Annotated in this window: 56 protein-coding genes (2 of these 56 running past the window's edge); 11 read left to right on the forward strand and 45 right to left on the reverse strand. The window is 72.3% G+C overall.

Annotation, left to right across the window (positions count from 1 at the left end):
- From IE200_RS12115 to glgX, 11 genes are all read right to left on the reverse strand, one after another.
- Window positions 1–116, reverse strand: the 5' end (the start) of a protein-coding gene (locus IE200_RS12115) for an amidohydrolase family protein (protein WP_229856447.1). Its footprint begins 766 nt before the window's first position; only the first 116 of its 882 coding nucleotides appear in the window; the start codon lies at window positions 114–116; its stop codon lies beyond the left edge, outside the window.
- Between the two features lie 8 nt (window positions 117–124).
- Window positions 125–604, reverse strand: coding sequence for an SsrA-binding protein SmpB (smpB, locus tag IE200_RS12120; RefSeq protein ID WP_191279746.1), 480 nt, complete (start codon window positions 602–604; stop codon window positions 125–127).
- Between the two features lie 50 nt (window positions 605–654).
- Window positions 655–1,884, reverse strand: coding sequence for a M23 family metallopeptidase (locus IE200_RS12125; RefSeq protein WP_191279747.1), 1,230 nt, complete (start codon window positions 1,882–1,884; stop codon window positions 655–657).
- 122 nt (window positions 1,885–2,006) lie between these two features.
- The gene (gene ftsX / locus IE200_RS12130; RefSeq protein ID WP_191279748.1) at window positions 2,007–2,915 is read right to left on the reverse strand and encodes a permease-like cell division protein FtsX; all 909 of its coding nucleotides are present in this window, start codon (window positions 2,913–2,915) and stop codon (window positions 2,007–2,009) included.
- Window positions 2,916–2,966: 51 nt separating this feature from the next.
- Window positions 2,967–3,656 (reverse strand): cell division ATP-binding protein FtsE, encoded by a 690-nt coding sequence (gene ftsE, locus IE200_RS12135; RefSeq protein ID WP_191279749.1) that lies wholly within the window; start codon window positions 3,654–3,656, stop codon window positions 2,967–2,969.
- Window positions 3,657–3,707: 51 nt separating this feature from the next.
- A complete protein-coding gene (gene prfB / locus IE200_RS12140; protein WP_191279750.1) occupies window positions 3,708–4,823 on the reverse strand; it encodes a peptide chain release factor 2 in 1,116 nt (371 codons plus the stop codon).
- Between the two features lie 122 nt (window positions 4,824–4,945).
- Window positions 4,946–5,722, reverse strand: a complete 777-nt coding sequence (locus IE200_RS12145) for a hypothetical protein (RefSeq protein ID WP_191279751.1) — start codon at window positions 5,720–5,722, stop codon at window positions 4,946–4,948.
- Between the two features lie 119 nt (window positions 5,723–5,841).
- Complete coding sequence (locus IE200_RS12150) at window positions 5,842–6,651, reverse strand: hypothetical protein (protein WP_191279752.1); 810 nt, start codon at window positions 6,649–6,651, stop codon at window positions 5,842–5,844.
- Window positions 6,652–6,778: 127 nt separating this feature from the next.
- The gene (treZ, locus tag IE200_RS12155) at window positions 6,779–8,518 is read right to left on the reverse strand and encodes a malto-oligosyltrehalose trehalohydrolase (protein ID WP_191279753.1); all 1,740 of its coding nucleotides are present in this window, start codon (window positions 8,516–8,518) and stop codon (window positions 6,779–6,781) included.
- A 1-nt stretch (window position 8,519) separates the two neighbouring features.
- The gene (treY, locus tag IE200_RS12160; RefSeq protein ID WP_191279754.1) at window positions 8,520–10,841 is read right to left on the reverse strand and encodes a malto-oligosyltrehalose synthase; all 2,322 of its coding nucleotides are present in this window, start codon (window positions 10,839–10,841) and stop codon (window positions 8,520–8,522) included.
- The gene (gene glgX, locus IE200_RS12165) at window positions 10,838–13,018 is read right to left on the reverse strand and encodes a glycogen debranching protein GlgX (RefSeq protein WP_191279755.1); all 2,181 of its coding nucleotides are present in this window, start codon (window positions 13,016–13,018) and stop codon (window positions 10,838–10,840) included. Before glgX ends, treY begins: the two co-directional genes overlap by 4 nt.
- Before the next feature lie 95 nt (window positions 13,019–13,113).
- Here glgX and IE200_RS12170 point away from each other — a divergent pair, with 95 nt between their 5' ends.
- On the forward strand, window positions 13,114–15,378 hold the full coding sequence (locus IE200_RS12170; protein ID WP_229856449.1) for an MMPL family transporter: 2,265 nt from the start codon (window positions 13,114–13,116) through the stop codon (window positions 15,376–15,378).
- A 10-nt stretch (window positions 15,379–15,388) separates the two neighbouring features.
- On the opposite strand, the gene IE200_RS12175 is transcribed toward IE200_RS12170, so the two are convergent.
- The 8 genes from IE200_RS12175 to IE200_RS12210 all read right to left on the reverse strand — a co-directional run bounded on the left by IE200_RS12175 (window position 15,389) and on the right by IE200_RS12210 (window position 20,744).
- The gene (locus IE200_RS12175; RefSeq protein ID WP_229856450.1) at window positions 15,389–15,829 is read right to left on the reverse strand and encodes a Tad domain-containing protein; all 441 of its coding nucleotides are present in this window, start codon (window positions 15,827–15,829) and stop codon (window positions 15,389–15,391) included.
- Window positions 15,826–16,284 (reverse strand): hypothetical protein, encoded by a 459-nt coding sequence (locus IE200_RS12180; RefSeq protein ID WP_191279756.1) that lies wholly within the window; start codon window positions 16,282–16,284, stop codon window positions 15,826–15,828. The genes IE200_RS12175 and IE200_RS12180 overlap by 4 nt, the downstream gene beginning before the upstream one ends.
- On the reverse strand, window positions 16,281–16,688 hold the full coding sequence (locus IE200_RS12185; protein WP_229856452.1) for a TadE/TadG family type IV pilus assembly protein: 408 nt from the start codon (window positions 16,686–16,688) through the stop codon (window positions 16,281–16,283). The genes IE200_RS12180 and IE200_RS12185 overlap by 4 nt, the downstream gene beginning before the upstream one ends.
- Before the next feature lie 4 nt (window positions 16,689–16,692).
- Window positions 16,693–16,878, reverse strand: a complete 186-nt coding sequence (locus tag IE200_RS12190; RefSeq protein ID WP_191279882.1) for a hypothetical protein — start codon at window positions 16,876–16,878, stop codon at window positions 16,693–16,695.
- 33 nt (window positions 16,879–16,911) lie between these two features.
- Window positions 16,912–17,853 (reverse strand): type II secretion system F family protein, encoded by a 942-nt coding sequence (locus tag IE200_RS12195; protein ID WP_191279757.1) that lies wholly within the window; start codon window positions 17,851–17,853, stop codon window positions 16,912–16,914.
- A complete protein-coding gene (locus tag IE200_RS12200; protein ID WP_191279758.1) occupies window positions 17,850–18,704 on the reverse strand; it encodes a type II secretion system F family protein in 855 nt (284 codons plus the stop codon). Before IE200_RS12200 ends, IE200_RS12195 begins: the two co-directional genes overlap by 4 nt.
- Window positions 18,704–20,002 carry a CpaF family protein gene (locus IE200_RS12205; protein ID WP_191279759.1) on the reverse strand — a complete coding sequence of 433 codons (1,299 nt, stop codon included), beginning with the start codon at window positions 20,000–20,002 and terminating at the stop codon, window positions 18,704–18,706. Before IE200_RS12205 ends, IE200_RS12200 begins: the two co-directional genes overlap by 1 nt.
- A 106-nt stretch (window positions 20,003–20,108) precedes the next feature.
- Window positions 20,109–20,744, reverse strand: a complete 636-nt coding sequence (locus tag IE200_RS12210; protein WP_191279760.1) for a TetR/AcrR family transcriptional regulator — start codon at window positions 20,742–20,744, stop codon at window positions 20,109–20,111.
- A gap of 87 nt (window positions 20,745–20,831) precedes the next feature.
- Here IE200_RS12210 and IE200_RS12215 point away from each other — a divergent pair, with 87 nt between their 5' ends.
- Window positions 20,832–22,379, forward strand: a complete 1,548-nt coding sequence (locus IE200_RS12215) for an MFS transporter (protein ID WP_191279761.1) — start codon at window positions 20,832–20,834, stop codon at window positions 22,377–22,379.
- Here IE200_RS12215 and IE200_RS12220 read toward each other — a convergent pair.
- From IE200_RS12220 to ligD (IE200_RS12235), 4 genes are all read right to left on the reverse strand, one after another.
- Complete coding sequence (locus IE200_RS12220; RefSeq protein WP_191279762.1) at window positions 22,376–23,068, reverse strand: response regulator transcription factor; 693 nt, start codon at window positions 23,066–23,068, stop codon at window positions 22,376–22,378. The genes IE200_RS12215 and IE200_RS12220 overlap by 4 nt on opposite strands.
- A gap of 22 nt (window positions 23,069–23,090) precedes the next feature.
- The gene (locus IE200_RS12225; RefSeq protein WP_191279763.1) at window positions 23,091–23,237 is read right to left on the reverse strand and encodes a hypothetical protein; all 147 of its coding nucleotides are present in this window, start codon (window positions 23,235–23,237) and stop codon (window positions 23,091–23,093) included.
- A 137-nt stretch (window positions 23,238–23,374) separates the two neighbouring features.
- Window positions 23,375–24,295: a non-homologous end-joining DNA ligase gene (gene ligD / locus IE200_RS12230; protein WP_191279764.1), complete on the reverse strand. Its 921-nt coding sequence runs from the start codon at window positions 24,293–24,295 to the stop codon at window positions 23,375–23,377.
- Entirely contained in the window at window positions 24,292–25,206 is a 915-nt protein-coding gene (gene ligD / locus IE200_RS12235; RefSeq protein ID WP_191279867.1) for a non-homologous end-joining DNA ligase, read from the reverse strand. Before ligD (IE200_RS12235) ends, ligD (IE200_RS12230) begins: the two co-directional genes overlap by 4 nt.
- Window positions 25,207–25,288: 82 nt before the next feature.
- Here ligD (IE200_RS12235) and ku point away from each other — a divergent pair, with 82 nt between their 5' ends.
- Window positions 25,289–26,269, forward strand: coding sequence for a non-homologous end joining protein Ku (gene ku / locus IE200_RS12240; protein ID WP_191279765.1), 981 nt, complete (start codon window positions 25,289–25,291; stop codon window positions 26,267–26,269).
- Between the two features lie 162 nt (window positions 26,270–26,431).
- Here ku and IE200_RS12245 read toward each other — a convergent pair whose 3' ends face one another.
- From IE200_RS12245 to IE200_RS12255, 3 genes are read right to left on the reverse strand one after another with little or no spacing between them, the layout of a single operon-like run.
- Window positions 26,432–27,895 carry a carboxyl transferase domain-containing protein gene (locus IE200_RS12245; RefSeq protein ID WP_191279766.1) on the reverse strand — a complete coding sequence of 488 codons (1,464 nt, stop codon included), beginning with the start codon at window positions 27,893–27,895 and terminating at the stop codon, window positions 26,432–26,434.
- On the reverse strand, window positions 27,892–29,067 hold the full coding sequence (locus IE200_RS12250) for a CaiB/BaiF CoA transferase family protein (protein WP_191279767.1): 1,176 nt from the start codon (window positions 29,065–29,067) through the stop codon (window positions 27,892–27,894). Before IE200_RS12250 ends, IE200_RS12245 begins: the two co-directional genes overlap by 4 nt.
- Before the next feature lies 1 nt (window position 29,068).
- Complete coding sequence (locus IE200_RS12255) at window positions 29,069–30,394, reverse strand: SLC13 family permease (RefSeq protein WP_191279768.1); 1,326 nt, start codon at window positions 30,392–30,394, stop codon at window positions 29,069–29,071.
- A gap of 125 nt (window positions 30,395–30,519) precedes the next feature.
- On the opposite strand from IE200_RS12255, the gene IE200_RS12260 reads away from it, so the two are divergent.
- Window positions 30,520–31,233 carry a FadR/GntR family transcriptional regulator gene (locus IE200_RS12260; protein WP_191279769.1) on the forward strand — a complete coding sequence of 238 codons (714 nt, stop codon included), beginning with the start codon at window positions 30,520–30,522 and terminating at the stop codon, window positions 31,231–31,233.
- A complete protein-coding gene (locus tag IE200_RS12265; protein ID WP_191279770.1) occupies window positions 31,230–32,000 on the forward strand; it encodes a sulfite exporter TauE/SafE family protein in 771 nt (256 codons plus the stop codon). The genes IE200_RS12260 and IE200_RS12265 overlap by 4 nt, the downstream gene beginning before the upstream one ends.
- A gap of 6 nt (window positions 32,001–32,006) precedes the next feature.
- Here IE200_RS12265 and IE200_RS12270 read toward each other — a convergent pair whose 3' ends face one another.
- Window positions 32,007–36,860 carry an NAD-glutamate dehydrogenase gene (locus IE200_RS12270; protein ID WP_191279771.1) on the reverse strand — a complete coding sequence of 1,618 codons (4,854 nt, stop codon included), beginning with the start codon at window positions 36,858–36,860 and terminating at the stop codon, window positions 32,007–32,009.
- Window positions 36,861–37,008: 148 nt separating this feature from the next.
- On the opposite strand from IE200_RS12270, the gene IE200_RS12275 reads away from it, so the two are divergent.
- Window positions 37,009–37,479 carry a DUF2505 domain-containing protein gene (locus IE200_RS12275; RefSeq protein WP_191279772.1) on the forward strand — a complete coding sequence of 157 codons (471 nt, stop codon included), beginning with the start codon at window positions 37,009–37,011 and terminating at the stop codon, window positions 37,477–37,479.
- Here the strand turns inward: IE200_RS12275 and IE200_RS12280 are convergent.
- From IE200_RS12280 to IE200_RS12295, 4 genes are read right to left on the reverse strand one after another with little or no spacing between them, the layout of a single operon-like run.
- Window positions 37,469–37,660, reverse strand: a complete 192-nt coding sequence (locus IE200_RS12280; RefSeq protein ID WP_191279773.1) for a hypothetical protein — start codon at window positions 37,658–37,660, stop codon at window positions 37,469–37,471. The two genes, IE200_RS12275 and IE200_RS12280, sit on opposite strands and share 11 nt — an antisense overlap.
- A 37-nt stretch (window positions 37,661–37,697) precedes the next feature.
- Window positions 37,698–39,326, reverse strand: a complete 1,629-nt coding sequence (pruA, locus tag IE200_RS12285) for an L-glutamate gamma-semialdehyde dehydrogenase (protein WP_191279774.1) — start codon at window positions 39,324–39,326, stop codon at window positions 37,698–37,700.
- Between the two features lie 45 nt (window positions 39,327–39,371).
- Window positions 39,372–39,716, reverse strand: a complete 345-nt coding sequence (locus tag IE200_RS12290; RefSeq protein ID WP_191279775.1) for a DUF6912 family protein — start codon at window positions 39,714–39,716, stop codon at window positions 39,372–39,374.
- On the reverse strand, window positions 39,713–41,230 hold the full coding sequence (locus tag IE200_RS12295; protein ID WP_191279776.1) for a WS/DGAT/MGAT family O-acyltransferase: 1,518 nt from the start codon (window positions 41,228–41,230) through the stop codon (window positions 39,713–39,715). Before IE200_RS12295 ends, IE200_RS12290 begins: the two co-directional genes overlap by 4 nt.
- Window positions 41,231–41,316: 86 nt before the next feature.
- On the opposite strand from IE200_RS12295, the gene IE200_RS12300 reads away from it, so the two are divergent.
- The gene (locus IE200_RS12300) at window positions 41,317–41,772 is read left to right on the forward strand and encodes a hypothetical protein (RefSeq protein ID WP_191279777.1); all 456 of its coding nucleotides are present in this window, start codon (window positions 41,317–41,319) and stop codon (window positions 41,770–41,772) included.
- Window positions 41,773–41,774: 2 nt separating this feature from the next.
- On the forward strand, window positions 41,775–43,127 hold the full coding sequence (locus IE200_RS12305; protein WP_229856454.1) for a hypothetical protein: 1,353 nt from the start codon (window positions 41,775–41,777) through the stop codon (window positions 43,125–43,127).
- Window positions 43,128–43,148: 21 nt separating this feature from the next.
- Here the strand turns inward: IE200_RS12305 and IE200_RS12310 are convergent, their stop codons facing one another.
- From IE200_RS12310 to IE200_RS12320, 3 genes are read right to left on the reverse strand one after another with little or no spacing between them, the layout of a single operon-like run.
- Window positions 43,149–44,015 (reverse strand): calcium-binding protein, encoded by an 867-nt coding sequence (locus tag IE200_RS12310; protein ID WP_191279778.1) that lies wholly within the window; start codon window positions 44,013–44,015, stop codon window positions 43,149–43,151.
- 50 nt (window positions 44,016–44,065) lie between these two features.
- Window positions 44,066–45,352 (reverse strand): AAA family ATPase, encoded by a 1,287-nt coding sequence (locus IE200_RS12315; protein ID WP_191279779.1) that lies wholly within the window; start codon window positions 45,350–45,352, stop codon window positions 44,066–44,068.
- Window positions 45,336–46,034: a CpaB family protein gene (locus IE200_RS12320; protein ID WP_191279780.1), complete on the reverse strand. Its 699-nt coding sequence runs from the start codon at window positions 46,032–46,034 to the stop codon at window positions 45,336–45,338. The genes IE200_RS12315 and IE200_RS12320 overlap by 17 nt, the downstream gene beginning before the upstream one ends.
- Window positions 46,035–46,132: 98 nt before the next feature.
- Here IE200_RS12320 and IE200_RS12325 point away from each other — a divergent pair, with 98 nt between their 5' ends.
- Entirely contained in the window at window positions 46,133–46,381 is a 249-nt protein-coding gene (locus tag IE200_RS12325; RefSeq protein ID WP_191279781.1) for a helix-turn-helix domain-containing protein, read from the forward strand.
- A 40-nt stretch (window positions 46,382–46,421) separates the two neighbouring features.
- Here the strand turns inward: IE200_RS12325 and IE200_RS12330 are convergent, their stop codons facing one another.
- From IE200_RS12330 to sigE, 3 genes are read right to left on the reverse strand one after another with little or no spacing between them, the layout of a single operon-like run.
- Window positions 46,422–47,864: a S1C family serine protease gene (locus IE200_RS12330; protein WP_191279782.1), complete on the reverse strand. Its 1,443-nt coding sequence runs from the start codon at window positions 47,862–47,864 to the stop codon at window positions 46,422–46,424.
- The gene (locus IE200_RS12335; RefSeq protein ID WP_191279783.1) at window positions 47,861–48,391 is read right to left on the reverse strand and encodes an anti-sigma factor family protein; all 531 of its coding nucleotides are present in this window, start codon (window positions 48,389–48,391) and stop codon (window positions 47,861–47,863) included. Before IE200_RS12335 ends, IE200_RS12330 begins: the two co-directional genes overlap by 4 nt.
- On the reverse strand, window positions 48,391–48,951 hold the full coding sequence (sigE, locus tag IE200_RS12340; protein ID WP_229856482.1) for an RNA polymerase sigma factor SigE: 561 nt from the start codon (window positions 48,949–48,951) through the stop codon (window positions 48,391–48,393). Before sigE ends, IE200_RS12335 begins: the two co-directional genes overlap by 1 nt.
- Before the next feature lie 285 nt (window positions 48,952–49,236).
- On the opposite strand from sigE, the gene IE200_RS12345 reads away from it, so the two are divergent.
- Window positions 49,237–49,896, forward strand: a complete 660-nt coding sequence (locus IE200_RS12345) for an O-methyltransferase (protein WP_229856455.1) — start codon at window positions 49,237–49,239, stop codon at window positions 49,894–49,896.
- On the opposite strand, the gene IE200_RS12350 is transcribed toward IE200_RS12345, so the two are convergent.
- Genes IE200_RS12350 through IE200_RS12360 form a run of 3 tightly spaced genes read right to left on the reverse strand, consistent with a single transcriptional unit; the run spans window position 49,893 to window position 51,969 of the window.
- A complete protein-coding gene (locus tag IE200_RS12350) occupies window positions 49,893–50,252 on the reverse strand; it encodes a hypothetical protein (RefSeq protein WP_191279785.1) in 360 nt (119 codons plus the stop codon). The genes IE200_RS12345 and IE200_RS12350 overlap by 4 nt on opposite strands.
- Window positions 50,252–51,799, reverse strand: coding sequence for a leucyl aminopeptidase family protein (locus tag IE200_RS12355; protein ID WP_191279786.1), 1,548 nt, complete (start codon window positions 51,797–51,799; stop codon window positions 50,252–50,254). The genes IE200_RS12350 and IE200_RS12355 overlap by 1 nt, the downstream gene beginning before the upstream one ends.
- Window positions 51,800–51,801: 2 nt before the next feature.
- Window positions 51,802–51,969: a DUF3117 domain-containing protein gene (locus IE200_RS12360; protein ID WP_082748240.1), complete on the reverse strand. Its 168-nt coding sequence runs from the start codon at window positions 51,967–51,969 to the stop codon at window positions 51,802–51,804.
- A 180-nt stretch (window positions 51,970–52,149) separates the two neighbouring features.
- Between IE200_RS12360 and IE200_RS12365 the strand changes: the two genes are divergently transcribed.
- Window positions 52,150–52,971, forward strand: coding sequence for an enoyl-CoA hydratase/isomerase family protein (locus IE200_RS12365; protein ID WP_191279787.1), 822 nt, complete (start codon window positions 52,150–52,152; stop codon window positions 52,969–52,971).
- A gap of 18 nt (window positions 52,972–52,989) precedes the next feature.
- Here the strand turns inward: IE200_RS12365 and IE200_RS12370 are convergent, their stop codons facing one another.
- The 5 genes in view from IE200_RS12370 to dapE are tightly spaced (at most 16 nt apart) and all read right to left on the reverse strand, a layout consistent with a single transcriptional unit that may run on beyond the window.
- Window positions 52,990–53,751, reverse strand: coding sequence for a M14 family zinc carboxypeptidase (locus IE200_RS12370; RefSeq protein WP_191279788.1), 762 nt, complete (start codon window positions 53,749–53,751; stop codon window positions 52,990–52,992).
- Complete coding sequence (locus IE200_RS12375; protein ID WP_191279789.1) at window positions 53,751–54,173, reverse strand: hypothetical protein; 423 nt, start codon at window positions 54,171–54,173, stop codon at window positions 53,751–53,753. Before IE200_RS12375 ends, IE200_RS12370 begins: the two co-directional genes overlap by 1 nt.
- Window positions 54,174–54,189: 16 nt before the next feature.
- Window positions 54,190–54,486, reverse strand: coding sequence for a DivIVA domain-containing protein (locus tag IE200_RS12380; protein ID WP_191279790.1), 297 nt, complete (start codon window positions 54,484–54,486; stop codon window positions 54,190–54,192).
- Entirely contained in the window at window positions 54,483–55,265 is a 783-nt protein-coding gene (locus tag IE200_RS12385; RefSeq protein WP_191279791.1) for an LOG family protein, read from the reverse strand. The genes IE200_RS12380 and IE200_RS12385 overlap by 4 nt, the downstream gene beginning before the upstream one ends.
- On the reverse strand, window positions 55,262–55,890 hold the 3' portion of the coding sequence (gene dapE / locus IE200_RS12390; protein ID WP_407940997.1) for a succinyl-diaminopimelate desuccinylase. The gene runs 427 nt beyond the window's last position; the window shows 629 of its 1,056 coding nt (coding positions 428–1,056); its start codon lies off the right edge, out of view; it ends in the stop codon at window positions 55,262–55,264. Before dapE ends, IE200_RS12385 begins: the two co-directional genes overlap by 4 nt.

Raw genomic sequence — 55,890 nt, forward strand, 5'->3', positions numbered from 1 at the left:
GCGGCGTCGAACTGCGCGCGGACCTTGGCCATCACCCGCGGCGGGAGGAAGTGGGTGTGCGCGTCGAGGAGGCCGGGGATCCCGAGCTCCTCGGCGAACGCACGCGGGTCACGCACCTGCGGGCTCAGTCCCGGTGTCCCTTGAGCCGCCGCTGGACGGCCTCGACCTTCTCGCGGTTGGCGGTGCGCTCGGCGAGCGTGTGGCGCTTGTCGTAGGACTTCTTGCCCTTGGCGAGCGCGATCTCGACCTTGGCGCGCCCGTCCTTGAAGTAGAGCGACAGCGGGACGAGCGTGTAGCCCTTGTCGGTGATCTTGCGCTCGATCTTGTCGATCTCGGAGCGGTTGAGCAGGAGCTTGCGGCGTCGCCGGGCCGCGTGGTTGGTCCACGTGCCCTGGCTGTACTCGGGGATGTGGACGCCGAGCAGCCACGCCTCGCCGTTGTCGATCTCGGCGAAGCCGTCGACCAGGGACGCGCGGCCCTGCCGCAGCGACTTCACCTCGGTGCCCATCAGGACCAGCCCGGCCTCCCAGGTGTCCTCGATGTGGTAGTCGTGGCGGGCCTTCTTGTTCTGCGCGACCATCTTCTGGCCCTGCTCCTTCGCCATCGCACCATCCTCTCAGGCGGGCCCAGCGACGTGCACGGAGGTTTGGTTGCTCAGAGCCAGTTCATCGGGTCGACGGCCTGGCCGTTGGCCATGACGGTGAAGTGCAGGTGGCAGCCCGTGGACCAGCCGGTGCTGCCCTCGAACCCGACGACCTGCCCCTCGGCGACCCGGTCCCCCACCCCGACGTTGTAGCCGCTGGCGTGGTTGTAGATCGTGGCGATGCCCTTGCCGCCCAGGACGCCGTGGTCGATGACGAGCCGGTGGCCGTACACGCCGCTGTAGTAGGAGGACACGACGCGTCCGGGCGCGGCGGCACGCAGCGGGGTGCCGCAGCCGCCGCCGAAGTCGACGCCGTCGTGCAGGCCCCAGTAGCGGTAGATCGGGTGGGTGCGGTAGCCGAACGGCGAGGTGACGTAGCCGTCGACCGGGTAGGCGAGCAGCCCCGGGCTCGGCGTGCCGGCCTGCGCGCGGGCCTGGGCCCGCTGGCGACGCAGCGCCGCGAGCGCCCGCTTGCGCAGCATCTCCTCGATGCGCTGCTGCTCGCGCTCGAGCTTGCGGAGCTTGGCGAGGTCCTTGGCACGGGCCTCACGGGCTCCGACCCGCGCGTCGCGGCGCTCGATGACGAGCGAGACGACCGAGTCCTTGGCCTCCTGCTGCTCGGCCTCGAGCTCCTGCATCAGGGCGAGGTGCTCGGCGGCCGCCTCGCGCTTGGCCGCGACCGCGTCGCGCGCCTCGGTGACCTGGTCCTCACGGACCTGCAGCAGGACCTCGGAGGCCTTGAGCTCGTCGTACTCCCGAGCCTCCTGCCCGACGACCACGTCGCGTACGCCGTCGCGCCGGGTGAGCTCCTCGGCGGACTCCGCGGCGAGCAGCGAGGAGAAGGCGATCAGCTCGGGGTCGCCCTCGGCGTACATGTCGGCGACGGTCTGCGCGACCTTCGTCCGCTGGGCGTCGCGGTCGACCCGCCCCTGGGCCAGCGCCGCCTCCGCGGCGGCGAGCTCCTCCTCCGCCGCGGTGAGCTCGGCCTGCATCTGCGCGTCGCGCTCCTGCGCCACCGCGACCTTGCCGCGCGCGGTCGCGAGCCGGGTCTTGGCGACCGTGAGCTGCTCCTGGGCGGCCTGGAGGCGTGCGGTGGCCCGGCTGAGCTGGGCGCTCGACTCGTCGAGGTCCTTGTTCGCGCCCTCGAGCTGGCGCTCGACCTTGTTCTTCTTGTCCTTGAGGTCGTCGGCATGAGCGGCGGACACGCCCAGGGCCATGACCGCGACGAGGGCTGCGGCCATGCGGCGGTGAGCGGTACGGGGGAAGGGACGCACCGGGGGAAGCCTTTGCGTTGGGGAAGCGGGGAAGGAGCGCCTCCGCATGACGTGCCAGGAGGAGGCGAGAAGACGCTAACCCGCGCCGCTCAGACTTTGAGGTATTTGCGCGTCAGCACGAGTGTCGGCAGCAGGGTCAGCAGGGGTCCGAGGACGGCGACCGCCCCGGCCGCGACCCAGAACTCCTCCCACCCGATCCACGGGACGAAGCGGAGGTTCTGCTGGAGGTCGCCGATCGCGAAGCGCAGGAAGGCCGCCAGCGCGCCGCCGGCCAGCGCCACGCTGACCAGCGCGGTGACGAGTGCCTCGAGGAGGAACGGGAGCGCGATGTAGAGCGTGGAGGCGCCCACGAGGCGCATGATGCCGATCTCCTTGCGCCGTGCGAAGGCCGCCAGGCGGATCGTGTTGGCCACGAGGAGCAGCGCCGCCAGCACCAGCAGGCCGGCGGTGCCCAGGGCGTACGTGCGCATCTTGGTGATCGTGGCGAGGATCGGTCCGACCTGCTCGCGCAGGTCACGGACGCGGGAGACGCCGTCGAGCCCCTGCACGGCGCTGCTGATGCCTTCGTACTGCTCGGGGTCCTCGAGGGTGATCCAGATCGTCTGCGGCATGTCCTCGGCCGTCAGGGCCGGGTTCTCGCCGGAGAACAGCTCCTCGCCGTAGAGCTCCTTCGCCTTCTCCAGGGCGACCTCGCCGGACTCGAAGCGATAGCTCGCGACCTCGGGGTTGTCGGCGACGACCGCCTCGATCTCGGTCTTCTGCGCCTCGGTGACCGGGTTGGGGCACACCGGGTTGGAGTCGTTGAGCCGGCACAGGTAGACCGTGATCTGGAGCTGGTTGCCGAAGTGGTCGGCCGCCCGCGTGGCCTGCTGCTGGAAGAGCAGGCCGATGCCGACCAGCGTCAGCGAGACGACGAGGGTGAGGATGACCGCGAGGTGCATCGTCAGGTTGCGTCGCAGGCCCTGGCCGAGCTCGGAGGAGACGTAGCGCAGCTGCATGGAGGAAGGGTCTCGATTCGTTCGGGGGTGCGGATCGGGTCGGCCGTGGGCCTAGGTCTGGTGGCCGTAGACGCCTTGGGCCTGGTCACGCACGACGTGGCCGTTCTCGAGCTCGATGACGCGCTTGCGCATCTGGTCGACGATGCCGGCGTCGTGGGTGGCCATCACGACCGTCGTGCCGGTGCGGTTGATGCGGTCGAGGAGCTTCATGATCCCGACCGAGGTCGTCGGGTCGAGGTTGCCGGTGGGCTCGTCGGCGATGAGGATCATCGGCCGGTTGACGAAGGCGCGCGCGACGGCGACGCGCTGCTGCTCGCCGCCGGAGAGCTCGTCGGGCATCCGGTCGCCCTTGCCGCTGAGCCCGACCAGCTCGAGCGTCTCGGGGACGACGTCCTTGATCTCCTTGCGGGACTTGCCGATCACCTGCAGCGCGAAGGCGACGTTCTCGGTGACGGTCTTGTTGGGCAGCAGCCGGAAGTCCTGGAAGACGGTGCCGATGTCGCGGCGCAGCCGCGGCACCTTCCACCCGGCGAGCCGGTTGATCTCCTTGCCCGCGACGTACACGCGCCCCGAGGTGGGGCGGTACTCGCGGAGCACGAGGCGCAGGAAGGTCGACTTGCCCGAGCCGGAGGACCCCACCAGGAAGACGAACTCCCCCTTCTCCACGTCGACGGAGATGTTGTCGAGCGCCGGGTGGGGGTGGCCGGGATAGGTCTTGGTGACCTTCTCGAAGCGAATCACGGCGTCGAGGCTACGTGAGGGGTGGCGGCGATCGACAAACGCGCGCCCGGCTCAGGCCTCGACCTTCTCCGCGCCGCGGCGCCAGCGGATGCCGGCCTCCATGAAGTCGTCGAGGTCGCCGTCGAAGACGGCGCTGGGGTTGCCGGACTCGTGGCCGGTCCGCAGGTCCTTGACGATCTGGTAGGGGTTGAGCACGTAGTTGCGCATCTGGTCGCCCCAGCTCGCGGCGACGTCGCCCTTGAGCTCCTTCTTGAGCGCCGCCTCCTCGGCCTTCTGCTTGGCGAGCAGCTTGGCCTTGAGCACCACCATCGCCGACGCCTTGTTCTGCAGCTGGGACTTCTCGTTCTGGCAGGACACGACGATGCCGGTCGGGATGTGCGTGAGGCGGACGGCGGAGTCGGTGGTGTTGACCGACTGGCCGCCGGGGCCGCCGGAGCGGAAGACGTCGACGCGCAGGTCGTTCTCGTCGACCTCGATCTCGTCGGTCTGCTCGAGGACCGGCACGACCTCCACCGCGGCGAACGAGGTCTGGCGGCGGCCCTGGTTGTCGAAGGGGCTGATCCGCACGAGGCGGTGCGTGCCGGCCTCGACGGAGAGGGTGCCGTAGGCGTACGGGGCGTGGATGGCGAACTCGGCGGACTTGATGCCCGCCTCCTCGGCGTAGGACACGTCGTAGACCTCGACGCCGTACTTGTGCTGCTCGGCCCAGCGCGTGTACATCCGCATGAGCATCTCGGCGAAGGCGGCCGCGTCGACGCCGCCGGCGCCGGAGCGGATCGTCACGATCGCCTCGCGCTCGTCGTACTCGCCCGAGAGGAGCGTGCGGATCTCGAGCGACTCCACGGACTTCTTGATGCGGGCGAGCTCGGCCTCGGAGTCGGCGAGCGTGTCCGCGTCGCCCTCGTCCTGCGCCATCTCGACCATCAGGGCGAGGTCCTCGATGCGCGACTCGAGACCGGTGTAGCGGTCCATCTCGCCCTGGAGAGCGGACAAGCGGCCGGTGATCCGGGTGGCGCTCGCGACGTCGTCCCACAGGTCGGGTGCGGCGACCTGCTCGCCCAGGTCGGCGATCTCCTCGCGCATCTTGTCGAGGTCGAGGACCTGACCGATGGTCTTCATGGTCGCCTGGAGCTGCTTGATCTCTTGGTCGAAGTCGATGCCTGCCACGAGAGCCAAGACTACGGGCAAACCCGTGGGCGCAGCGGATCGGCGGTGCGGGATGACAACGGCGGACACGCCCGGGGCCTGTGAATCCCGGTCGTGCCCGCCGCTGCCGGACTGGGGCTGCGTCAGCGCGTGCAGAGCACCTCCGGCGTGGCCACCGCGGCGACGGCGGCGGGCGTGGCGGTGGTGGACAGGTCGAGCTTGAGGCGGAAGACGTCGGTGACGTCGAGCACCTCGTCGGCCACGATCGTGCCCACGGCGAGCGAGTGGACGGCGAGCACCTCGCCGTCGGCGGTGACGGTCGCGGCCCCGCTCGAGCCGGTGGCCGAGCTGTCGGTGAGGGCGTACGTCGCGCGCAGGTCGGTGCACTTGCGTCCGAGCGTGTACTCGATCGACGACGGCGTGCCCGACGTGGTGGTCGCGAGGCTCGAGGGGTAGGCCTCGGCGCCGATGTAGACGTAGGCCGGCTCGAGGTTGACGCTCGGGCCGCTCACGCGGTTGATCAGCTTCTCCCAGCCGTAGACCTGGACCTCGAGGGCCTTGCTGTAGCCCTTCTTGACGGCACCCTTGCCCGGCTTGAGGACGCGGTACTCGCGCGAGCCCGGCGTGGTCGGCTTGTCCTTGAGGACGTACGTGCCGTTGCGCTTGATCGTCGCCTTGCCGGTCGCCTTCCAGGTCTTCTTGTTCCCCACGCGCTGCTGGAGGACGACCTTCTGGCCGGCGGCCTTGGGAGTGACGCGGCCGCGGACCTTGACGGTGTCCTCCTTGGCGACGGCGACCTCCAGGTTGGCCTTGGCGGTGACCTTGTAGGCCCGCGCGGGGGCGGCCTGGGTCGGCGCGGTGAGGGCGAGCGAGCCGGCGGCGAGGGCCACGGTCGCGGCGAGTGCGGTGATGCGGTTCATTGTCGGACTTCCCCGTCGTGTGGGCCCGGGTGCGGGCCGTTCACGAGGGAGATGCCGGGCGTGGAGGAAAAGTTGTCGGCGGACCCCCGAGGATCCGCCGACGTGGCGTGCGGGGTGGGTCAGGGCAGGCAGAGCACCTCGGGGAAGCCCACTGCCGACCGGCCCGCAGGCGTGGCCGATCCGACGAGGTCGAACCGGACGCGGAAGGCGTTGGTGAGGTCGACGACCTCGTCCTCGACGATGGTCCCTGTGGCCAGCGGGTGGGTTGCCACGACGGTCCCGTCCACCGAGACCGCGACCGAGCCCGTAGCCCCGGTGACGGAGTCGTCGGTCAGGGCGTAGGTCGCACGGAGGCTGCGGCACGACCTGCCGAGGGTGAACTCGGCGTAGCCGGCCGTGCCCGCCGTCTTCAGCACGAGGCTGTCGTCGTAGCCCTCGGCGCCGAGCACGGTGTAGCTGTCGACCCAGATCCCGGCGTTGGCCCCGACGGCTCGCCAGGCAAGGCGCTCCCAGGCCCACACGTCGAGCTGGAGCTCGCGGCTCGTGCCGGCCTTGAGTCCGCCCCCAGCCGGCTTCACGACCCGGTAGAAGCGCACGCCGGGCTTGCTGGGCTCGTCCTTCAGCACGAACCGGCCACTGGGCTTGATCCGCGCCGTGCCGGACTTGCGCCAGCGGTTCGACCCCTCGGGCCGTTGCTGGAGGAGGACCTTCTGGCCGGCCGCCTTCGGCTTCACCTTGCCCGTGATGCGCACGGTGTCCTCACCGGCGACCACCTCGGACCTGTTGATCCTCGCGATGACCTTGTAGGTCGCGGAGGCGGCCTCGCGAGCCCCTTGGTCGGGGACGGACGAGGCAGGGGACATCGGCGTCAGCGACGCCAGGACCACGGTGGTGGCCGCGGCGCACGCGACGCGTGCGATGCGATTCATGACGAGCTCCCTTCCGGTGCGCGCCACAGCGGGTCCGTGACGCGCTCGTGCTGCGTCTCCAGATGTGACAGCCGGGCCCGTGCGGGATGGGCCGTAGTTCCCGACCTGACGGGATCTTCGTCGTGGGTCAGCCCAGCAGCGCGCCGGCGTGGGCCGGCACCGACGCCGCCCCGCCGCGTACGTCCACTCCCGCGGGGGTCTCGAAGAGCACCTCGCGCTCACCGACCTGCACCTCGGCGGGCTCGTCGCCGGTGTTGACCACGACCAGCAGGTCGCCGCGACGCATGGTGAAGACCCGCCCGTCGACGGTGCACGAGACCGACCCGAACGAGGGGTCGGTGAGCTGCGGCAGCTCGCGCCGCAGTCGTCCGAGCCTGCGGTAGCAGTCGAGGACCACTGCGTGCCGGCCGCGGGCCCGCTCGTCCCAGTCGAGCCTGGACGCACGGAACGTCTCGGGGTCCTGGGGGTCGAGGACCTCGTCGGGGTCCCAGCCCATCTTCGCAAACTCGGCGATCCGACCCTGGGCCGTCGCCGTCCCGAGCTCCGGCTCGGGATGGGAGGTGAAGAACGCGAACGGAGTCGAGGCCGCCCACTCCTCCCCCATGAACAGCATCGGGGTGAACGGACCGGCCAGCGTCAGGAGCGCGGCGCAGGCGAGCTGGTCGTCGTCGAGGTGCTCGGTGAGCCGGTCGCCGCGGGCGCGGTTGCCGACCTGGTCGTGGTTCTGGTTGGCGACCACGAGCCGCCACGTCGGCATGTGCGCGGTGTCGACCGGCTTGCCGTGGTCGCGCCCGCGGAACGAGGAGTACGTGCCGTCGTGGAAGAACCCCTTCTCGCACACCTTGGCCAGGGCCTCGAGCGGCTCGAAGTCGGCGTAGTAGCCGGTCGTCTCGCCGCTCAGCGCGACGTGGACGGCGTGGTGGAAGTCGTCGCTCCACTGCGCGTCCAGACCGTGCCCGCCGGCCTCGCGCGGGCGTACGAGGGTCGTGTCGTTGAGGTCGGACTCGGCGATCAGCGTGAGCGGGCGACGCAGGTGCGCGGACAGCGCGGCCGTCTCGATCGCCATCTCCTCGAGCAGGTGCACCTCCGAGGTGTCGCTCAGCGCGTGCACGGCGTCGAGGCGCAGCGCGTCGACGTGGTAGTCCTCGAACCACATCCGCACGTTGTCGAGGACGAACCGGCGCACCTCCGCCGAGCCCTCACCGTCGAGGTTGACCAGGTCGCCCCACGTGTTGCGGCCGTCCTTGAGGTAGGGGCCGAACAGCGGCAGGTAGTTGCCGGACGGGCCGAGGTGGTTGTGCACGACGTCCTGCACCACACCGAGCCCGCGCACGTGGCAGGCGTCGACGAAGCGCCGGTAGGCGTCGGGGCCGCCGTACGGCTCGGCCACGGCGAACCAGGCGACGCCGTCGTAGCCCCAGTTGTGGGTGCCGTTGAAGGCGTTGACCGGCATCACCTCGACGAGGTCGACGCCGAGCTCGACGAGGTGGTCGAGGCGCGGGATCGCGGAGTCGAGGGTGCCGTCGGGGGTGAACGTGCCGACGTGCAGCTCGTAGAGCACCGACCCGGCGAGCTGGCGCCCGGTCCACGCGGCGTCGTCCCACTCGTACGCCGTGGTGTCGCGCCGCGAGAGCCCGTGCACGCCGTCGGGCTGGCGGCGCGAGCGCGGGTCGGGGCGCGGGTCGGGGTCGTCGTCGAGGAGGTAGCCGTAGTCGACGGGCGACCCGGCGGGCACCGGCTCGGCCGGCGTCCACCAGTCGTCGGCGCCGCGGGTCATGTCGACGACCTCGCTGCCCAGCTGCAGGCGCACCCGCTGCGGGCGCGGCGCCCAGACGTCGAAGGTTCCCCGAGGACTCGTGGTGCTCATGTCAGTCCTTCCTCACCAGCAGGGCGACCGGGTGGACGGCGAGCAGGTCCGCCAGCCGGCCGTCGGTGTCGAGGCCGGTGAGCAGGTCGTGCCAGGGTCCCTCCGGCAGGTCGAGCAAGGTGTCGCCCCAGCCGCCGGCCGCGGCGAGCCCGACCGGAAGGCGGGTGGCGACGGTGACCGCGCCGCCTCGGTCGAAGGCGACGACGTGGGCCGCCGCAGTGCCGGTGGCGTGCACCGGCGCGTACGTCGTGAACAGCCCGGGCTGCTCGCGGCGCAGCGTCAGGGCGGTGCAGGTGACGTGCAGCTTGGTCGCGGCGTCGTCCTCCTCGGTGCCGGCGAGCACCGCGGCCCGGTGGTCGAAGTCGACCGGGCGGCGGTTGTCGGGGTCGACCAGCGACGTCTCCCACAGCTCGCTGCCCTGGTAGACGTCGGGCACGCCCGGCATCGTGATCGCGAGCACCTTGGCGGCCAGCGAGTTGGCCTGCGCGGGCTCGTCGATCCGAGCGGCCAGCCCGGTCAGGACGGCGCGCACCTCCTCGGACTCGAAGACCGCGTCGACCGCGGCGTGCACCTTCGACTCGTACGCCTCGTCGGGCGCGGTCCACGTCGTCCGGTCGCCGGCCTCGCGCATCGCCTTCTCGGCGTAGCCGTGCAGGCGCTCGCGCAGGTCGGGCAGGTGGTCGGGGGTCTCCCAGTCCCAGACTGCGCCGAGGACGGCCTGCCACAGCAGCGACGCGAAGCCGTAGTCGGGCACCGGGGCGAGGCGCAGCAGCTCGCCGAGCGCCTCCTCCCAGTGACCCGGCTCCTCGGCCAGCACCGTGATGCGGGCGCGGACGTCCTCGCCCCGCTTGGTGTCGTGGGTCGACAGCGTCACCATCGCGTCGGGCCAGTCGCGCTGCCGGGCGGCCATCGCGTCGTGGAAGGCGTCCACGCCGATCGCGAAGATCGACGGGTCGCCGCCGACCTCGTTGAGCGAGGTGAGCCGCGACCAGCGGTAGAACGAGCAGTCCTCGACGCCCTTGGCCATCACCATGCCGGAGGTCTGCTGGAAGCGACGCGCGGGCTGGCTCCACTCGTCGTGGAGCACGGGCTCGATGACGGCGTACGTGTCGGCGAGGTCGGGGCGCTCGGCACGCGCGCGGGCGAAGGCCTGGTCGAGGTGGTCGCGGCCCTCGGGCAGGTAGGAGCGGTAGACGGGGAAGCAGGCCAGGAGCTCGGCCACCGCGTCGGCGACGGCGTCCTCGTCGGCCACCTCGTCCCTGGCGTGCAGGACGCGCTCGAGCTCACGGGTGATGCGCCGGACCTCCGAGTGCAGGATGCCGTCGGCGACGGCGCGCTTGTTGTCGTGCACCATCCGCTCCCAGTCGACCCCGTCGCCACGCAGCCGGTCCTCGAGCGCGGTCAGCGGCTCCTCCCCTGCCGGGTCGGTGAGGACGCGGTCGACGAGCGCCAGCGCGTCGTAGCCGGTGGTGCCGGCGGTGGCCCAGTCGGCGGGCAGGTGCTCGCCGGGCTCGAGGATCTTCTCGACCAGGACGTAGGCGCCGCCGGTGAGGGCGGCGAGGTCGTCGAGGTAGCGCTTGGGGTCGCGCAGGCCGTCGGGGTGGTCCACGCGGAGACCGTCGACGAGGCCCTCGTCGAACCAGCGCTTGATCTCCACGTGCGTCTCGGCGAACACCTCGGGGTCCTCGACGCGTACGGCGGCGAGCGTGTTGACCGCGAAGAACCGGCGGTAGTTGAGGTCCTCGTCGGCCGCGCGCCAGCTGACGAGCTCGTAGTGCTGCTCCTCCAGCGTCGACGTGCCGGGCGCCATCGGGAAGCGCTGGTCGTGGTAGCGCACTTCTCCCTCGCCCGAGCCCGAGCGGACGATGCGGATGGAGCCCTCGTCGTCGTCGCCGACGACGGGGATGAGGATCCGCCCGTCCCCGGCCGCCCAGTCGACGTCGAAGGCGGCGGCGTGCTCGGACTCGCGGCCCAGCTTGAGCACGTCCCACCACCACGGGTCCTCGGCCGGGGTGGCGACGCCGACGTGGTTGGGCACGATGTCGACCAGCACGCCCATGCCCAGGCGCCGGGCCTCGGCGGACAGCGCGGCCAGGCCCTCCTCGCCGCCCCGCTCGGGGTCGACGTGGTCGAACGCGACCACGTCGTAGCCGTGCGTGCTGCCGGGCTCGGAGGCCAGCAGCGGCGAGAGGTAGACCCAGTCCACGCCGAGGTCGTGCAGGTAGGGCAGCACCCGCGCCGCGGCGTACAGGTCGAAGTCGGGGCTGACCTGCAGCCGGTAGGTGCTGTGGGGCGTACGGGCGGTGCTCGCGCGGTGCTTCACGAAGCGTCCGTACCCGAGCGGGCAGCCAATGATGCCGCGACCGAGTGGTCGGGGCTGGCCTCGGGCTCGGCGTGCTCGCGGAGCACCACGAGGCTGTGGGTGCCGAGCTCGAACGTGCCGCCCGCCTGGTGCGTCGGGTCGGCGTCGGCGTCGCCGCCGGTGTCGATCACGACGTCCCACGCCGCGGCGTACTCCTCGGTCGGCAGGGTCACCTGCGCGGGGCCGTCGGCGTTGAAGTAGAGCAGGAAGTGGTCGTCGGTGATGGCGCCGCCGCGGGCGTCCTTGCCGGCGATGCCGTGGCCGTTGAGGTACATCCCGATGGCCTTGCCGCCGGCCCAGTCGCCGTCCTCCATCGGCTCGCCGTCGAGGTCGAGCCAGACGATGTCGTTGAGCCGCTCGCCGTCACCCGTACGCACGGTGGTGCCGGTGAAGAACCGCTTGCGGCGGAACGTCGGGTGGTCGGCGCGCAGCTTGGCCACCGCCGCGGTGAACTCGATGAGCGGCTTGTCGGCGTCGTCCCAGTGCACCCAGCTGATCTCGCTGTCCTGGGCGTACGTGTTGTTGTTGCCGTCCTGGGTGCGGCTCAGCTCGTCGCCGTGCAGCAGCATCGGCACACCCTGGCTGAGCAGCAGCGTGGCGATGAAGTTGCGCTGCTCGCGGGCCCGCGCCTCGAGGATCTCGGGGTCGTCGGTCGGGCCCTCGACACCGTGGTTCCACGAGCGGTTGTGGCTCTCGCCGTCGTTGTTGTCCTCGCCGTTGGCCTCGTTGTGCTTCTCGTTGTAGGACACGAGGTCGCGCAGGGTGAAGCCGTCGTGGGCGGTGACGAAGTTGATGCTGGCGAACGGGCGGCGTCCCGAGTGCTCGTAGAGGTCGGAGGAGCCCGACAGCCGCGAGGCGAACTCGCCCAGCGACGGCTCGCCGCGCCAGAAGTCGCGCACGGTGTCGCGGTAGGCGCCGTTCCACTCCGTCCACTGAGGCGGGAAGCCGCCGACCTGGTAGCCGCCGGGGCCGATGTCCCACGGCTCGGCGATCAGCTTGACCTGGCTGACCACCGGGTCCTGCTGCACCATCTCGAAGAAGGTGGCGAGCTTGTCGACGTCGTAGAACTCGCGGGCCAGGGTGGCGGCGAGGTCGAAGCGGAAGCCGTCGACGTGCATCTCGGTGACCCAGTAGCGCAGCGAGTCCATGATCAGCTGCACCGAGTGCGGGTGGCGCACGTTGAGGGTGTTGCCGGTGCCGGTGTAGTCCATGTAGTAGCGCTGGTCGTCCTCGACGAGGCGGTAGTAGGCCGCATTGTCGATGCCCTTGAAGCTCAGCGTCGGACCGAGGTGGTTGCCCTCGGCGGTGTGGTTGTAGACGACGTCGAGGATGACCTCGATGCCGGCGGCGTGCATCGCCTTGACCATCGCCTTGAACTCCTGGACCTGCTGGCCCTGGTTGCTCGAGGCGTAGTCGGCGTGGGGTGCGAGGAAGGCGAGGGTGTTGTAGCCCCAGTAGTTGCGCAGGCCCTGGTCGAGCAGGGTCGAGTCCTGGACGAACTGGTGCACCGGCATCAGCTCGATCGCGGTGACGCCGAGCTTCTTGAGGTGGGCGGTGACCGACGGGTGCGCGAGGCCGGCGTACGTCCCGCGCTGCTCCTCCGGCACGTCGGGGTGCAGCTGGGTCAGGCCCTTGACGTGCGCCTCGTAGATGAAGGACTCGTTGTAGGGGATGGAGAGGCGGCGGTCGCCTTCCCAGTCGAAGAACGGGTTGATGACGACGCCGTGCGTCATGTGCGCGGCCGAGTCGTCGTCGTTGCGGGAGTCCTCGTCGCCGAAGTTGTAGGAGAAGAGCGACTGGTCCCAGTCGATCTCGCCGGCAGTGGCCTTGGCGTAGGGGTCGAGCAGCAGCTTGCTGGGGTTGCAGCGCAGGCCCTGGGCGGGGTCCCACGGGCCGTGCACGCGATAGCCGTAGCGCTGGCCGGGCTGCACGGTCGGGAGGTAGCAGTGCCAGACGTAGGCGTCGACCTCGGTGACCTCGACCTTCGTCTCGACGAACGCGCCGGGGGTGTCGGGGTCTGGGTCGAACAGGCACAGCTCGACCCGCTCGGCCACCTCGCTGAAGAGCGCGAAGTTGGTGCCGGTGCCGTCGAAGGTGGCGCCCAGGGGGTAGGCCGTGCCGGGCCAGGTCTCGGTCATGCCCTGACGCTACCGGCGACCCACCGGTAGTCCGCCATGGCTCATCTCATGGGGTGGGGGCGGTGACGACCGTCACCGGTGGGACTCTTGACCACGTGACGCCTCGCCAGCCCCTGCTGTTCCGGCTCGGCCGGACCGCCGCCCGCCACCGCGGGCGCTTCGTGGCCACCTGGCTCGTGCTGGTGGTCCTCGGCTTCGCCACCAGCCTCGGGCTGCTGGGCAACCAGTCGCTCTTCGACCGACTGGAGTCCGGCGACATCGACGCGCCGGGTCAGGCGCAGACGGGACGTGAGCTCCTGGCGGAGACCGGCGACGGTGGACTGACGGTCATGCTGCGGGTGGACGGCGCCGACCTGTCCGACCCGGCACTCTCCGGGACCGTCGAGGACGTCGTGTCCCGCGTGGAGGGCGTCGACGGGGTGGGCCGCGTCGACTCCCCGATGACCACGGCGGGCTGGCCACGCGATCCCCGCTCGCTCGCCCTGGTCGCGGACAACGACCCCGCGAGCGGCTCGTTCGTGGTGGTGGCCGAGACCGGCGACGACCCCGGCGGGCCGGTGCAGGACGCGGTGGTCGCCGAGCTCGAGGCGGCCGGCGAGGAGCTCGCGCCGTACGCCGAGGAGACGTCCGTCGGGGGCACCGGACTGCTGGTCGACGACATCATCGGCCAGATCTCCGAGGACCTGAAGCGCGGCGAGGGCATCGCGCTCCCGCTCTCGCTGCTGCTGATGGTCGTGGTCTTCGGCGGGTTCGTCGCCGCCGGGATGCCGATCCTCGGCGCGGTCGCCGCGATCGCGGGGGGCCTGACGATCCTGCTCGGCTTCTCCCACGCGATCGACCTCGACGCGTCGGTGGTCAACATCGTCACGGTGATGGGCCTGGCGCTGTCCATCGACTACGGCCTGCTGCTGGTCAGCCGGTTCCGCGAGGAGCTCGCCCACGTCGCGCCCGGCGTGGTGCCCCACGACCTGACCCGCGAGCAGGTCGAGGACGCGGTCGCCGGGGCGGTCGCCACCGCGGGGCGCACGATCCTCTTCTCCGCGCTGGTGGTCGGGATCTCGCTGTCGGGGCTGATGCTCTTCGAGGCGCCGATCATGCGGGCGATCGGCGCCGCCGGCGTCTCGGTCGTGGTGGTGGCGCTCGTCGTCGCGCTGACGCTCGTGCCGGCGCTGTGCGCGCTGGGCGCCAAGCGGCTGGGGAGGCGGCAGGGCGCGGAGCACGCGCCCGACGAGGGCGTCTTCAGCCGCCTCGCCGCCGTCGGGCAGCGCCGCCCGGGCCTCACCACCTTCGCCAGCGTGGCGGTGCTGCTGTTCCTCGCGGTGCCCGCGCTGGACCTGCGGCTCAACACCTCCGGCGTGGAGCTGCTGCCCGCCCACGCCGAGCAGCGGGTGTTCTTCGAGGCCCTCGAGGAGGACTTCCCGGCGCTGGCCGCCCCGACGGTCACCGTCGTGGCGCAGGCGACGCCGGGGGAGGTCGCGGCCTGGGTGCCCGAGCTCGAGATGATCGACGGGGTGACCCGGGTCGACCCGCCCCGGGACCTGGGCCCCATCCCCCGCGGCGTCGAGGCGACGGGTGCCGACCCGGACGGTCCCGGCCTGGTCTCGGTGGCGGTCCACACCGAGGGCGGCGCGATGGACGACGCCGCGCGGGAGACCGCCGCCACGCTGCGGGACGCCGGGCCCGGCTTCCCGACCTGGACCACGGGCCAGGCCGCGTCGCTGCAGGACTTCACCGACGCCGTCTGGGACGGGGCGCCGTGGGCCGCGCTGTGGATCGGCGGCGCCACCTTCGTCCTGCTCTTCCTGCTCACCGGGAGCGTGGTCATCCCGCTCAAGGCGCTGGTCCTCAACGTGGTCTCGCTCGGCGCCAGCCTCGGCGTCACCGTCTGGGTCTTCCAGTGGGGCAACCTCGAGTCCCTGCTCGCCTTCGACTCCGCCGGCGGCATCGAGTCGGTCATCCCGTTGCTGGTGCTGGCCTTCGGGTTCGGTCTCTCGATGGACTACGAGATCTTCCTGCTCGCCCGGATCATCGAGCTCCACGAGCAGGGCCACGACGACGACACCGCCGTCCGTCTCGGGCTCCAGCGCTCGGGGCGGATCATCACCTCGGCCGCGCTGATCATGGTGATCGTCTTCGCCGGCTTCGCCGCCGGCGACATGCTGGTCATCAAGCAGACCGGCCTGGCCCTCGCCGTCGCGGTGGCCCTCGACGCCACCATCGTGCGGATGGTCATCGTTCCCGCGACGATGACCATGCTCGGCCGGTGGAACTGGTGGGCGCCGGGATGGATGAAGCGCATCCACGCCAGGTGGGGCGTGAGCGAGCACTCGTCCCCGCTGGTGCGTCAGCCTGCTCCGTGAGCGGCTGCCCTCAGGAGGCCGGCTGGACGGTGACCGCCGCCGTGCTGCTCGCCGCGACCGTCGGGCTCCTCGGCGAGCCGGGGATGCGCAGCGGCAGGTCGAGGGGGGCGCTGAGGCGTACGGTGACCGACCGGTTGACCGGGTCGACGCGGACGCCGACGTCGATGCCGGGGTACGTCGCGGGCGCGCCCGCGCGGACGAGGTAGTCGCGCACCGCGGCCTCGACCGCGGCCTCCTGCTGGGTGAGCCGCTCGTCGTCGAGGCCCTGCTCGTAGATGCCGGCCGAGCCGAGGTCGGCGCCGTGGAGGGCCGCGCCGTCGGCGAGGTTGTCGAGCCCCTGGCGCTGGAGGTACGCCGCGGACGCGTCGACGACCACGACGATCGCCATCAGCAGGATGCTCGCGAAGCCGATGATCAGCAGCGTCACCTGGCCGTGCTCGTCGCGCTTCACGGCTCGTCGTCCTCGGGTGCGCTCTCCACGTACTGCCCGATGGGCACCGTGTGGGTGGCGTCGAGGGAGAAGGTCGCCGCGCCCTTGTCGAAGATCGCGGGGAAGAACGGCAGTTCGACGGCGGAGTCGACCCGGACCGTGATCACCGCCGTGCCGACGTGGCAGCTGTCGCCCGGGGCCTCGCAGGTGACCGTCACCTTCGCCCGCTGACCCGGTGTGCCCTGGTCGGCGAGGACCTGACGCACGATGGCGTCGGCGCGCGCCGCACCGGTCGCGTCGTCGGGCGCGAGCGCGTACGCACGCCCGGCCGCACGGGCGGCGGCGCTGGTGGCGAACGCGCCCTGCTGGACCTCGAAGACCGAGATCACGATCCAGATCAGCGGGACCAGCAGGATGATCGCGAGCCAGCTGAGCTCGACCAGCGCGGAGCCCTGATCGTCACGGCGACGCCTCATGAGAGGCTCCCGGCGTCCTGCTCGGCGATCGCGTGGCCGGCGACGCGGACCTGTACGCCGCCGAGCGCCTTCCACCCGAGCAGCCCGACGTCGGCCTCGACCACGGCCTCGTAGCCGGGCGCACCTCCGACGAGCGCGGGTCGGACGGTGACGGCGCGGACGAAGTCCTGCGACAGTGCCCCGTCGACGAGCTCGTCGATCTTGGCGCGACCGGCGGGCGCCGAGGACCCGGCCACGGCGGCGTGGCGCGCGCCCTCGGCCGCCGCGGAGGCGAGGGTGTTGCGCACGTGCAGCACGAGCGCGAGCTGGAGGATGCCGACCACGAGCGGCAGCAGGACCAGCAGCACCAGGACGAAGTCGACCACCGCTGACCCGCGCTCGCCCGCGCGAGCGGGACGGATCACGGTCCTAGCCGCTCACCATCGAGAACGCCCGCTCGAGCAGGGCGCGCAGCTCGTCGCCCACGAAGGGCGTGAGGCCGGCGATGACGATCGCGGTCATCAAGGTGACCATCACCCAGCCGGGCACGTCACCCCGCTCGTCACGCGGACGGGTCATCAGGTGCAGGAGGGGTCCCGAGACGGATGGATGCATGGTGTGTCCTTTCGTTGGAGGAGCCGGGAGGTGTCAGGGCGTGGTGAGGCGGAGCCCCAGCACGCCGGGGTAGAAGGCGAAGAGGATCGTCACCGGCAGCACGAAGAACACGACCGGCGCCATCATCGCGATCTCCTTGCGCGCCGCGGTCTCGATCAGCAGGCGCCTGCCCGCCTCGCGCACGTCGGCCGCCTGGGCGTGGAGCACGTCGGCGAGCGGCGTGCCGCGCTCCATCGCGACGGTGATGCCGGTGGCGAAGCGCGCCACGATCGGCAGGCCCGTGCTGCGGGCGAGGGACTCGAAGGCGACGCCGACCGGCTCGCCCGTACGGATCCGCGCGAGGACCTGGCCCAGGTCGTCGGACAGCGCACCGTGGCTGCGGCGAACCACCCGGTCGAGCGCCGAGACCGGGCTCTCCCCCGCCGCGACCGACAGCGCGAGCAGCTCGGCGACGGTGGGGAACTCGGTCAGGACCTGGCGCTCGCGGTTCTTGACCTGCGCGCTGAGCCGGTTGTCGCGAAGGAGGACGCCGCACACGAAGCCGAGGACGCAGAAGACCAGGCCCGAACCCACGCTCCCGACCCCGCCGAGCGCGCGCAGGAGCACGAGGCCCGCGGCGGCGCCGAAGCCGGCCAGGCCCCAGACGACCTGCTCGACGCGGAAGTCCTGGACGGTGCGGTCGAGACCGGCGCGCTGGAGCCGACGGCGTACGGACGAGCTGCCGCCCAGCACCCGCTCCACGAGATCGGCCGCCTGACGCAGCAGGGGGCCGAAGATCCCGGCGGCGGCCGAGGTCGGCGTGGACACGGCCGGCCGCAGGGCAGGCGTCTCGTCGAGGCGCGGGACGTCGCGGACGTAGGGCAGCACCCGCAGCGACAGCTGCGGGCGACGCAGCACGACGACCCGTGCCACGACGAGCAGCACGCCAGCCCCCGCGAGCGCCCCGAGCAGGCCGCCCCACACCGCCGCGCTCACGACAGGATCCGCTTCTCGACGGGCAGCCGCCCGATGCGCATCATCGCGGCGTAGGCGAGCACGCAGACCGCGAACCCGATGCCCAGCACGATGACGCCGCCGGCCGAGGCGTACTGCCGGATGGCGGTGGTCTGGAAGGACATCAGCAGCAGCACGATCCACGGCGCGGACACCGCGAGGCGGGCGCCGTTGACCGTCCATGCCTGACGGGACTCGAGCTCGGAGCGGGTGCGGGCGTCGTCGCGCAGGAAGCCGGACAGGTTGCGCAGCAGCCGACCGAGGTCGCCGCCACCGACCTCGCGTGCCAGGCGCAGGCCCTCGATCACGCGGTCGCCCACCGGGTCCGCGAGGCGGTCCTTGAGCCGGTCGAGGCACTCGCCGAAGCGTCCGGTGACCTGGTAGTCGACGGCGAACTGCGCGAAGTCGGCCCGCAGCGCCTCCGGCCCACTGGCGCCCAGTGCCGCGACGGCGTCGGGGAGGGACAGCCCCGCGCGTACGGCGCTGGCGAGGTTGTCGACCGCCTCGGGCCACACCTCGGCGAAGTCGCGCAACCGTCGCGCCGCACGCTGGCGCAGCACCGCGATCGGCAGGTAGGCCGCCATCGTGGCGAAGACGAACGCCACCGGCACCGTGCGCGACACGGCCTGCACGAGCGCGAAGGCCACGGCGAACAGCACCGCGCACAGTGACAGGACGCTGGCGGTGGTCACGTCGGACAGGCCTGCGCGACCGAGCAGGCGCCCGAGCCGGGTCGAGGTCGGAGCGGCGCTCCGCGGAGCGCGCGGGAGCGCGAACGCCGACCAGACCAGCAGCAGCCCGACACCGAGACCGAGCCCGACGAGCGCTCCCATCAGCGCCCCGTCCCGTCGGCAGCGAGGACGTCGGTGGCGAGGACCTCGTGGATGTCGATCCCCACGCGCTCGAAGCGCTCGAGACGGGCCGGGACTCCCCCGGTGCGGCGCAGCTCGGAGCCGTGGCGGACGAAGATCGGCTCCACCTCGATCACGTCGGCCTCCACCCGCCCGGGAACCGAGACGATCTCGTTGACCCGGCGCACGCCGTCGGCGCCGAGACCGAGGTGCACCACGAGGTCGACGCTCGTCGCGACCGTGGGGACCACGAACCTGGCCGAGATGTTGTCCCCCGCCAGCAAGGGCAGGGTGCACATCTTGACGAGGGCCTCGCGCGCGCTGTTGGCGTGGAGCGTGCACATGCCCGGCAGGCCGGAGTTGAGGGCGAGCAGGAGGTCCAGGCACTCCGCGGCACGCACCTCGCCGACGAGGATGCGGCTCGGCCGCATTCGCAGCGCCTCCTTGACGAGGTCGCGCAGCACGATCGCGCCGGTCTGCTCCAGACCCGCCTGACGGGTCTGCATCGCCACCCAGTCGGGATGGCTGAAGCGGAGCTCGAACACCTCCTCCGCACTCACCACCCGCTCGCCACCGGGTACGGCGGCGGCCAGGCAGTTCAGCATCGTCGTCTTGCCCGCCTGGGTGCCTCCCGCGACCAGGACGTTGAGCCCGGCGCGGACGGACGCCTCGAGGAACCGCGCCGCCTGCGGCGTCAGGCTGCCGAGGGCCACCAGGTCGGCGAGCCGGTGGGCGCGGAGCAGGAACTTGCGGATGTTGACGGCCGTGAAGCCGCGGGTGATGCCCTCGAGGACGACGTGGAGGCGGTGGCCCTCGGGCAGCATCGCGTCGACGAAGGGCGTCGAGATGTCGAGGCGGCGCCCACTGGACTTGAGCATCCGCTCGACGAGCTCGTTGACCTGGGCGGCGTCGAGGCGCAGGTTGGTCAGCTCGTGACGGCCGCGGCGGGCGATGAAGACCCGGCTCGGGTCGTTGATCCAGATCTCCTCGACCTCCGGGTCGTCGAGGAACGGCTGGAGCGGGCCGAACCCGGAGACCCGCGCGACGAGCTCGCCGACCATGGCTCCGTCGTCGGCGATCGGCGCGACGGCGCCGGTGAGGCTGAGGTCGTCGTGGTCGCGTACGACGTCCTCCGCGATCCGGCGCACGAGGAGCGCCTCGCGCTGCGGGTCGACCCCCTCCCGGCGGACCCGCTCGCGCAGCTGCGCGTCGAGTCGCTCGACCAGCCCGTCGTGGGCAGCGTCAGGAACGGACGGTCGCGCGACGCGATCAACGGCCATGGCTGTGCACCTGCTTCCCCGAGAACGTGCATCGTCACGCTACCCAGCAAGAGGCGTACGGAAACAGGCCGACGGCAAAGGTTGTGGACAACCGCCTCAGCACCGCTCAGCGGGTCAGCTCCTCCCACTCCCCGCGCCGCCCGAGGCCGCGGTCGATGCCGAGCAGCAGGGCGGTGAGGGCGGCCTCGCGGTCGGCCTCGGCCATCCCGCGCAGCGGCCCCTCGACGCTGAGCACGGAGAAGCCGTGGACCGCGGCCCAGCACGTCACGTCGGCGCCGATCCGGTCGGCGGGATCGAGGTAGCCCACCGCCACCAGCTCGTCGAGCGCGACGTTGAGCAGGCTGTAGGGGTCCTCACCGTCGGGGTCCGTGCCCTCCGGGGGCTCGGGGTAGGCGGTGAACAGCAGGCGGAACAGACCGGGCTCGGCCAGCGCGAAGTCGACGTACCCCACGCCGATCCGCTGCAGCCGCCGCCGGGCGCGGGTCACCGGGTCCTGGTCCTCGACCGTGGCCAGCCGCTCCCTCACGCGCGCCACGAGTGCCTCCATCGCCCGCTCGGCGACGGCGTCCACCAGGGCCTCGCGGTCCGCGAAGTGCCGGTACGCCGCGGCGTGCGAGACCCCGACCCGCCGCGCCAGCTCGCGGATGGACAGCGCCTCCGGTCCACCGCTGCGCACGACGTCGACGCCGGCCCCCACGAGGGCCTCGCGCAGGTTGCCGTGGTGGTAGGGCGTGGTGCTCACGTCGCCAGACTAGACGATGTTGACAGCGGTAACTTCTCGGTGCACCCTGATGTTACCGCCGTCAACATCACTCACCGGAGCCACTGCATGAACCGAGCCGCCCTCCTTGCGACCACGTGCCTGGCCGCGCTGACCATCAACCTCGACACGACCATCGTCAACGTCGCGCTGCCCAGCCTCGCCCGCGAGCTCGACGCCGACACCCGCGACCTGCTGTGGGTCGTCGACGGCTACAACCTCGCCTTCGCCGCCCTGGTCCTCGCGATGGGCAGCCTCAGCGACCGCTTCGGCCGCCGCCCGGCGCTCGTCCTGGGCCTCGCCGGCTTCTCCGCGGCCAGCGGAGTGGCCGCGCTCGTCGACAGCGTGGAGGCGCTGATCGCGCTCCGGGTGGTCATGGGCGTCAGCGCCGCACTGATCTTCCCGACGACGCTGTCGATCATCGCCAACGCCTACACCGAGCGCCGCGAGCGCGCCACCGCCCTCGGCATCTGGGGAGCCTCGGTCGGCACCGGCGTGGCGCTCGGCCCGGTCTCGGGTGGCCTGCTGCTCGAGCACTTCTCGTGGCACAGCGTCTTCTGGGCGCTGGTCCCGGTCGGCGTGATCGCGATCGGGATGACGCTCGCCTTCGTGCCGGAGTCGCGCGACCCCGGCGTACCTCCGCTCGACCTGCCCGGCCTCGTCGTCTCCGTCGCCGCCCTCGGCACCCTCACCTGGACCATCATCGAGGCCCCCGAGCACGGCTGGACGTCGGTGACCACGCTCACCGGCTTCGCCGTCGCCTCCGTCCTGGCGCTGGCCTTCGTGGCGATCGAGCGGGCCGCCGAGCACCCGATGCTCGACGTCACCCTCTTCCTCGACCGCCGGTTCAGCGCAGCGGCCGCGTCGGTGACGATCGCGTTCTTCGCCCTCTTCGGCTTCATCTTCCTCATCACGCAGTTCTTCCAGTTCCTGCGCGACTACTCGGCCCTCGGCACCGGCGTACGGATCCTGCCCGTCGCGGCGTCCATCGCCGTCGCCTCGATCGCGGGCGGCCAGCTCGCCCCGCGCCTCGGCACGAAGGCGGTCGTGGGCACCGGGATGCTGATGCTCGGCTCGTCCTTCATCGGCGTGTCGACCATCGGCGTGGACGTCGACTACGCGACGACGGTGGTGCCGTTGATGGTGCTGATGGGCCTCGGCCTGGGCCTCATCACGACGCCCGCGACCGAGTCGATCATGCAGGTCCTGCCGCCGGCGCGGGCCGGCGTCGGGTCGGCGGTCAACGACGCCACCCGCGAGCTCGGTGGCACCCTGGGCGTCGCCGTGGTCGGCTCGCTCTTCTCCTCGCTGTACGGCGCGAGGCTGGTCGAGGAGCTCCAGGGACGCCTCGACCCGGTCACCCTCGAGGCCGCGCGCGGCTCCGTCGGCTTCACCGACGCGCTCGCCGCGCAGGTCCCCGCGGTCACGGGTGCGATGGAGGTCGCCTTCATGGACGGGCTCTCCCGCGGCAGCCTGGTGGTCGGCCTGCTGTGCCTGCTCGGCTCCGCGGTCGCGTGGATCGCGCTGCCGGCCAACCGGTACGACCCGCTGGCCGAGGGCGAGCTCGTCGAGGCCGGGAGCCGGGGCGGCGCCGCGGCCGCCGGGGACGCTGCCTAGCTGTCGGTCTCGAGACGGAAGCCGACGCCGCGGATCGCCACGACCTTCTCACCGGCCTCCGCGGCCTCGAGCTTGCTGCGCAGGCGCCCGATGGTGACGTCGAGCGTCTTCGTCGAGCCGTACCAGTTCTGGTCCCAGACCTCGTTCATCAGGGTCTCGCGCGGCACGACCTTGTCGTGGTTGGAGGCGAGGACGGCGAGGACGTCGAACTCCTTGGCGGTCAGCGCGATCTCGCGCTCGCCGAGGTGGACGCGCCGGGCGCCCGCGTCGATCTTGAGGCCCGAGGACGTGGTGACGGTGGCGTCGTCCTGCACTGGGGCGCTGCCGCTGCGGCGCAGGAGCGCACGTACGCGGGCGAGGAGCTCGGCGAGGCCGAAGGGCTTCGCGAGGTAGTCGTCGGCCCCGACGTCGAGGCCGACCACCCGGTCGAGCTCGCCGGCGCGGGCCGTGACCATGATGATTCCGCCCAGATATCCACCAGATCGCATCTGGCGACAGACGTCGATGCCGTCCATGTCGGGCAGCCCGAGGTCGAGGATGACCACGGCCGGGGCGTCGTCGAGGACGAACGCCACCGCCTCTGCTCCACCCGAGACGCGGCTGACGTCGTAGCCCTCCCGCTCCAAGGTGCGCATGAGGGGTACGGCGATGTCTTCCTCGTCCTCAACCACCAGCACGTCGTGCACCATGCCGACGAGCATAGAGGCACGCTCAGCGGTTGGTGAGACGAATCCCCGTGTCACCCGCAGGCGTGACGCTGGTCTGGGCCGGCGGAGCGGGGGTGTCCTCGCCCGGTCCGACGACGACGCCACCGGCAGCGAGGATCACCGCGATCGGGATCAGCAGGATGCGGGACATGGGTAGAGCATCTGGTCACCAGACCCACACCAGCCCCTCGCGACGACCACAGCCGGTAAAGGTTTCAACCGTCTCGGACACGAAAGTCCCTCGCGTCTTCGAGGAACCTTCGACCAGGCTTCGGGTCGGGCGGGGGGTCAGGCTTCGAAGACGTCGCCGAGCTCGGCGACCCGCTCGAGCACCTCGTCCATCGTCAGCTGCTCGAGCGCCAGCTCGTCCTCGGCGCCCTCCTCGACCTCGTCCCACGTGAGCGGTGCCGCGACGGTCGGCCGCTCGCGCCCGCGCAGCGAGTAGGGCGAGATGGTGGTCTTGGACCCGGAGTTCTGCGACCAGTCGAGGAACACCTTTCCCGGTCGCTTGGCCTTGGTCATCGTCGCGGTCACCAGGTCGGGGTGTGCCTTCTGCAGCGCCTCGGCGACCTCCTTGGCGAGCGTCGTGGTGCCGTCGCTGTCGAGGCTCCCCCGCCCGGACGCGGGCACCGGGGCGTACAGGTGCAACCCCTTGCTGCCGCTGAGCACCGGCGTGCAGGTCAGGTCGCGCGCGGCGAGGGCGTCGCGGACGAGCAGCGCCACCTGGGCGCACTCGTGCAGCCCTGCGGGCTCGCCCGGGTCGAGGTCGATGACGACGCGGTCGGGGTTGCGCGGCACGCCCTTCGCGTCGACCGTCCACTGGTGCACGTGCAGCTCAAGGGCGGCGAGGTTGGCCAGCCAGGTGAGGGTGGCCAGGTCGTCGCACACCGGGAAGCGGAGCGTGCCGTCGCCCGTGCCGGTGCGCGAGCCGGTGGTGGAGACCTCGACCGTACGCACCCAGGACGGCGTGCCGGGCGGCGCGTTCTTCTCGAAGAAGCTCGACCCCTCCACGCCGTGCGGCCAGCGGATCCGGGTCACCGCGCGGTCCTTCAGGTGCGGCAGCAGGACCGGCGAGACCTGGGCGTAGTAGTGCAGCACCTCGCCCTTCGTGGTGCCGGTCCGCGGGTAGAGGACCTTGTCGAGGTTGCTGATGGTGAGGGTGCGGCCCTCGACGTCGACCTGCACCTCGCTGCCGGCCGCCGGGCTCACCGGAGGTCCTCCGGCGTCAGGTCGTCGCGCACGCCCTGGAAGGACGGCTGGCGCAGGCGCGCGTAGTCCAGCCCGTGCGTGTCGACGTCGACCACGACCCGCGGCTCGACCCAGAACGTCCCGGCGGCGTCCACGCGCGGCACCTCGTCTGCGAAGGGCGAGGCGTCGGTGGCGAGCGGGGCGAGCAGCCTCGCGAGCCGCGCGCTGGTGGCGCCGGCGATGCCGCTCCCGACCCGCCCGCGGTAGAGCAGGCCGTCGGCGGTCTGCTCCCCGACCAGCAGCGCGGCCAGCCGGTCGGACGTGCCGACCTGGGGGCGCCAGCCACCGACGACGAACGACCCCCGGTGCCGGTGCGCGAGCTTGAGCCAGTCCTCGCTGCGGCGGTCGAAGCGGTAGCGCGAGGCGCGCCGCTTGCTCACCACCCCCTCGAGCCCCTGGGCGCGGGTGGCCTCGAGCAGCATGTCGCCGTCGTCGTACGCCGCGGGGACCTGCCAGCGGGTGTCGGCGAGCGGCAGCTGCTCCAGCAGCGCACGCCGCTCCTCCAGCGGCCGGTCGGTCAGGTCCTCGCCGTCGAGGCGCAGCAGGTCGAAGACCATCAGCGTCGCGGGCACCGCCTTCACCAGCCGCGCGACCTCGCGGGCGTTGCGCACGTGCATGCGGTTCTGCAGGACCCGGAAGTCAGGCACGCCGCGGTCGTTGAGCGCGATGATCTCGCCGTCGACGAGCAGGTCGCGCATCCCCAGCGGCGGGTCGCTCAGCTCGGGCCACGCAGGCGTGACGTCGTTGTCGTTGCGGCTCGTCATCCTCACCGACCCGTCGCGCACGTCGACCAGCACCCGTACGCCGTCCCACTTGACCTCGTGCAGCCACTGCGCACCGGAGGGGACGCGGTCGGTCTTCGTCGCGAGCATCGGGCGCACAGCCGCAGTCTGGCACCCCGGGTCCCCCATCTGGAGGGAGACGTGTGTCTGGAGTGACGGCTATCGTCGGGACATGCGCGCGATCTGGAAGGGTGCGGTCTCCTTCGGCCTGGTCAGTGTCCCGGTGAAGCTCTACGCCGCAACCGAGAGCCACGACGTGTCGTTCCGGCAGGTGCACGCCAAGGACGGGGGCCGGATCAAGTACCAGCGGATCTGCTCCCTCGACGGCGAGGAGGTGGCCTACGCCGACATCGCCAAGGGCTACGAGACCGAGGACGGCGAGATGGTCATCCTCACCGACGACGACATGGCCGGCCTGCCGTCGACGTCCTCGCGCGAGATCGCGGTGGAGAAGTTCGTCCCGCGCGAGCAGATCGACCCGCTGCTCTTCGAGAAGTCCTACTACCTCGAGCCCGAGGGCGCCGGCGCCAAGCCGTACGCCCTGCTCCGCCAGGCGCTGAAGGACGCCGACCGGATGGCGGTCGTGACCGTGGCGCTGCGCCAGCGCACGACCATCGCGGTGCTGCGCGTGCGCGAGACCGAGGCCGGTGAGGTCATCGTGCTGCAGACGATGATGTGGCCCGACGAGGTCCGCACCCCCGACTTCAAGGTCGAGGTCGACGACGCCAAGCCGCAAGAGGTCAAGATGGCCCACATGCTCGTCGAGACCCTCGCGGGCGACTTCGACGCCACCGAGTTCGAGGACGACTACGCCGAGGCCGTCGAGACGCTGGTGCGGTCCAAGATCGAGGGCGGCGAGATCAAGCGCACCGAGACCTCCACCAAGACCTCCGGCGAGGTCGTCGACCTGCTGGCCGCGCTGCAGAAGTCGGTGGCCGCGGCGAAGTCCGCCCGTGGCGAGGAGGCCGACGAAGCCGACGCGGAGCCGGCGGGCAGGACGCCTGCGAAGAAAGCCGCGGCCAAGAAGACGGCTGCCAAGAAGGCTCCGGCGAAGAAGGCTCCGGCCAAGAAGTCGACCGCCAAGAAGACCGCATCGAAGAAGACCGCATCGAAGAAGACCGCCGCGAAGAAGCCGGCCAAGAAGGCCAGCTGACCCTCGAACCGCTGCGCCCCGTGAGGACCAGCGGTGCGTGAGGCAAGTTCAGTGCGCTCAGAACCTGTCTCACTCACCGCTCACCCGGTTGTCGATTTTGCGGCGGTGAGTGAGACACGTTGGCGACCTCCAGAACCTGTCCCACTCACCGCTCGGCGAGGGTCATGACGCGTGGGACACCGGCGTACGTCCGGTCAGCTCGCGAAGCCGCGCCCCGATCTCCGCGGCCACGGCGACGGCCAGGTCGCGCGGCGACTCACCGTCGACCTCGGGCACCACGTGCTGCACGACCCCGTCGGCCAGCAGGTCGACGGCGCGCACACGCTGGCGCGCCGCCATCTCGGGCGCGTGGGCGACGTCGCCGTGGACGATGAGGCTCGCGCCCTCGGGCGGGAGGGGCGACAGCCAGGCGTGCTCGGTCGCGATGACCGTGCGCGCCGGGAGGAACGCCAGCGCCCCTCCCCCGCAGCCCTGGCCGAGGATCACCGAGATGGTGGGGACGGTCATGGTGGTGAGGTTGGCTATGCAGCGGGCGATCTCGCCGGCGAGGGCGCGCTCCTCGGCGTCCGGGGACAGCTCGGCGCCGGGGGTGTCGATGACGCTGACCAGCGGCAGGCCGAGCTCCTGGGCGATCTTCATCCCGCGGCGGGCCTCGCGCAGCGCCCCGGGACCCATCGCGTGGCCCGGGACCTGCCGCGAGCGGTCCTGGCCGATGACCACGCACGGCTGGTCGTCGAGGCGGGTCAGGGCGACCAGGACGGTGGAGTCGCGCTCGCCCTTCTCGGTGCCGCGCAGCTGGAGGGTGCCCGCGGCGCCGTGGGCGAGCAGGTCGCGCACGCCGGCGCGGTCCGTACGCCGGGTGCGCTCCACGCTGTCCCAGGCGGGGTGGTCGCCCAGCGGGCGCCGGTCCCGCACGGGGAGGCGCCCCGGGCCGGGGGCGTCGACGAGCACCGCGAGGGCCTGGTCGACCATCTCGGGCAGGTCCTCGGCGGCGACGACGCCGTCGATGACACCGGCGGCGGCGAGGTTCTCCGCCACCTGCACGCCGGGGCGGAAGGGCCGGCCGTTGAGCCCCTCGTAGACCTTGGGCCCGAGGAACCCGACGAGGGCGCCGGGCTCGGCGACCGTCACGTGGCCCAGCGAGCCCCACGAGGCGTACACCCCGCCGGTGGTGGGGTGGCGCAGGTGCACGAGGTAGGGCAGGCCGGCGGCGCGGTGGTCCATCAGCGCGCGAGAGATCTCGACCATCCGGACGAACGCGGGCGTCCCCTCCTGCATGCGCGTGCCGCCGGAGGAGGTGCTGGCCAGCAGGGGCAGCCCCTCGGCCGTCGCGCGGCGCACGGCGGCGGTGATGCGGTCGGCGGCGGCGCGCCCGATCGAGCCTGCGAGGAAGCGGAACTCGTTGACGACGACGGCCACCGGCCGGCCGCGGACCTCGCCGCGGCCGGTGAGGACCGACTCGTCGGTGCCCGCCTTCGCCGCGGCGGCCTCGAGGACGGCCCGGTAGTCCTCGTCGGCGTAGGAAAGGTCGACGGGTGAGTCCCACGAGGTGAAGGTTCCCTCGTCGAGGACGAGGTCGAGCAGCTCGTGGGCGGTCCAGCGCTTCGCCCGTGCCGGCTGGGTCATGCTCCGCCCCCGCCGATCCAGGCCCGGATCTCGTCGGCGTGCTGGTCGAGCAGCGGCGGAGCGACGTGGTCGCGCCGCGTCACCTCCGTGCCCGCGGCGTCGAAGAACCGCAGCGGCGGCCCGGGCAGCGTGATGCCCCCCAGCGTAGGGTGCTCCACGTCGACGAGCAGGCCCTGGCTGGCGACCTGGTCCCAGCCGTAGACCTCGTCGAGGGTGCGCACCTTGCCGGCGGGGATCCCGATCTCGGCGAGCCGGGCCAGCAGCGGCTCGGCGTCCCACCCGGCGAACGCCTGCTCGACGACCCCGATGACCTGCTCTCGCCGCGCGACGCGCTCGCCGTTGGTGGCCATGCCCTCGGCGTCGGGGTCGAGCCCGAAGCCCGCGCAGAACTTCTTCCACAGGCCCTCGCTGCCGAGCGCGATCTGCACCGCGCCGTCGCGGCAGTGGAACAGCCCGTAGGGCGCGATCGAGGGGTGGTGGTTGCCCTGGGCGCGGCCGACCTCGCCGGCCACAGTCCACCGGGTGCCCTGGAAGGCGTGCACGCCGACCACGGAGGCCAGCAGGGACGTACGCACGACGGTGCCCGTGCCGGTGCGCTCACGCTCGTGCAGCGCGGCCAGCACGCCGTAGGCGCCGTACATCCCGGAGAGCAGGTCGGCGATCGGGACGCCCACGCGCTGCGGGTCGTCGGGGCCGGAGCCGGTGAGGGACATCAGGCCGGCCTCGCCCTGCGCGATCTGGTCGTAGCCGGCGCGACCGCCCTCGGGGCCGTCGTGTCCGAAGCCGGTGATCGAGAGGACGACGAGCCGCGGGTTGCGGCGCATCAGCTCCTCGATGCCGAGGCCGAGGCGCTCGAGCACGCCGGTGCGGAAGTTCTCCACGAGCACGTCGGCGCGCTCGACGAGCCCGACCAGCACGTCCTTGTCGGCTGCGTCCTTGAGGTCGAGCGCGATCGACTCCTTGTTGCGGTTGGTGCAGAGGAAGTACGTCGACTGGCGGGCGTCGGGCTCGCCGACGAACGGCGGCCCCCAGCCCCGGGTGTCGTCGCCGCTGCCGGGCGCCTCCACCTTGATCACGCGGGCACCGAGGTCGCCGAGCATCTGCGTGGCGTGCGGGCCTGCGAGGGCGCGGGTGAGGTCGACGACGAGGAGGTCGGAAAGTGGTCCGGTCATCTCAGCTGCTCCATCCGGGGAGGACGAGGGCTGCCCAGACGAGCAGCGGGCCGACGAGGGTCACGATCACGCCGTAGCCCAGGATCTGCTTGTAGTAGGCCTGCTCGCCGATGGAGTCGGGCCTGTTGGCGAGCATCAGCGCGCCGTTGGTGCTGAACGGGCTGACGTCGACGATCGTCGAGGACACGGCGAGCGCGGCCACGAAGAGGGCGGCGTTGATCCCGCCGTCCGCGATCAGCGGCACGGCGATGGGGATGATCACCGGCAGCAGCGCGGTCGAGGAGGCGAAGGCCGACACCACGCCACCGACGTAGCAGAGGATCAGCGCGCCGATGGCGGCCGCTCCCAGCCCGGCGGCCCACGTGCCGACGAACTCGGGCGAGCCGGCGGTGGTCAGGATGGTCGCGTAGGTGCTGACGCCCGCGACCAGGAGCACGGTCGGCCACGCGATCTGGCGCACGGCGTCCTTGTGCTCGTTGGCGTTGAGCATCGCCAGGATGACGGCAGCGGTGATGGCGACGAAGCCGATGTTCTTGTCGAAGACGAGGGCGATGAGAGCGACGCCGACGAAGGCCAGGAGCGTGAGGACCTGGTCGCGGCGCACGCCCTGCGCCTGGGTGCCGACCGGTGCGGTGGCGCCCATGCCGCGTGCCGGCACGGTCGCGCCGCCGCGGTGGAGGTCGTCGTCGAGGGTGTCGGGGTCGTCGGCGTCGATCCGCATCGACATCAGCTTCCGGCCGCCGAGGGCCACGAAGAGGATCGCGGCCATGATCGTGTTGACCACGAGGCTGGCGAGGAAGACGGTGATCTCGCTCGAGGGCAGCCCCGCGTCCTCCATCACCGAGTTGGTGATGACGCCGTAGATGCTGATCGGCGAGAAGCCGCCGGCCTGCGCGCCGTGCACGACGAACATGCCCATCATCAGCGGGCTGATGCCGTAGCGGCCGGCGAAGCCGAGGGCGATCGGGCCGATGATGGCGCAGGCGGCCGGGCTGACCGCGCCGATGCCGGTCAGCACCGCGGTCACCGCGAACATCACCCACGGGATGAGCGCCACGCGACCGCCGACGGCACGCACCGCCGTACGCACGATGAGGTCGACCGTGCCGTTGTTGCGCGCGATCGCGAAGAGGTAGGTGACGCCGATCAGCGTCAGGATCAGGTCACCGCTGACACCGGCCAGGATCTCCTTCTCCGTGAGGTCGAGCGCGTACATGCCCACGAGCCACGCGGCGACGTACGCCAGCGCTCCCATGTTGATCGGCAGCAACGTGCCGACGACGAACAGGGCGACCAACGCGATGATCGCGATCCATTCCGGACCCATAGTCAAAGCCTTCCGAGTCGAGTGCCGCACGGCGGGCACCCGGGGGGGGTGGTGGCCCTGGTCACAGTGCTGGCTCAGTGGCCTAGCCAATAGGACAATGAGCCGATCGTCAATAGGGTGGCCCCATGTCCGACCCGTCCGGCTCGCCGTTCCCGCCCCGGTTGATGCGCACCCGCCTGTACGAGCAGGTGGCCGGGCAGATCTCCGCGTGGATCGGCGACAACGGGCTCACGGCCGGCGACAAGCTGCCTCCCGAGCGCGAGCTGGCGCAGCGGCTCGGGGTCAGCCGCGCCACGCTGAGCCAGGCGCTCGTGGCGCTGGAGGTGGTGGGTGTCGTGGAGGTACGCCACGGTGACGGCACCGTCGTCACCGCCCGGCACCAGACCTCCACCCGCATCGTCGAGGCGATCCGCGACCACGCCGACCGGCTGCCCGAGATCATCGAGACCCGCGACGCGCTCGAGACCAAGATCGCGGCCCTCGCGGCCGTGCGCCGCACCGAGGAGGACCTCGCCCGCATCGACGACGCCCTGGCCTCCATGGAGGCCGACATCGAGGCCGGCGGACGGGGCGTCGAGGGCGACGAACGCTTCCACGGGGCCGTGACCGCCGCCGCCCACTCGCTGCTGCTGGCCCGGCTGATGGACGAGATCGGCGACCTGGTCAAGGAGACCCGGCTCGAGTCGCTCGGCCAGCCCGGACGCCCCCAGGACTCCCTCGCCGGCCACCGCGCCATCGCCGAGGCCATCCGCGCCGGCGACGCGCGCGCCGCGTCCGCGGCCATGCACGCCCATGTCGAGATGGTCAGCGACGTCGCCCTGCTCCGCGAGGAGGAGTGAGCGGCCTCGAGGCCGCGCTGGTGCTGCTGACCGGCCTCGGTGCCGGCGTGCTGTCCTCGACGGTCGGGGTGGCCTCGCTGCTCAGCTTCCCCGTGCTGGTCGCCGTGGGCCTGCCGCCCGTGGTGGCCAACGTGTCCAACACCCTGGGACTGATCCCGGCCGGGCTCGGCGGCGTGGTGGGCTACCGCCAGGAGGTGCGCGAGGCCGGGCCGATCGCCCGGGCCATCGTGGCGGCGTGCGCCCTGGGCGGCGTCGTGGGTGCCGTGCTGCTGATCGGCCTGCCGCCGGGCGTCTTCGAGGCGATCGTCCCCTACCTCATCCTCTTCACCTGCCTGCTCGTCGGGATCCAGCCGCGCGTGGCCCGCTGGCTGCGCGCCCGCCACGAGCACCGCCACGGCGAGGTGCTGGCCGAGCGCCGGCACATGTCGCCGACCACGACGGTGTTCGCCACCGTGACGGGGGTGTACGGCGGCTACTTCGGCGCCGGTGCCGGCGTGATGATGGTCGCCGTCCTCGGCATCGGCACCGACCTCGAGCTGCGCGTCGTCAACGGCCTCAAGACCCTGTCGCTGATGGTGGGAAACGTCGTCGCCGGGATCGTCTTCGTGCTCGTCGCCGACCCGCGCTGGGACGTGGCCGCGCTGCTCGCCGCCGGGTCGCTGGTCGGCGGCTACGTCGGGGCGCGGATCGGCCGCAAGCTCCCCGACGCCGTCTTCCGGTGGGCCGTGGTGGCCGCCGGCGTCGTCGCCGCCGTCCTGTTGTTCTGACGCCGGTCAGGCCAGCAGGCCGCGTACGACGCGCAGCCCCACCGAGAGGCGGGCCAGCTCGGCCGTCTCCTCCCGGCAGATCTCCTCCAGCGTGGCGGCGGAGCGATCGATCAGCTCCTCGTCGGCGTCCTCCCACGCGGCCACCCGCGCGGTGGCGAGGGCGTCGGGGTCGGTCGTCTCCAGCACCTGGGCGGTCAGCTGCTGGTGCACGCCGTAGAGGTCGTCGCGCACCGCCGCACGCGCCATGGTCTGCCAGCGGTCCTCGCGCGGCAGCGCGAAGATCCGCTCGACCAGCGCGGGCAGCCCGAGCCGCTCCCCCAGCGCGAAGTGGACCCGCGCGACCTCGACCGGGTCGAGGCCGAGCCGGTCAGCCGTCTCGACGATCCCCAGCGTGGCGTACGAGCAGGCGAGCACCGCGACGCGAGAGGCGAGGTCGGCCGGCACGCCCTGGTCGGTCAGGCGCTTCTCCCGGGCCTGGTAGTCGTCGAGCTCGCGTCCGCTCATGATCGCGGGCAGCTCGGCCATCACCGCCTGCACGCGGGTCCGGAAGAACTCGACGGTGGCGCTGGAGTCGAGCGGCGGGCGGCGGTTGGTGACCAGCCACCGCGACGCGCGCTCGACGAGCGTACGCATCTCGATGCGCATCCGCGTCTGCCGCTCGGCGGGCACCTGGTTGTCGAGCGCGGCGACCTCCTGGCGCAGCGGCAGCGAGCCGAAGATCTCCCGCGCGACGAAGTTGGCGCGGGTGAGGTCGGCCGGGCTGGCCCCGGTCTCGCCCTGCAGGCGCGGCCAGAACGTCATGCCGGCGCCGTTGACGAGGTCGTTGACGACCTGCGTGACGATGATCTCCCGGCGCAGCGGGTGGGCCTCGATGGCCGCCTCGAGGTCGGGCTTCATGCGGCTGGGGAAGTAGGCGAGCAGGTCCTCGCGCAGGTAGGGGTCGTCGGGCAGGTCGGACTCGATCAGCTCGTCGGCCAGCACGATCTTGGTCCAGGCCATCAGCACCGACAGCTCGGGAGCCGACAGCGCCTCCTTGCGGTCGAGCCGGCGCTTGACCTGCCGGGTCGACGGCAGGCCCTCGAGCTCCCGGTTGAGCACCCCGCGACGCTCGAGGGCGCGCATCCAGTCCTCGTGGACGTGCAGGAGGGACGGGGCGTGCGCCTCGGCGTTGGCGAGCGCGAGGTTCTGCTCGTAGTTGTCGCGCAGCACCAGCTCGCCCACCTCCTCGGTCATCTCGGCCAGCAGCTCGTTGCGGGCGTCCTCGTCCATCTCGCCGGCCCGCACGACGCGGTCGAGCAGGATCTTGATGTTGACCTCGTGGTCGGAGGTGTCGACGCCGGCGGAGTTGTCGATGAAGTCGGTGTTCATCCGGCCGCCCTCGCCGCTCGCGCCGAACCGGGCGTACTCCACGCGGCCGAGCTGGGTGAAGCCGAGGTTGCCGCCCTCGCCGATGCAGCGCGCGCGCAGGTCCCGGCCGTCCACCCGGATCGCGTCGTTGGCCTTGTCGCCGGCGTCGGCGTCGGTCTCCTCCGACGACTTCACGTAGGTGCCGATGCCGCCGTTCCACAGCAGGTCGACCGGGGCGAGCAGGATCGCCCTCATCAGCTCGGCGGGCGTCAGTGCGGTGACGTCGGCTGCCAGCCCGAGCGCCGTGCGCGCCTGGGCCGAGACCGGGATCGACTTGGCCGAGCGCGACCAGACCCCACCGCCCTCGGAGATCAGGGAGGAGTCGTAGTCCTTCCAGCTCGAGCGCGGCAGGTCGAAGAGCCGGCGCCGCTCGGCGTACGAGGAGGCCGCGTCGGGGTCGGGGTCGATGAAGATGTCGCGGTGGTCGAAGGCGGCCACCAGCCGGGTGTGCTCGGAGCAGAGCATGCCGTTGCCGAAGACGTCGCCCGACATGTCGCCGATGCCGACGGCGGTGAAGTCCTCGGCCTGGCAGTCGACGCCCATCTCGCGGAAGTGCCGCTGCACCGAGACCCACGCGCCCCGGGCCGTGATGCCCATCGCCTTGTGGTCGTAGCCGACCGAGCCGCCGGACGCGAACGCGTCACCGAGCCAGAAGCCGTAGTCCTTGGCCACGCCGTTGGCGATGTCGGAGAAGGTCGCCGTGCCCTTGTCGGCCGCGACGACGAGGTAGGAGTCGTCCCCGTCGTGGCGCACCACCCCGGCCGGCGGGACGTTCTCGCCGCCGACGAGGTTGTCGGTGATGTCGAGCAGGCCGGAGATGAAGGTCTTGTAGCAGGCCACTCCCTCCGCCAGCCAGGCGTCGCGGTCGGAGGGGTCGGGCAGCTGCTTGCAGAAGAACGCGCCCTTCGCGCCGACCGGCACGATCACGGTGTTCTTGACCATCTGCGCCTTGACCAGGCCCAGCACCTCGGTGCGGAAGTCGTCGCGTCGGTCCGACCATCGCAGGCCGCCGCGCGCGACGGAGCCGAAGCGCAGGTGCGAGCCCTCGACGCGGGGGCTGTAGACGAAGATCTCGAAGCGCGGTCGCGGCTCGGGCAGGTCGGGGATGGCCGACGGCTCGAGCTTGAAGGAGATGTAGGGGTGCACGTCACCCGTGGTCGAGCGCTGGAAGAAGTTCGTCCGGAGCGTCGCCCGGACCAGGGTGCGGTAGGAGCGCAGGATGCGGTCGTGGTCGAGGCTGACGACCTCGTCGAGCGCGCGGGCGAGCTTCTCCTCGAGCGCCTCCACCTTCGCGACGCGGGCCTCCGCGTCGTGCTCGAGCGCCCGGTCGCCGCGACCGGGGTCGAAGCGTGCCTCGAACAGCTCGACGAGCAGCCGGGTGATGTCGACGTTGCTGCGCAGCGCCTCCTCGATGTAGTCCAGCGCGAACGGCGAGCCGCCCTGCCGGGCGTACTTGGCGTACGCCCGCAGCACCGTCGCCTGCCGCCAGGTGAGCCCGGCCGCGAGGACGAGCTGGTTGAAGCCGTCGATCTCGTTGTAGCCGTCCCAGACGGCGCGCAGCGCCTCGGCGAACAGGGTCCGCTCGTGGGGCGACAGGGCGCGGCCGTGGCGCAGGCCGAACTCGTAGATGTGGGTGGAGCGGCCCAGCCCGGACAGCTCGTAGGGGCGCTCGTCGACGACCTCCACGCCCATCGAGGTGAGCATCGGCAGCACCGCGCTCAGCGACAGCGGCTCCCCGACCCGGAAGACCTTGAGCCGCGACTCGCCACGGCGGTAGACGCCGGCCTGCTGGTCCTGGTCGAAGAGCGCGAGGTCGATGCCCTCGTCGCCCTCGATCGCCTCGATCCGGCCGAGGTCGGCCGAGCCGCGGGAGGGCTCGAAGTCCTCCTTGTAGGCCTCGGGGAACGCGTCGGCCCACGCACGCGCGAGCTGCGAGCCGCGGTCCACGCCGTACTCGGCGACGACGGCCGCCATGAAGTCGTCGCGCCAGGAGCGCGAGGCCTCCATCAGGCGTCGCTCGAGGTCGGCGACGTCGATCGCGGGGACCTGGGCACCCTTGGGCGGGTGGACGACGAAGTGCACGCGGGCCGTGGTCGACTCGTTGACCCGGGCGGTGAACTCGACGTGCTCGCCGCCGAGCTGCTCGCGCAGGATGTCGGAGAACTTCTCGCGCACGGCGGTGCTGTAGCGGTCGCGGGGAAGGTAGACGAGCACCGAGACGTAGCGGCCGTAGGTGTCGCGGCGGACGAACGCCCGCAGCTGGCGGCGCTCGCGGGCGCTCATCACGTCCTGCGCGACGGGCGCGAGCTCGTCGGGCGAGGTGTGGAAGAGCTCGTCGCGGGGGTAGTTCTCCAGCGTGTCCATCAGCGCCTTGCCCGCGTGGCTGCGGGGGTCGAAGCCGGCGTGGCGCATGACCTCGGCGACCTTCTCGCGCAGCACCGGGATCCGGTTCACCGACTCGGTGTAGGCCGCGCTGGAGAACAGGCCGAGGAAGCGGCGCTCGCCGACGACCTCGCCGTCGGGGCCGAACGTCTTGACCCCGACGTAGTCGAGGTAGGCCGGACGGTGCACGGTCGCGCGGGAGTTGGCCTTGGCCAGCACCAGGAGCTTCTTCTCCCGGGCCTTGGTCTTGACCACCGGAGGAAGCTTGGCGAACGAGCTGGAGAGGTCCTGGTCGTGGCGCAGGATGCCGAGCCCGGTGGCGGGCACGGCGCGCAGCCCGCACTCGTCCGGGGCGCCCTCGACGGCCTCGAGGAGGTACTCGCGGTAGCCGAGGAAGGTGAAGTGGTCGTCGGCGAGCCAGGTGAGGAACTCACGGCCCTGGCGCAGCTCGTCGGCCGGCAGCGGCGGCGGGTCCTGGTCGAGCTCGGCGACCACGGCGAGGGCCTGGGCGTGCATCTTCTCCCAGTCCTCGACGGACTCGCGCACGTCGCGCAGGACCCGCTGCAGGCCCTCGGTGATCTCGGCGTCCTCGTCGTCGTCGGTGCGGTCGACCTCGACGTGCATCCACGACTCGGCACCTGCCCGCGACCCGGCCTCCGGCTCGTGGGCGTGCACGTGCTGGAGCTCGCCGGTGATGTCGCGCTCGACGTCGAACTGGGGGTGGAAGACCGCGTGCACGGTGTGCCCGAGCCGGTTGAGCTCCATGGTCACCGAGTCGACGAGGAAGGGCATGTCGTCGGTGACGACCTCGACGACGGAACGTCCCGAGGCCGACCAGCCGGAGTCGGCGATCGTGGGCGTCACGACCCGTACGGCTGCCGTGCCCTGCGGCCGTGACACGGCGAGCTCGCGGTGCGAGGCCACGGCACCGAGCAGGTCCTCGGGCGAGCGCTCCGCCACGTCCTCCGGCGCCACGTGCCGGTAGTAGGCACGCAGCAGGTCGCCCCACTCCGGACGGGCCTCCGTCGCTGCGTCGAGCTGTCGGTCCTTGGTCTCCTCAGGCGTCGCCACGCTCCGACCCTAGACCCATGTGTGACCCTCACGACACGGGGTCCTCCCGGCGCGCCGAGCGCCTGTCTGGGCCATGATGGGCGCCTGGTCCGGACCCCTGTCCGGCGCCTCCCCGACGCCCGACGACGACACAGGATGCGGTGGCCCGATGAGCACGAAGATCACCAAGCAGATGGCCTACGACGCCCCGGCCGAGGCCGTCGTCGCGATGCTCGACGACGTCGCGTTCCGCGAGGAGGTCCTCGTCCGGCAGAAGGTGGTGCGTGGCTCGGCCAGCGTCGACGGCGACGTCGTGCGGATCGAGCAGGTGCGCTCGGGCCACGACCTGCCGTCCTTCGCCCGCAAGTTCGCCGGCGACGAGATCGTCGTCGTGCAGACCGAGACCTGGACGTCGCCCACCTCGTGCGACGTCGAGATCGCGATCCCCGGCAAGCCCGGGGAGGCGGTGGGCACGATCGAGCTCGTCGAGTCGGGCAGCACGACCGTGCAGGTCGTCGACCTCGACCTCAGCGTGCGCATCCCCCTGGTGGGCGGCAAGATCGAGGGTCTCGTCGCTGGGCTGTTCTCCGACGCCCTCGACGTCGAGCACCGCGTCGGCAAGGAGTGGCTCAGCCGCTGAGGTCCGTGCGCTCGCTCTCCTGATCGTCGGCCACGGCGGCGTCCTCCTTGCGGCGCCGCCACAGCACGAACCCGAGGACGACGAACGGACCGAAGGCCAGCAGGAGGGTCAGCGCCTGCTCGAAGGGGTGCAGGGCACCCATGTGCCACGACGCGACGTGGGGGAGGACGAGGGCGACCACGCCCCCATCCTCCCCCACGTACGACCGGGTCCCGACGTCAGCCCTGGTGCGGGTAGTGGTGGTCCTTCGGCGGCACGAAGGTCTCCTTGATGGAGCGGGGCGAGGTCCAGCGCAGCAGGTTGACCGCGGCGCCGGCCTTGTCGTTGGTGCCCGACGCGCGGCCGCCGCCGAAGGGCTGCTGGCCGACGACGGCGCCGGTGGGCTTGTCGTTGATGTAGAAGTTGCCCGCGGCGAAGCGCAGCGTCATCCGCGCCCAGCGGATCGCAGCGCGGTCCTGGGCGATGATCGCGCCGGTGAGGGCGTACGGGGCGAACGACTCCATCTGCTCCACGACCTGCTCGAACCGGTCGTCGTCGTAGACGTGGACGGCGAGGATCGGGCCGAAGTACTCGTCGGAGAACATCTGGTCGGTCGGGTCGGTGGACTCCACGATCGTGGGCCTCACGAAGTAGCCGACCGAGTCGTCGACCTGCCCGCCGGCGAGCACGGTGAGGTGCTTCTGCCGCTTGGCACGCGCGATCGCCGCCTTGTGCTTGGCGAAGGCCCGGTCGTCGATGACCGCGCCCATGAAGTTCGTGAGGTCGGTGACGTCACCCATCGCGAGCGCCTCGGTGTCGGCGATCAGCTGGTCCTTGATCTTCGCCCACACCGACTTGGGCACGTAGGCACGCGAGGCCGCGGAGCACTTCTGGCCCTGGAACTCGAACGCGCCGCGGATCATCGCCACGCGCAGCACGTCGGGGTCGGCGCTGGGGTGGGCGACGATGAAGTCCTTGCCCCCGGTCTCGCCCACGATGCGCGGGTAGGAGCGGTAGCCGGTGATGTTCTCCCCGACCGTGCGCCACAGGTGCTGGAAGGTCGGGGTGGAGCCGGTGAAGTGGATCCCGGCGAGGTCGCGGTGCGCCAGCGCCACCTTCGAGACGTCGAGGCCGTCGCCGGGCAGCATGTTGATCACGCCGGGCGGCATGCCGGCCTCCTCGAGCAGCTCCATCGTCAGCGACGCGGCCAGCTGCTGGGTCGGCGACGGCTTCCAGATCACCGTGTTGCCCATCAGCGCCGGGGCGGTGGGCAGGTTGCCCGCGATCGCGGTGAAGTTGAACGGCGTGATCGCGTAGACGAAGCCCTCGAGCGGGCGGTGGTCGGTGCGGTTCCAGATGCCGGGGCTGTTGGCGATCGGCTGGTCGGTGAGGATCTGCTTGGCGTAGTGGACGTTGAACCGCCAGAAGTCGATCAGCTCGCACGCCGCGTCGATCTCGGCCTGGAACGCCGTCTTGGACTGCCCGAGCATCGTCGCCGCGTTGAGGGTCTGGCGCCACGGACCGGCCAGGAGGTCGGCGGCCTTGAGCAGGATCGCGCACCGCTCGTCGAACGGCATCGCCCGCCACGCCGGCGCGGCGTCGGCGGCGGCCTTGATGGCGGCCTCGGCGTCCTTGGTCGTGGAGTTCTTCAGCGTGCCCAGCACATGGGCGTGGTCGTGCGGCTGGACGACCTTGATCTCCGCTCCCCCACCGTTGCGGCGCTTGCCGCCGACCACGGCCCGGAACGTCTGCTGCTTCTTCTCCAGCCGCGCCAGCTCCGCGACGAGCGCCTCGCGCTCCGCACTGCCGGGGGCGTACGTCAGGTTCGGCTCGTTGGTGGGGGCCGGCGGAAAGGTGATCGCGTCCATGCCGCTGATCGTGTCAGAGACGGGCGTACGCCTCAAAGCAGCAGGTCAGTCTGCCCCGAGGAGTGCGCCGACCTCCTGCGTGGCCCACCAGGCCAGGTCGTCGTCGGGATCCGCGTCGTCCTCGCTGTCCACGTGGACAGCCACCACGTCGCGCCAGGTCGCGGACGCCGCGACGTCCGCGGTCTCCACCACCACCACCACCCGACGCCGCCTCCCGTCGGGCAACCCCGCCACGAGCTCGGCGGAGGCGTCGGCGGCCGTCATCAGCGCGGCGTACTCGCTCTCCTCGCCGTCGTCGGCGGCGACCACCGCGTCGACGAGCCGCGGGCCGGCGGCCTCCCAGTCCTCGGCGAGGAGGACCAGCGTCGAGGGGGCGTAGCGCCGGGTCACGGCCTGCCCGCCTTGCTCCCGGTCTTGCTCCCGGTCTTGCTCCCGGCCTTGCCGGTCGACCTGCCGCCCGACCTCGTGGGCGCTGCGCGCTTGCGTCCGCGCGGCGCGCGCGGCCGGCTGTCGGAAGCGGAGTCCTTGAGCTCCTCCAGCGCCTCGAGCACGCACTGACCGAGGGTGTCGGCGTCGGGCACGGCGTCGCGGTCGGTGGTGATGCCGTAGAACACGCCGCCGTCGTAGGACGTCACCCCGATGGCGAGCGGGTGGTCGGGCAGCAGCGGGTGGACCGGGTAGGACTCCAGCATCCGCGCACCGTCGGCGTACAGCGGGAACTGCGGACCGGGAACGTTGGTGATCGACACGTGGAACCCGTGGCGCAGCTCGGCTGCGGCGAGGCGGGAGCCGAGGGCGTGGAACGTGGTCGGGGCGAAGCCGGAGATGCCGGAGAGCCGCCGGGCCGAGACGTTGCGGCCGTTGTCGCGGTGGGCCCGGAGGTCGTAGCTGACCTGGTGCAGGCGTACGACCGGGCTGGGCTCGCTGATCGGCAGGTTCACCACGTGGCCGGTGACCTGGCTGCCGAGCGAGGTCGCCTCGAGCTCGTCGTCGATGACCGACATCGGCACGAAGGCCTTGATCGCCTTGAGCCCCGCCATCGACTCCGCCCGCGTCATCAGCCAGCCCCGCAGGCCGCCGGCGAGGGTGGCGAGGATGACGTCGTTGACGGTGCCGCCGTGAACCTCGCGGATCGCGCGGTAGTCGGCGAGCTCGGTGTGCACGGTGACGAAGCGACGCTGCTGCGAGAGCCGCCGGTGGACCGGGGTGGCGTGCACCGGTCCGCGCCCGGCGAGCGCGTGGGCGACCTCTGCCACCCTGGCGCCTGAGGCGGACGCCCGACGACCCAGGGCCTCGGCGTTGGCGCGGGCGGTCAGCCATGCCGTGCTGGGCCGCTCGAGGCTGTCGGTGAGCGCGTCGAGCGCCGCCGCCACCGGGCCGGCCGTACGCCGGGGGCGCCAGTCGTCGTCGTGCCCCAGGGTGGAGCGGTCGGGGGACGTGTCGAGCAGGACCTGTCCGATGTCGACGGTCTCGCGGCCGTCGACCAGGATCTGGTGGCTCTTGGCCAGCAGGGCGACGCGTCCGTGCTCGAGTCCTTCCACGAAGTAGCACTCCCACAGCGGTCGGCTGCGGTCGAGCGGGCGGGACGCGATGCGGGCGACCAGCTCGCGCAGCTGGTCCATCGAGCCGGGACGGGGCAGCGCCGAGCGGCGTACGTGGTAGCCGAGGTCGAAGTTCTCGTCGTCCACCCAGGCGGGGTTGGCCAACCGCCCCGGAACGAGCTGCAGGCGCTGGCGGTAGCGCGGCACGAACGCGATCCGGTCGGCGATCAGCTCCACCAGCCGGTCGTGGTCGAAACCGGAGGTTCCCGGGTCGAAGATCTCCACCGTGGCGTTGTGCATGGGCGTCGTGGGGGACTCTGCGGCCAGGATGGCCAGGTCCCGCGGCCGGAGCCGCTCACTCATGGGTCGCCCCTTCCTGAGGCCGGGTCATCGATCCTTCATCCCGCATGGGATTCTGGCAGAGCCCCAGAACCGCCGAAGGAGATGCCTTGTCCGCTCGTGCCCTCGCCCGCCTCGCCCCCGTCGTCCTCGTCCTCGCCGCGGGACTCTCCGCGTGCGGCGGCGACGAGGAACCGGCCCCCGCGGACACGTCGCAGACCACCTCCACCGACGAGACGGCCGCCCCCGAGGACGACGCGACGTCCACGCCCACCGACGACGCGACGACCGCCCCCGAGGACGACACGGTCGCCGTCACGGTGACGCGCGAGGGCGGCGACTTCACCCCCAACGGCGAGCGCGTCGAGCTCGGCGTCGGCCAGACGCTCGTGCTCACCATCGACGCCGACGAGGCCGGCGAGCTCCACGTCCACAGCACGCCGGAGCAGGACATCGCCTACGGGGCGGGCACCTCCGAGCACGAGATCACGGTGGACCGGCCCGGCGTCGTCGAGGTCGAGAGCCACGACCCCGACCTCGTCCTGCTCCAGCTCGAGGTCCGCTGAGCGTGTCGCTCACCAGCACGGTCCCCGCAGGCGTGGGCGGCGCGGTCTCCGCGCACGGCCTCGGGGGCGCCAAGGACCTGCCGATCCCCTCCGAGCTCGCCATCGCCGGAGCGGTCGCGGCCCTCGTCATCTCGTTCACGGTGCTCGCCGTCGCCTGGCGCGAGCCCCGCTACGACGCCGCCACCAGCGGACGGCGCGCCCCTGAGTGGCTCGACCGACTCGTGTCCTCGACGGCGCTGACCGTGGCGGCACGCACCTTCGGGATGGTGGCCTTCCTCTACGTCGGGGCGGCCGCGGTCCTCGGCCAGGACACCCTGATCAACCCGTTCCTCGGCACCTTCTACGTGCTGCTGTGGGTCGGGTTGGTCCCCGCCTCGCTGCTCCTCGGGCCCGTCTTCCGGGCGATCAGTCCGGCGCGCACCATCAGCACGCTGTTCTCCAAGGTCTCCGGCGCCCCGCCGGGCGAGGGCCTGTACGCCTACCCCGCCCGCCTCGGCTACTGGCCGGCGGCGGCCGGCCTGTTCGCCTTCGTGTGGCTCGAGCTCGTCTACCCGAGCTCCACGGACCTCGGCCCGGTGCGCCTGTGGTGCGCGGCCTACCTCGGGATCATGCTGGTGGGGTCTGCCCTCTTCGGCACGACCTTCCTGGCCCGCGCCGACCCTTTCGAGGTCTACTCATCGCTGGTCGCCAAGCTGTCGGTCTGGGGCCGGCGAGACGGTCGCCTGGTGCTGCGCAGCCCGCTGGCCAACCTCGACACCGTGGTGGCCCGCCCCGGGCTGGTCGCCGTGGTGGCCGTGCTCTTCGGCAGCACCGCCTTCGACTCCTTCCGTGAGTCGACGGCCTGGCTCGGCGTGGTGCAGGAGATGTCGGTGCCGCGGGTGCTGCCCGACTCCCTCGCGCTGGTCGTCTTCTGCGCCGGGGTCGGGCTGGTGCTGGCGGCTGCGACCATGGCGACCGGTGTCACCGACTCCACTCCCCGGCGGGCGCTGCCGGACCTGTTCGCCCACTCCGTGGTGCCGATCATCGTCGGCTACATCGTGGCCCACTACCTGACCTACTTCGTCGAGTACGGCCAGCAGACCATCATCCAGCTCAGCGACCCGTTCACGCGCGGCGACGACTACCTCGGCACGGCGGACCTGCAGGTCAACTACTGGCTGTCGATGCACCCGACCTTCCTCGCCGTCACCAAGGTCGTGGCGGTGGCCGTCGGCCACGTCGTCGGCGTGGTCGCCGCGCACGACCGTGCGGTCAGGCTGCTACCGCGGAACCACCAGCTGACGGGCCAGCTGCCGCTGCTCCTCGCGATGGTGGGCTTCACCGTGGGCGGTCTGTACCTGCTGTTCGCCGCCTGACGGAGGGCAGCGCAGCTCCGGTCAGTACGGCCAGCCCGCCGGGGCCTGCTGGACGACCATGACGACTTCGCAGCTGCCGCGGTAGTCGATGACGTCCAGCGGGTCGCGCGCGCCCACGTAGATCACCCGATCGTTGGTGCCGTTGTCACTCTGGGTGGGGTCGTCGCAGTGGATCCTGTCCTCCTGCCCGTCGGGCAGCACGTAGATCGTGTCGTTGCCCTGCTCGCCGAACACCTTGTCGGCGCCGGGACCGAGGAAGACGGTGTCGTCGCCCTCGTCGCCCTTGACCTTGGTGTCGTTGCCGGCCCCGTCGATGAGGACGTCATCACCCGGACCACCCTGGATCGCCCCGTCGTCGCCGGGTCCCCCGTCGATGTGGTCGTCGCCGGCGCCACCGATGTGCTTGTCGGAGCCCTCCCCGCCGAAGAGCTGGTCGTTGCCGAGGTTGCCGCCGAGCAGGTCGTTGCCCGCCTCGCCGTGGACGACGTCGCGTCCGCCGCTCGAGGCGAGCTTGTCGTCGCCCTCGCCGCCGTACATCAGGTCATCACCCTGGCCGCCGTCGATGGTGTCGTTGCCGGCACCGCCCGCGACCCAGTCGTCGCCGGGCTGCATGCTGATCCAGTCGTCGCCGTCGTCGCCGGTGACCGTGTCGTGGCCCTTGCCGGCGTGGATGCGGTCGTCGCCGCCCCGTCCCTTCACGCGATCGCGTCCACCGAGCGACATGATCTGGTTGGGTCGCGCGTTGCCGGAGATGACGTCCGCGCCCGTGGTTCCCTGGCGCAGGGCATGGGCCGGCGCCAGCGTGACGGCGGTCAGGGACGCGGTCGTCGACAGCGTCAGCGCGAGGGCCACGAGGGCCGATCCGGCCGGTCGCATGCGATCCACCATGGGAATCTCCTAGAAAGGGGACTCCCAACTTAACGAAATCTTGACGAAAATCAGAACCTTCGTCCTCGTCGACGCCACCTGGGACGTACAGGAGCCGGCCGGACGCTGGCGGGGAACACTGCGTCGGCAAGCACCGACAGGCCCTCCACCAGCGGTGAGTCGCCGAGGTCGGCGAGGGCCCGTCCGGAGACGAGGGCCTGGTCGAGGCCCTCGCGGTCCTCCGGGAGGAAGTGCAGCCCTGCGACGCGGCTGAACCCCTCGACCATGCCGGCGATCTCCTTCTCCGACCAGCCGATGGACGCGCGCATGCGGTTGACCACGACCCGCACCGGGGCGCCGGTCGAGCGCTCGCGCAGGTCGACGAGGCCGCGAGCCAGCCGGGCGAGTCCGACCGGGTCGGCCGAGCCCACCACGAGGACCTCGTCGGCCTGCTCGATCGCCGCGAGGGTCAGGGCGTTGCGCCCGGGGCGGGCGCCCAGGTCGGACCCCGCGTCGTCCTCCAGGCTGAAGCCGGTGTCGACGACGACGTGCCCGTGGCCGCGCGCCGCCTCGAGCAGCTGGTCGGCCTGGGCGGGCCGGACCTCCCGCCACCGGTCGGGTCGCGGGAGACCGGTGACGACGGCGAGGTGCTCGCCCACACCCCGGCACACCGAGGCGAACCGCTCGTCGAGCTGTCCGGCCGCGGCGAGCCGCGACGCCGACAGCAGCCCGGACACCTCGTCGAGGACCCCGAGCTGCTGGGCCACGGCTCCGCCGTAGGGGTCGAGGTCGGCGAGGACGACCGCCGTCCGGCGCCGGGCCACCTCCCACGCGAGGTTGGTCGCGACGGTGGTGCGGCCCGGTGCGCCGGCAGGACCCCAGACGGCCACCAGCCTGCCCTCGCCGGCGAGGTCGACCTCGCCGGCGACACCGGGAGCCTCGAGGGACGGCTGCTCGCCCCGGACGCGGGTGTCGGCCACGTCCTCGACCGTCGTGACCGCGTCCGGCAGGGACGCCAGCTCGCCCGCGCCGACGACCGCCCCGATGCCCAGTCGTCGGGCGAGCTCGCGCACGTCGAGGTCGCCGGATCGGGCAGAGGTCACCGCGACCGGGCGCACAGCGTGGCGCCGCAGGTGCGACACGCTGGCCGGGTCGAGACCGGGGGCGTCGAGCGAGACGACGGCGACGTCGGCCTGCCCGTTGGTGACGGAGGCGAGCAGGTCGTCGACGTCGACGCAGCGCTTGAGCACCACGACGCCCGGGTGGGCCTCGAGGTCGGCGAGGGCCGGGGACTCCCAGGGCTCGCCGGCGGCGAGCACGAGCACGCAGATCACGACGCCGTCACCTGCCGACGACACGGACGCGGTCGTCGCCGCTGGCGGCGAGCAGCACCCCCAGCGACTCCTCGTCGGCCCCCGGCACGGCGAGGACGAGCTGGCGGGTCGTCGCCGAGGCGAACGCGTCGGTCACGACCGGGGCGTCGAGCACGGCGATGTCGCCGAGGACGAGCTCGGCGCCACCCCGGGAGCGGCGCTGGGCGAGGGTGCGGTCGGCGATGACCCACACGTCGACGCGCGACCCCCGGGCCACGTCTGTCGGGAGGTGCTCGGCGGCCACCGCGATCGAGACGGCCACGGTGTCGTCGGGGCCCTCCTCCCCCAGCGCTGCCTCCGGCACCAGCTCGCCTGCAGCCAGCGGCCGGGTCAGGGTCAGCGTGGCCGGGAGCTCGTCGGCGACCTCGAGGTAGCGGTCGCGGTCGGCCTCCTCGTCGAAGCGCACGTGCGTCGCCCGGAGGTCGTCCGCCGTCAGCGTCTGCCCGTCGAGCAGGTCGCTCGAGGCCGCCCAGACCGGCGTCATGTCGTCCGCGCCGGCCAGGACCCGCGCGCCCGCCACGACCGACCCCGTGACCAGCACGACGCCCACCCACAGCCGTGGGTCCCGCCATCCCGGCGGCGCCGCCCGGGTGGCAGCCGGCACCTCGCCGGCCTGGCCGACATGGGCGGAGGAGCGGGGTCGGGTCCGAGACGTGTTCCGAGGCACGGCGCCATCATTGCCACTCACGGCGGACTTCACACCTGTCCCTCCACAGGCGCCGGCCGGTCGGCGACGTGGCGGGGCGTCGGTGGCACGATTGGCCCATGGCAGACGACCCCCGGTTCCTGACGCTCGCCGACGTGGCCGAGGTGCTCAACACCTCGAGCGCGCAGGTCTATGCGCTGGTGCGCCGGGGCGAGCTGCCCGCGATCAAGATCGGCGGCCGCGGGCAGTGGCGCGTGGAGCGCGTGCAGCTCGAGGACTTCATCCAGCGGATGTACGCCGACACCCGCGCGTTCGTGGACGAGCACCCGTTCGTCGAGGCGGAGGCCGGCACCGAGCGCCCGGAGTAGCCGCTCAGCCGCCCTCGGGGGCTTCCCGGAGGCGCGGGGACTAGCCGACCTTGCCGTCGAGCTCGACCTCGACGACCCGCTCCTCGCCGTCGCGGACCACCGCCATCTCGACGGTCTCGCCCGGCAGGTGCGTACGGATGGCCACGATGAGGGCGATGCCGTCGCTGACGGGGAGGTCGTCGACCGCCACGATCACGTCGTCGGCCTCCAGGCCGGCCCGGGCGGCCGGGGTGTCGGGCATGACCTCGGTGATCGTCGCCCCGTCGGAGTCGGGCTCCGCGCCCGTGCGGACCTGGGCCCCGATCACGGGGTACTCCGCGCGGCCCGTGCGCAGGATCTGGTCGACCGTCGTGCGGACCTGCTCGATCGGGATGGCGAAGCCCACGCCGATGTTGCCCGAGTCGCGGGTGGCGCCCCCGGTCGTGGCGATGGCGGAGTTGACCCCGACCACCTCGCCGGACAGGTTCACCAGCGGACCGCCGGAGTTGCCGGGGTTGATGGCCGCGTCGGTCTGGACGGCGTTGATGTAGGACGACTCGTCGTCGGACTCCCCGGAGGTGGTGACGGGCCGGTTGAGCGCGCTGACGATGCCGGAGGTCACGGTCTGGCTCAGGCCGAGGGGGGCCCCGAACGCGACGACGGACTCACCGACGTTGAGGGCCTGGGAGGCGCCCAGCGCCGCCGGCTCGAGCCCGCCCGCACCGTCGACGGAGAGCACCGCGAGGTCGTAGACGGGGCTGCGGCCCACCACCTTCGCGTCGAGGCGCTGCCCGGCCTGGTCGATGACGGTGATCACGCCGTCGTCCTCGGCCGCCGGGGCCACCACGTGGTTGTTGGTCACGATGTGCCCGTCCCGGTCGAGCACGAAGCCCGACCCGGTCGCACCGCCGGCGCGGCCGTCGACCTCGGCGACGATCTGGACCGTGCTCGGCAGCAGCGCCTGCGCGACGGCCGCGACGGAGCCGTTCTCGGCGTCGAGCGGGGCGGCCGCGCGGGTGCGGACGCCGCCGAGGCCGTTGTCGTTGGTGCCGCGCTGCGAGGCCAGCTCGTCCTGCAGCGCACCGCCCGCGAGACCACCCAGGACGCCGACGACCAGCGCCAGGCAGGCCACGGCCGGCCACACCCAGAGCGGCAGCCGGCGCGCGCGGGGCGGCGGCGCGGCGTACATCGGACGCGGCGGGTAGGGACCGGGGCCGGGGCCGAACCACCCGGGACCGGGGTGCTGCAACGGCACGGTGGGCGCACCCTGCTCCGGACCGGGCCCGCCATGGGGCTGGTGCGGCGGCTCGCCGTCCGCGGAGCGGTGGGGCGGAGGACCCGCGAGCATCCCGTCCGTCGCCGCGTCCGCACCGTACGGGCGCCCGTCGGGCTGGGCCGAGGACCTGTCGGCGGGCTCGGCGGCACGCCAGCCGGCGAGCGGCTGCGTCGGCTCCTCGGGCTGCTGGTCCGGGGCCTGGTCGTCGGGGCGCTGCTCGTCGCTCACGGGGCAATCTTCTCCCGGATCGCCACGAGGCGCTCGGCCAGGGGCGTCCGGGAGGGGGCTGCCGGCCCGCGCGTGGAGCGGTCATCCACGGTGACGACGCCGGTCGCAGGGCTCACCGGGCCTGTCGGCCGGCTCAGGTCCGTCGCCGGGGGGCGGGGCTCGACGCGGGGGGTGCCGGCGACGCCGAGCGCCAGCACGCCGACGACGCACGCGCTCGCAGCGCCGCCACCGAGGGCCATCAGGCCGCGGCGGGGACGGTGCGTCGAGGAATGTGGAACGGGGGCGAACGACGACCCGGACGGCGGCTGGAGGGCCGAGCAGCGACCGACGAGGGCGGACTTGAAGTCACGCGACGGCTGGCCGGCCCCGAAGGACAGCTGGGCGAGCTGGGTCTTGACCCAGCCCTCCTGCTCGACCAGGTCACGGCAGGCGTGGCAGGTGTGGACGTGGGCCCAGCAGCGCTCCTCCTCGTCCGGGGCGAGCCGGCCGTCGAGGAGTGCGCTGACGCGTGCGCCGAGGTGGGACATCACGACACCGGCCCGCGGGGCTGGGGGGCGATCGGACCGGAGTAGCGCGAGCGACCCGCGGCCGGCTCACGGTGGGCCAGCGCCTTGCGGAGCATGGTGCGTCCGCGGTGGATCCGCGAGCGCACGGTGCCGAGCTTGGCGTCCATGATCTCGGCGATCTCCTCATAGCTGAGGCCCTCGACGTCGCACAGCACCACGGCCGCGCGGAAGTCGGGCGGGAGCGTGGCCAGCGCGGTCTCGATGTCGTCGTCGAAGGTCCGATCGGCGACGGCGAGGTCCGGGGCGGGCGAGGTGCTGGTGAGCCGGGACGCGCGCTCGTCGGACAGCGGGTCGAACCGGATCCGCTGCTTGCGACGGGCGCCGTCGAGGAACAGGTTCGTGGTGATGCGGTGCAGCCACCCCTCGAAGGTGCCCGGGGTGTAGGCGTCGAGCGAGCGGAAGACGCGGACGAAGACCTCCTGCGTCAGGTCCTCGGCGTCCGGACGGTTGCCGGTGAGGCGGTAGGCCAGGCGGAACACACGGTCGGAGTGCTGCTCGACCACCTCGTCCCACGTGGGCACGTCGTCACGGCCGGCGCCCGGTCCGGGACCGGGGGTTCCGGAACTGGGGGTGGTGTCGACCTGTTCGCCCACGTGAGCTCCCTGGCTCGTCTTCCTCGACCGCAGCTGCAACGGTTCGCTGTCCTTCCTGACCGTAGGGACCGCCCCTGAGAGTTCCCTGTGAACCACATGCGCTCCGGCCAAGAAGTCCACGTCGCACCACTGCCGGATCACAGCACCCAACGAGCGGCGGCCCCCGTGTGTTCCCGCCCACGTGCGGGGTCGGGTGCGCGATAGAGTCGCCGCGTGCCGAACCACACCCCGCCGATCAAGCCCGCGAGCTGGTCCTACGCCGAGACGTTCGTGGCCGAGGACGAGCTCCTGGCCGCCGCCCGCAGTCGCGCCGACGAGGTGGGCGTGGCTCCCGTCGGCCCCGGCGTCGGCGCCGCCCTGCGCTTCCTCGCCTCGGTGCTCGACGCGCGAGCAGTAGTCGAGATCGGGACCGGCACGGGCGTGTCGGGCCTGTGGCTGCTGCGCGGCATGCGCGCCGACGGCGTGCTCACCACGGTCGACATCGAGGCCGAGCACCAGCGCCTGGCCAAGGAGACCTTCTCCGAGGCCGGCATCCCCGGCAACCGCGCCCGTACGATCGCCGGCGCCGGCCTGGACGTGCTGCCCCGGCTGACCGACGGCCACTACGACCTCGTCTTCTGCGACGGCGACAAGCGCGAGTACGCCGCCTACCTCAAGGAGGCGCTGCGGCTCCTGCGCCCCGGCGGGATCGTGGCCTTCGACAACGCGCTGTGGCACGACCGCGTCGCCGACCCCGCGCAGCGCGACGAGGAGACCGTCACCATCCGCGACCTCGGCCGCACGATCCTCGAGCACGAGGCCCTCGTGCCGGTGCTGCTCCCGGTCGGCGACGGCCTGCTGGCCGCCAAGAAGGAGTGGGCCCCGGAGGCCTAGCCGCGACCGTCGGCCGGAGACAGGTGCGGCGAGGCGACGAAGCCCTCCCAGCCCTCGGCGATCGCGACGACGTCGCACGCCTCGACGAGGATCGGCGCGCTGCCGACGATCTGCGAGCCGGGTGCCTGCGCGGCGCCCTCGGTGAAGGTCCGCTGGAACTCCTCGCGCGCCTCGCTGGTGGCGAAGACGTAGCACCCCTCGAACCACTCCCCCGGCACCTGGCGCCACGTCTTGAACCGCAGGCCGGACATGCCGGTGAATCGGGCGTGGGACGTCTCGGCGACGTAGTCGGCGAGCTGCTGCTCGACGCCGTCCGGCGCCTCGGCCAGCGACCAGCGGACGGTGAGGCCCAGCATCAGACGATCCCGGCGAGCGGGTCGTCGGACCCGAGCCAGGCCAGCAGGAGGCGCGGACCCCAGCCGCTGGGCCCGGCCGTCCACTCGTGGCGGTCGGTCGGGGACTCCGCCGCGGACGCGAAGTCGACGTGCGCCCAGGGCACGTCTCCGGCGAAGTGCTGCAGGAACAGTGCCGCGGTGATCGCGCCCGCGCCGCCCGCGGCGTTGTCGCCGTCGGCGATCTTGGAGGCGATCTTGTCCTCGTAGTCGGCGACCAGCGGCATCCGCCAGGCGTTCTCGCCGGAGGTCGCGGTGGCCGCCTCGACATGCGCGGCGAGGCCCTCGTGGTTGGCGAAGTAGCCGCCGGTCCACTGGCCCAGCGAGACCTTCATGGCGCCGGTGAGGGTCGCGATGTCGAGCAGCGCGACGGGCTCGATCTCGCTGACGGCGTAGGCCATCGCGTCCGCGAGGACCAGCCGTCCCTCGGCGTCGGTGTTGTTGACCTCGGAGGTGCGTCCGCCGAAGTGGGTGATGACGTCGCCGGGACGCATCGCCGTCCCGCTGACGGCGTTCTCAGCGGCGGGGACGAGCCCGACCACCCGGACGGGACAGTCGACGTCGCCCAGCGCTGCCATCGCCGCGATCACGGCGCCGCCGCCGCTCATGTCACGCTTCATCGTCAGCATGCCCTCGGCGGGCTTGATGTCGAGACCGCCGCTGTCGAAGGTGATGCCCTTGCCGACGAGCACGACGGTCGGCATCTTCCTCGACGACGACCGCGTGGCCCCGCGGGGCGTGTAGTCCATCCGGATCAGGCGCGGCTCGTTGGCCGAGCCGCCGCCGACGGCGAGGATCCCGCCGAAGCCCTCGGCCTCGAGCTGCTCGGCGTCCCAGACGCTCACCTCGAGGCCCGCGGCCTCGCCGACCTCGATCGCCTGCTCGGCCAGCCAGGCCGGCGTCTTGAGGTTGGCCGGCACCGTGGCGAGGGCACGCGAGCGCCAACCGGCACCCCCGAGCGCCAGGGCGCGGGCGAGCTCGTCGTCGGCGCCGTCGTCGTCGCTGACGCCCGCCAGGACGATCCGTGCGACCGGGTGCTCCTTCGGCCCGCCGGAGCGCCAGTGGAAGGCGAACGAGCCCAGCATCGCTCCCACCACGACCGACTCGAGGCCGTCGTCGGGGGCGATCGCCGCGAGCGTCGTCACGACGCTCGCGCGGTCCTTGGTGGCGCGCGCCAGGGCGGCACCGGCTCGCCGGAAGTCGGTGGTCGTCGCCTCGCCCACGCCGACGAGCAGCACGAGCCCCGGGCCCTCGGCCGCGGCGCGGGCGCCCACGGGGACCGTGGTCACCTCGCCGGTACGTCCGGTGGCGCGAGCGACCTCGAGCGCGGCCAGCAGGTCGAGACCGAGGGCCTCGCCGGCCTCGTCGGCCCCCGGGCCCAGGAACGGCCCGTCCTCACCGGGGAGGACGGGGTAGGCCCACACCTCCGCGCCGCCGATCTGGTGCGGCAGCGCGGGGCTGAGGGCGAACTCGGGCGGGGAGACCTGCGTCGGCAGCGCGGTGACGGGCACGATCAGCCGACGACGCCCTTGAGGGCGTCGCCGAGGGCCGTGGCCTCCTCGGCGTTGAGCTCGACCACCAGCCGGCCGCCGCCCTCGAGCGGGACGCGCATGACGATGCCGCGCCCCTCCTTGGTGACCTCGAGGGGTCCGTCGCCCGTACGGGGCTTCATGGCGGCCATCGGCGCACCTCTTCCTGGTTCAGCCATCACTGGATGCGGCTCTTCACATGCGAAACGAGGCGGCTGAGTCGTGCTGGCCGCCTCGATCGGCGTCGTACGCGCACCATTATCCCCCATGGCACGCGTGATCGGCACCACAGGGCGGCCGACGCCGCGTGTGGCGTCGGGCAGACTGCCGCCATGACGACCCCGCACACGCAGCCCGATGCCGCTCCCGCTCCCGTCCTGCTCCACGTCGCGGACGCGGTCGCGACGATCACGCTCAACCGACCCGAGGCCATGAACGGCCTCGACGTGGCGACCAAGGAGCTGCTGCGCGACACGGTGCACCAGGTCGCCGAGGACCCGGAGGTGCGATGCGTCGTGCTCACGGGCAGCGGGCGTGCGTTCTGCGTCGGCCAGGACCTCAAGGAGCATCTGGCCGGCCTCAAGGGCGAGGCCGACATCCCGCTGTCGGAGACCGTCGAGCTGCACTACAACCCGATCGTGCTGGCCCTCGCCACGATGGCGAAGCCCGTCGTGGCCGCCGTCAACGGCGTCGCGGCCGGCGCCGGCGCCAGCCTCGCCTTCGCCGCCGACTTCCGGGTCCTCGTCGACACGGCGGGCTTCAACACCTCGTTCGCCGGGGTGGCGCTGTCCTGCGACACCGGCGCGAGCTGGTCGCTGCCGCGGCTCGTGGGCCGGGCCAAGGCGATGGAGCTGCTCTACTTCCCGCGCACCGTGGGCGCGGCGGAGGCGCTCGAGCTGGGCCTGGCCACGCAGGTCGTGACGGCGGACGAGTTCCCGCAGGCGGTCGGCGACCTGGCCAGGCGGCTGGCGTCGGGCCCGACCGTGGCGTTCGGCTCGATCCGGCAGGCGGTGGCCCACGCCTCCGCGCACACGCTCGAGGACTCCCTCGCCTTCGAGGCAGACAAGATGGGACTCACCGGCGGCACCGCCGACCACCTCGCCGCGGTCGACGCCTTCATGGCCAAGCAGAAGCCGGTCTTCACCGGTCGGTGACGTGCCGCCGCGCGCGCGTCAGTCCGCGCGCGTGCGGCGGGCGTCGAGCACGCCGAGGAGCTGGCGCGGCGCCTGCACCGTCATCCGGTGAGGCGAGGGGCGCGCGCCGTACTCGATGGTGAGCGCCGAGCCGGCGAAGCGGTGGTTGAACCACATCGTCATCGTGCCGTGGCACAGCCCACCGCAGTCGAGCCTGGTGCGCGGCAGCCGCAGGGCCCGCGCGAGGCGCCGCGCGAACCCGGGCTCCTTGGTGTCGGTGTCGATGCCGTGCAGGGGTTGGTGGAAGCTGAGCACCCGCCGCGGGTCGACCTGCTCGAGGAACCGCATGACCGCCCGCGTCTCGGGCTCGCTGGCCGGCCGCGGGCCCGACTCGTGACTGCCGTCGAGGTCCTTCCACCGGTGGGGGAAGTTGCGGTTGAGGTCGACGCCGCGGGCGTTGCGGCGGGTACCGCGCGCCAGGCCGTCGGGGTTGTAGGTCGGGACCACCCACAGGTCGACGCCGCGGATCGCCCGGCCGTCGCGCAACGTCTCCAGGATCCGGCGCGTGTGCGGCTCGTCGCCGTGCATCGTGGACACCAGCACGATCCGTCGCTTCCCCGGCTCGCCGAGGCGCCACGCCCGGATCGGCCGCCCCTGGACCGAGTGGCCGATCGTGCGGACCTCCACGACCGCGGGTCGGTCGGGCGGCGCCGGGACGGGCGCACCGGCGCCCGCCGGGAGCGGTGCCGTGGCGGCCAGGAGCGCGAGGAGAGCGGCGTACGCGCCGCGGACCCGCCGCATCAGACGGCGGCGGTGAGGTAGGCGTAGGTGAACACCAGCACGCCGACGACCATGCCGAGGTGCGCGAGGAGGGACAGACCCGGCCCGTCGCTCCAGCCGTCGCCGGCGGCCTCCGGGACGTGCCGGCCCCTGGCGGGCAGCCAGCGGGCGAGGATCAGCAGCCCGCAGATCGCCGTGACCCACCACGAGGCGATCGCCGCGATGCCGACGAGCGGCCCGCCGAGGGCGGAGTCCTCGGGGGCCAGCAGCACGCCGACCCAGAGGACGAGGGCGACGAGGCCCGACACGAAGTGCGCCATGGGCACGCGGCGGCTGATGGAGAAGCGGCCGGCTGCCCCCTCGCCGCTCAGGCGCAGCCGGGTCAGCACGACCACCACGGCGGCCAGTGCCGTGAGGATCCAGACGACGACGGGGAACGACATGACGCGGCAGTCTGCCCTAGTCGCGCGACGGCTCGCCAGACGAGGCGGGCGGGCCCGCGTCGTCCGCGTCGCGGTCCTCGAGCTCGGTGGCGAGCCGGGCGAGCAGCGCGTCGACGTCGGACATCCGGTAGCCGCGCACGGCCAGTGGGAACCGTACGGTCCGCAGGTCCTGCGCCGCGATCGGCCGGTCGGCGGGGAGGAGCACGTCGGGGCGGTCGTCGTACGCAGGGGGCATCGAGCCTCCCCGTCCGGACGCGACCACCGCGACGCCGCCCATCGCGAGGACGACGAGGATCGCGAAGAGCCAGGTCATTCGGGACGCTCCGGCGCCAGGGTGGGCCAGCGGTCCTCGCGGGCGGCGACCATCAGCGACACCGCCTCGTCGACGTCGTCGGTGAGGACCATCATGTCGAGGTCGTCGGCGTTGATCTTGCCCTCCGCCAGCACGGTGTCGCGCAGCCAGTCGACCATCCCCTGCCAGTAGGCGGTGCCGATCAGCACGATGGGGAACGACGTCACCTTGCGGGTCTGGACGAGGGTCAGCGCCTCGAAGAGCTCGTCGAGCGTGCCGAGGCCGCCGGGCAGGACGACGAAGCCCTGGGAGTACTTGACGAACATCGTCTTGCGGGCGAAGAAGTAGCGGAAGTTGATGCCCTTGTCGACCCACTCGTTGAGGCCGGACTCGAAGGGCAGCTCGATGCCCAGCCCGAGGCTGGCTCCCCCGGCCTGGCAGGCGCCCTTGTTGGCGGCCTCCATGGCTCCGGGCCCGCCGCCGGTGATCACCGCGAAACCGGCCCCGACGAGCTTGCGGCCGACTTCCTCGCCGATGGCGTAGAACGGGTGGTCGACGGGCGTCCGGGCGGAGCCGAAGACGGCGATGGCCGGGCCGGTCTCGGCCAGCGCGCCGAAGCCCTCGACGAACTCTGCCTGGATCCGCAGGACGCGCCACGGGTCGGTGTGCAGCCAATCCGTGGAACCCCTCGAATCGAGCAACCGCTGGTCTGTCGTGCTCTCGTCGTGGATCTGGCCGCGGCGCTCGATGACCGGGCCCTTCATCCGGTCGTGCGGGTGCTGCGCGGTGCCGTCGCTCATGCGAGCCACTCCTTGAGGATCCGCTCGCACCGCTCGACGTGCTCGGTGGGGACGTGCTCGTCCTGCTTGTGGGCGAACATCGGGTCGCCGGGGCCGAAGTTGACCGCCGGGACCCCCAGCTTCGTGAACTGGGCGACGTCGGTCCAGCCGAACTTGGGCGCGGCCTCGCCACCGACCGCCTCGAGGAACGCCTTGGCCGCGGGGCGGTCGAGCCCGGGCATCGCGCCGGCGGCCATGTCGGTCACCGTGACGTCGTAGCCGTCGAAGAAGTCGCGGACGAAGGCCTCGGCGTCGGCCTCGCTCCGGTCGGGGGCGAAGCGGAAGTTGACCTCGACCACGCACTCGTCGGGGATCACGTTGCCCGCGACCCCGCCGCGGATGCCGGTGGCGTTGAGGCCCTCGTGGTAGGTCAGGCCGTCGATCACCGGCCGGCGCGCCTCGTAGTCGTTGAGCCGGGCGAGCACGGGCGCGGCCAGGTGGATGGCGTTGACGCCCTTCCAGCTGCGCGCGCTGTGCGAGCGCTCGCCCGTGGTGCGTACGTCGACGCGCATCGTGCCCTGGCAGCCAGCCTCGATCGCCGCGTTGCTGGGCTCCATCAGGATCGCGAAGTCGGCCTCGAGCAGGT

It is taken from the genome of Nocardioides flavus (ex Wang et al. 2016) (assembly GCF_014653115.1).
Classification (GTDB): domain Bacteria; phylum Actinomycetota; class Actinomycetes; order Propionibacteriales; family Nocardioidaceae; genus Nocardioides; species Nocardioides flavus.

Coding starts and splice junctions, on each gene's coding strand:
- smpB (WP_191279746.1), bottom strand. CDS start 604: ATGGCGAAGGAGCAGGGCCAGAAGATGGTCGCGCAGAACAAGAAGGCC.
- IE200_RS12125 (WP_191279747.1), bottom strand. CDS start 1,884: ATGGCCGCAGCCCTCGTCGCGGTCATGGCCCTGGGCGTGTCCGCCGCT.
- ftsX (WP_191279748.1), bottom strand. CDS start 2,915: ATGCAGCTGCGCTACGTCTCCTCCGAGCTCGGCCAGGGCCTGCGACGC.
- IE200_RS12145 (WP_191279751.1), bottom strand. CDS start 5,722: ATGAACCGCATCACCGCACTCGCCGCGACCGTGGCCCTCGCCGCCGGC.
- IE200_RS12150 (WP_191279752.1), bottom strand. CDS start 6,651: ATGAATCGCATCGCACGCGTCGCGTGCGCCGCGGCCACCACCGTGGTC.
- treZ (WP_191279753.1), bottom strand. CDS start 8,518: ATGAGCACCACGAGTCCTCGGGGAACCTTCGACGTCTGGGCGCCGCGC.
- glgX (WP_191279755.1), bottom strand. CDS start 13,018: ATGACCGAGACCTGGCCCGGCACGGCCTACCCCCTGGGCGCCACCTTC.
- IE200_RS12180 (WP_191279756.1), bottom strand. CDS start 16,284: ATGAGGCGTCGCCGTGACGATCAGGGCTCCGCGCTGGTCGAGCTCAGC.
- IE200_RS12190 (WP_191279882.1), bottom strand. CDS start 16,878: ATGCATCCATCCGTCTCGGGACCCCTCCTGCACCTGATGACCCGTCCG.
- IE200_RS12200 (WP_191279758.1), bottom strand. CDS start 18,704: ATGGGAGCGCTCGTCGGGCTCGGTCTCGGTGTCGGGCTGCTGCTGGTC.
- IE200_RS12205 (WP_191279759.1), bottom strand. CDS start 20,002: ATGGCCGTTGATCGCGTCGCGCGACCGTCCGTTCCTGACGCTGCCCAC.
- IE200_RS12215 (WP_191279761.1), top strand. CDS start 20,832: ATGAACCGAGCCGCCCTCCTTGCGACCACGTGCCTGGCCGCGCTGACC.
- IE200_RS12220 (WP_191279762.1), bottom strand. CDS start 23,068: ATGGTGCACGACGTGCTGGTGGTTGAGGACGAGGAAGACATCGCCGTA.
- IE200_RS12225 (WP_191279763.1), bottom strand. CDS start 23,237: ATGTCCCGCATCCTGCTGATCCCGATCGCGGTGATCCTCGCTGCCGGT.
- ligD (WP_191279867.1), bottom strand. CDS start 25,206: ATGCTCGCGACGAAGACCGACCGCGTCCCCTCCGGTGCGCAGTGGCTG.
- ku (WP_191279765.1), top strand. CDS start 25,289: ATGCGCGCGATCTGGAAGGGTGCGGTCTCCTTCGGCCTGGTCAGTGTC.
- IE200_RS12245 (WP_191279766.1), bottom strand. CDS start 27,895: ATGACCCAGCCGGCACGGGCGAAGCGCTGGACCGCCCACGAGCTGCTC.
- IE200_RS12250 (WP_191279767.1), bottom strand. CDS start 29,067: ATGACCGGACCACTTTCCGACCTCCTCGTCGTCGACCTCACCCGCGCC.
- IE200_RS12255 (WP_191279768.1), bottom strand. CDS start 30,394: ATGGGTCCGGAATGGATCGCGATCATCGCGTTGGTCGCCCTGTTCGTC.
- IE200_RS12260 (WP_191279769.1), top strand. CDS start 30,520: ATGTCCGACCCGTCCGGCTCGCCGTTCCCGCCCCGGTTGATGCGCACC.
- IE200_RS12275 (WP_191279772.1), top strand. CDS start 37,009: ATGAGCACGAAGATCACCAAGCAGATGGCCTACGACGCCCCGGCCGAG.
- pruA (WP_191279774.1), bottom strand. CDS start 39,326: ATGGACGCGATCACCTTTCCGCCGGCCCCCACCAACGAGCCGAACCTG.
- IE200_RS12295 (WP_191279776.1), bottom strand. CDS start 41,230: ATGAGTGAGCGGCTCCGGCCGCGGGACCTGGCCATCCTGGCCGCAGAG.
- IE200_RS12310 (WP_191279778.1), bottom strand. CDS start 44,015: ATGGTGGATCGCATGCGACCGGCCGGATCGGCCCTCGTGGCCCTCGCG.
- IE200_RS12325 (WP_191279781.1), top strand. CDS start 46,133: ATGGCAGACGACCCCCGGTTCCTGACGCTCGCCGACGTGGCCGAGGTG.
- IE200_RS12335 (WP_191279783.1), bottom strand. CDS start 48,391: ATGTCCCACCTCGGCGCACGCGTCAGCGCACTCCTCGACGGCCGGCTC.
- IE200_RS12350 (WP_191279785.1), bottom strand. CDS start 50,252: ATGCTGGGCCTCACCGTCCGCTGGTCGCTGGCCGAGGCGCCGGACGGC.
- IE200_RS12360 (WP_082748240.1), bottom strand. CDS start 51,969: ATGGCCGCCATGAAGCCCCGTACGGGCGACGGACCCCTCGAGGTCACC.
- IE200_RS12365 (WP_191279787.1), top strand. CDS start 52,150: ATGACGACCCCGCACACGCAGCCCGATGCCGCTCCCGCTCCCGTCCTG.
- IE200_RS12370 (WP_191279788.1), bottom strand. CDS start 53,751: ATGCGGCGGGTCCGCGGCGCGTACGCCGCTCTCCTCGCGCTCCTGGCC.
- IE200_RS12375 (WP_191279789.1), bottom strand. CDS start 54,173: ATGTCGTTCCCCGTCGTCGTCTGGATCCTCACGGCACTGGCCGCCGTG.
- IE200_RS12380 (WP_191279790.1), bottom strand. CDS start 54,486: ATGACCTGGCTCTTCGCGATCCTCGTCGTCCTCGCGATGGGCGGCGTC.
- IE200_RS12385 (WP_191279791.1), bottom strand. CDS start 55,265: ATGAGCGACGGCACCGCGCAGCACCCGCACGACCGGATGAAGGGCCCG.